Origin of the sequence: Corallococcus sp. AB049A, assembly GCF_003668885.1 — a bacterium.
Lineage (GTDB): Bacteria > Myxococcota > Myxococcia > Myxococcales > Myxococcaceae > Corallococcus > Corallococcus interemptor.
In genome coordinates, this window is record NZ_RAWL01000007.1 from 1 (window position 1) to 54333 (window position 54333).

General features: G+C 69.1%; 53 protein-coding genes. 30 read left to right on the forward strand and 23 right to left on the reverse strand.

Going from position 1 to position 54333, the window contains the following annotated elements:
- Together D7X55_RS01440 and D7X55_RS01445 are read right to left on the reverse strand one after the other, a co-directional pair.
- Positions 1-826, reverse strand: an 826-nt coding sequence (locus D7X55_RS01440) for an APC family permease (protein ID WP_121721992.1), incomplete at its 3' end; no start/stop codon positions are given.
- A gap of 106 nt (positions 827-932) precedes the next feature.
- The gene (locus D7X55_RS01445) at positions 933-1949 is read right to left on the reverse strand and encodes an MBL fold metallo-hydrolase (RefSeq protein ID WP_233609463.1); all 1017 of its coding nucleotides are present in this window, start codon (positions 1947-1949) and stop codon (positions 933-935) included.
- A gap of 88 nt (positions 1950-2037) precedes the next feature.
- Here D7X55_RS01445 and D7X55_RS01450 point away from each other — a divergent pair, with 88 nt between their 5' ends.
- Both D7X55_RS01450 and D7X55_RS43205 read left to right on the forward strand, forming a co-directional pair.
- Entirely contained in the window at positions 2038-2961 is a 924-nt protein-coding gene (locus tag D7X55_RS01450; RefSeq protein ID WP_121721994.1) for a LysR family transcriptional regulator, read from the forward strand.
- A gap of 31 nt (positions 2962-2992) precedes the next feature.
- The gene (locus D7X55_RS43205; protein WP_233609465.1) at positions 2993-3229 is read left to right on the forward strand and encodes a SelT/SelW/SelH family protein; all 237 of its coding nucleotides are present in this window, start codon (positions 2993-2995) and stop codon (positions 3227-3229) included.
- A gap of 4 nt (positions 3230-3233) precedes the next feature.
- On the opposite strand, the gene D7X55_RS01455 is transcribed toward D7X55_RS43205, so the two are convergent.
- Entirely contained in the window at positions 3234-3941 is a 708-nt protein-coding gene (locus D7X55_RS01455) for a glutathione S-transferase family protein (protein WP_120546446.1), read from the reverse strand.
- A gap of 130 nt (positions 3942-4071) precedes the next feature.
- Here D7X55_RS01455 and D7X55_RS01460 point away from each other — a divergent pair, with 130 nt between their 5' ends.
- Positions 4072-4959, forward strand: a complete 888-nt coding sequence (locus D7X55_RS01460; RefSeq protein WP_121722014.1) for a LysR family transcriptional regulator — start codon at positions 4072-4074, stop codon at positions 4957-4959.
- On the opposite strand, the gene D7X55_RS01465 is transcribed toward D7X55_RS01460, so the two are convergent.
- Positions 4922-6049 carry a HAMP domain-containing sensor histidine kinase gene (locus tag D7X55_RS01465; RefSeq protein ID WP_121722013.1) on the reverse strand — a complete coding sequence of 376 codons (1128 nt, stop codon included), beginning with the start codon at positions 6047-6049 and terminating at the stop codon, positions 4922-4924. The genes D7X55_RS01460 and D7X55_RS01465 overlap by 38 nt on opposite strands.
- A 26-nt stretch (positions 6050-6075) precedes the next feature.
- Between D7X55_RS01465 and D7X55_RS01470 the strand changes: the two genes are divergently transcribed.
- The 3 genes from D7X55_RS01470 (at position 6076) to D7X55_RS01480 (ending at position 8124) form a co-directional block, all read left to right on the forward strand.
- Positions 6076-6240: a hypothetical protein gene (locus D7X55_RS01470; RefSeq protein ID WP_233609466.1), complete on the forward strand. Its 165-nt coding sequence runs from the start codon at positions 6076-6078 to the stop codon at positions 6238-6240.
- A gap of 41 nt (positions 6241-6281) precedes the next feature.
- The gene (locus D7X55_RS01475; protein WP_121721995.1) at positions 6282-6827 is read left to right on the forward strand and encodes an ester cyclase; all 546 of its coding nucleotides are present in this window, start codon (positions 6282-6284) and stop codon (positions 6825-6827) included.
- Positions 6828-6972: 145 nt separating this feature from the next.
- Positions 6973-8124, forward strand: a complete 1152-nt coding sequence (locus D7X55_RS01480) for a serine/threonine-protein kinase (RefSeq protein ID WP_120546444.1) — start codon at positions 6973-6975, stop codon at positions 8122-8124.
- Positions 8125-8128: 4 nt separating this feature from the next.
- On the opposite strand, the gene D7X55_RS01485 is transcribed toward D7X55_RS01480, so the two are convergent.
- Positions 8129-8488, reverse strand: coding sequence for a helix-turn-helix transcriptional regulator (locus D7X55_RS01485; RefSeq protein WP_120546443.1), 360 nt, complete (start codon positions 8486-8488; stop codon positions 8129-8131).
- A 111-nt stretch (positions 8489-8599) separates the two neighbouring features.
- Between D7X55_RS01485 and D7X55_RS01490 the strand changes: the two genes are divergently transcribed.
- Both D7X55_RS01490 and D7X55_RS01495 read left to right on the forward strand, forming a co-directional pair.
- Positions 8600-10381 carry a serine/threonine-protein kinase gene (locus D7X55_RS01490; RefSeq protein WP_306437696.1) on the forward strand — a complete coding sequence of 594 codons (1782 nt, stop codon included), beginning with the start codon at positions 8600-8602 and terminating at the stop codon, positions 10379-10381.
- A 28-nt stretch (positions 10382-10409) separates the two neighbouring features.
- Positions 10410-11324 carry a DUF2381 family protein gene (locus tag D7X55_RS01495; RefSeq protein ID WP_233609467.1) on the forward strand — a complete coding sequence of 305 codons (915 nt, stop codon included), beginning with the start codon at positions 10410-10412 and terminating at the stop codon, positions 11322-11324.
- 16 nt (positions 11325-11340) lie between these two features.
- Here D7X55_RS01495 and D7X55_RS01500 read toward each other — a convergent pair whose 3' ends face one another.
- The 5 genes from D7X55_RS01500 to D7X55_RS01520 all read right to left on the reverse strand — a co-directional run bounded on the left by D7X55_RS01500 (position 11341) and on the right by D7X55_RS01520 (position 16575).
- Positions 11341-12738 (reverse strand): HAMP domain-containing sensor histidine kinase, encoded by a 1398-nt coding sequence (locus tag D7X55_RS01500; RefSeq protein WP_121721996.1) that lies wholly within the window; start codon positions 12736-12738, stop codon positions 11341-11343.
- Positions 12735-13421 (reverse strand): response regulator transcription factor, encoded by a 687-nt coding sequence (locus D7X55_RS01505; protein ID WP_120546478.1) that lies wholly within the window; start codon positions 13419-13421, stop codon positions 12735-12737. The genes D7X55_RS01500 and D7X55_RS01505 overlap by 4 nt, the downstream gene beginning before the upstream one ends.
- 27 nt (positions 13422-13448) lie before the next feature.
- Positions 13449-15053, reverse strand: a complete 1605-nt coding sequence (locus D7X55_RS01510; RefSeq protein ID WP_121721997.1) for a phage tail protein — start codon at positions 15051-15053, stop codon at positions 13449-13451.
- A gap of 86 nt (positions 15054-15139) precedes the next feature.
- Positions 15140-15904: an SDR family NAD(P)-dependent oxidoreductase gene (locus D7X55_RS01515; protein ID WP_121721998.1), complete on the reverse strand. Its 765-nt coding sequence runs from the start codon at positions 15902-15904 to the stop codon at positions 15140-15142.
- Entirely contained in the window at positions 15904-16575 is a 672-nt protein-coding gene (locus tag D7X55_RS01520; RefSeq protein WP_120546439.1) for an SDR family oxidoreductase, read from the reverse strand. The genes D7X55_RS01515 and D7X55_RS01520 overlap by 1 nt, the downstream gene beginning before the upstream one ends.
- A gap of 175 nt (positions 16576-16750) precedes the next feature.
- Between D7X55_RS01520 and D7X55_RS01525 the strand changes: the two genes are divergently transcribed.
- The 5 genes from D7X55_RS01525 (at position 16751) to D7X55_RS01545 (ending at position 25823) form a co-directional block, all read left to right on the forward strand.
- Positions 16751-20275, forward strand: coding sequence for a hypothetical protein (locus D7X55_RS01525; RefSeq protein WP_121721999.1), 3525 nt, complete (start codon positions 16751-16753; stop codon positions 20273-20275).
- Between the two features lie 142 nt (positions 20276-20417).
- Positions 20418-22037: an alpha/beta-hydrolase family protein gene (locus D7X55_RS01530; RefSeq protein ID WP_233609469.1), complete on the forward strand. Its 1620-nt coding sequence runs from the start codon at positions 20418-20420 to the stop codon at positions 22035-22037.
- 258 nt (positions 22038-22295) lie between these two features.
- Positions 22296-24374, forward strand: a complete 2079-nt coding sequence (locus D7X55_RS01535; RefSeq protein WP_120546436.1) for a sodium-translocating pyrophosphatase — start codon at positions 22296-22298, stop codon at positions 24372-24374.
- Positions 24375-24542: 168 nt separating this feature from the next.
- The gene (locus D7X55_RS01540; protein WP_120546435.1) at positions 24543-24737 is read left to right on the forward strand and encodes a hypothetical protein; all 195 of its coding nucleotides are present in this window, start codon (positions 24543-24545) and stop codon (positions 24735-24737) included.
- A 69-nt stretch (positions 24738-24806) separates the two neighbouring features.
- Complete coding sequence (locus D7X55_RS01545) at positions 24807-25823, forward strand: hypothetical protein (RefSeq protein WP_120546434.1); 1017 nt, start codon at positions 24807-24809, stop codon at positions 25821-25823.
- 2 nt (positions 25824-25825) lie between these two features.
- On the opposite strand, the gene D7X55_RS01550 is transcribed toward D7X55_RS01545, so the two are convergent.
- Positions 25826-27358 carry a M28 family metallopeptidase gene (locus D7X55_RS01550; protein WP_121722001.1) on the reverse strand — a complete coding sequence of 511 codons (1533 nt, stop codon included), beginning with the start codon at positions 27356-27358 and terminating at the stop codon, positions 25826-25828.
- A 46-nt stretch (positions 27359-27404) separates the two neighbouring features.
- Positions 27405-28409: an alcohol dehydrogenase gene (locus D7X55_RS01555; RefSeq protein ID WP_233609470.1), complete on the reverse strand. Its 1005-nt coding sequence runs from the start codon at positions 28407-28409 to the stop codon at positions 27405-27407.
- A 151-nt stretch (positions 28410-28560) separates the two neighbouring features.
- Between D7X55_RS01555 and D7X55_RS01560 the strand changes: the two genes are divergently transcribed.
- On the forward strand, positions 28561-29442 hold the full coding sequence (locus D7X55_RS01560; protein ID WP_121722003.1) for an NAD(P)-dependent oxidoreductase: 882 nt from the start codon (positions 28561-28563) through the stop codon (positions 29440-29442).
- Position 29443: 1 nt separating this feature from the next.
- Here the strand turns inward: D7X55_RS01560 and D7X55_RS01565 are convergent, their stop codons facing one another.
- Positions 29444-30184 (reverse strand): fatty acid desaturase, encoded by a 741-nt coding sequence (locus D7X55_RS01565; RefSeq protein ID WP_199746827.1) that lies wholly within the window; start codon positions 30182-30184, stop codon positions 29444-29446.
- A 139-nt stretch (positions 30185-30323) separates the two neighbouring features.
- Between D7X55_RS01565 and D7X55_RS01570 the strand changes: the two genes are divergently transcribed.
- Positions 30324-30737 carry a hypothetical protein gene (locus tag D7X55_RS01570; RefSeq protein WP_199746828.1) on the forward strand — a complete coding sequence of 138 codons (414 nt, stop codon included), beginning with the start codon at positions 30324-30326 and terminating at the stop codon, positions 30735-30737.
- 6 nt (positions 30738-30743) lie between these two features.
- Here the strand turns inward: D7X55_RS01570 and D7X55_RS01575 are convergent, their stop codons facing one another.
- From D7X55_RS01575 to D7X55_RS01585, 3 genes are all read right to left on the reverse strand, one after another.
- A complete protein-coding gene (locus D7X55_RS01575; RefSeq protein WP_120546429.1) occupies positions 30744-31613 on the reverse strand; it encodes a flagellar motor protein MotB in 870 nt (289 codons plus the stop codon).
- A 110-nt stretch (positions 31614-31723) separates the two neighbouring features.
- Positions 31724-32905 (reverse strand): right-handed parallel beta-helix repeat-containing protein, encoded by a 1182-nt coding sequence (locus tag D7X55_RS01580; protein ID WP_120546428.1) that lies wholly within the window; start codon positions 32903-32905, stop codon positions 31724-31726.
- Positions 32906-33050: 145 nt separating this feature from the next.
- A complete protein-coding gene (locus D7X55_RS01585) occupies positions 33051-34094 on the reverse strand; it encodes an NAD(P)-dependent alcohol dehydrogenase (protein ID WP_121722005.1) in 1044 nt (347 codons plus the stop codon).
- A 147-nt stretch (positions 34095-34241) separates the two neighbouring features.
- Here D7X55_RS01585 and D7X55_RS01590 point away from each other — a divergent pair, with 147 nt between their 5' ends.
- Entirely contained in the window at positions 34242-35147 is a 906-nt protein-coding gene (locus D7X55_RS01590) for a LysR family transcriptional regulator (protein ID WP_121722006.1), read from the forward strand.
- Between the two features lie 115 nt (positions 35148-35262).
- Here D7X55_RS01590 and D7X55_RS01595 read toward each other — a convergent pair whose 3' ends face one another.
- The 3 genes from D7X55_RS01595 to D7X55_RS01605 are packed head-to-tail and all read right to left on the reverse strand — an operon-like array spanning position 35263 to position 36912.
- Entirely contained in the window at positions 35263-35946 is a 684-nt protein-coding gene (locus D7X55_RS01595) for a tyrosine-protein phosphatase (RefSeq protein ID WP_121722007.1), read from the reverse strand.
- Between the two features lies 1 nt (position 35947).
- Entirely contained in the window at positions 35948-36568 is a 621-nt protein-coding gene (locus D7X55_RS01600) for a DUF1877 family protein (protein ID WP_120546424.1), read from the reverse strand.
- Between the two features lie 32 nt (positions 36569-36600).
- Positions 36601-36912: a hypothetical protein gene (locus D7X55_RS01605; protein ID WP_120546423.1), complete on the reverse strand. Its 312-nt coding sequence runs from the start codon at positions 36910-36912 to the stop codon at positions 36601-36603.
- On the opposite strand from D7X55_RS01605, the gene D7X55_RS01610 reads away from it, so the two are divergent.
- A complete protein-coding gene (locus D7X55_RS01610; protein ID WP_233609471.1) occupies positions 36911-37363 on the forward strand; it encodes an alpha/beta hydrolase fold domain-containing protein in 453 nt (150 codons plus the stop codon). The genes D7X55_RS01605 and D7X55_RS01610 overlap by 2 nt on opposite strands.
- Here D7X55_RS01610 and D7X55_RS01615 read toward each other — a convergent pair.
- Together D7X55_RS01615 and D7X55_RS01620 are read right to left on the reverse strand one after the other, a co-directional pair.
- Complete coding sequence (locus tag D7X55_RS01615; RefSeq protein ID WP_120546422.1) at positions 37357-37785, reverse strand: DUF4326 domain-containing protein; 429 nt, start codon at positions 37783-37785, stop codon at positions 37357-37359. The two genes, D7X55_RS01610 and D7X55_RS01615, sit on opposite strands and share 7 nt — an antisense overlap.
- A 71-nt stretch (positions 37786-37856) precedes the next feature.
- A complete protein-coding gene (locus D7X55_RS01620) occupies positions 37857-38246 on the reverse strand; it encodes a hypothetical protein (RefSeq protein WP_121722008.1) in 390 nt (129 codons plus the stop codon).
- A gap of 217 nt (positions 38247-38463) precedes the next feature.
- Here D7X55_RS01620 and D7X55_RS01625 point away from each other — a divergent pair, with 217 nt between their 5' ends.
- The 4 genes from D7X55_RS01625 to D7X55_RS01640 all read left to right on the forward strand — a co-directional run bounded on the left by D7X55_RS01625 (position 38464) and on the right by D7X55_RS01640 (position 42367).
- Positions 38464-39729 carry a CCA tRNA nucleotidyltransferase gene (locus D7X55_RS01625; RefSeq protein WP_121722009.1) on the forward strand — a complete coding sequence of 422 codons (1266 nt, stop codon included), beginning with the start codon at positions 38464-38466 and terminating at the stop codon, positions 39727-39729.
- A gap of 94 nt (positions 39730-39823) precedes the next feature.
- Positions 39824-40870, forward strand: a complete 1047-nt coding sequence (gene mnmA / locus D7X55_RS01630; protein ID WP_121722010.1) for a tRNA 2-thiouridine(34) synthase MnmA — start codon at positions 39824-39826, stop codon at positions 40868-40870.
- 163 nt (positions 40871-41033) lie between these two features.
- Positions 41034-41975, forward strand: coding sequence for an SPOR domain-containing protein (locus tag D7X55_RS01635; protein WP_121722011.1), 942 nt, complete (start codon positions 41034-41036; stop codon positions 41973-41975).
- 29 nt (positions 41976-42004) lie between these two features.
- The gene (locus D7X55_RS01640) at positions 42005-42367 is read left to right on the forward strand and encodes a cupin domain-containing protein (RefSeq protein ID WP_014397344.1); all 363 of its coding nucleotides are present in this window, start codon (positions 42005-42007) and stop codon (positions 42365-42367) included.
- Between the two features lie 64 nt (positions 42368-42431).
- On the opposite strand, the gene D7X55_RS01645 is transcribed toward D7X55_RS01640, so the two are convergent.
- Complete coding sequence (locus tag D7X55_RS01645) at positions 42432-43031, reverse strand: hypothetical protein (RefSeq protein ID WP_121722016.1); 600 nt, start codon at positions 43029-43031, stop codon at positions 42432-42434.
- 92 nt (positions 43032-43123) lie between these two features.
- Here D7X55_RS01645 and D7X55_RS01650 point away from each other — a divergent pair, with 92 nt between their 5' ends.
- From D7X55_RS01650 to D7X55_RS01690, 9 genes are all read left to right on the forward strand, one after another.
- Positions 43124-43306, forward strand: coding sequence for a ribbon-helix-helix domain-containing protein (locus tag D7X55_RS01650; RefSeq protein ID WP_014397342.1), 183 nt, complete (start codon positions 43124-43126; stop codon positions 43304-43306).
- A gap of 24 nt (positions 43307-43330) precedes the next feature.
- Positions 43331-44290 (forward strand): UDP-glucuronic acid decarboxylase family protein, encoded by a 960-nt coding sequence (locus tag D7X55_RS01655; protein WP_120546417.1) that lies wholly within the window; start codon positions 43331-43333, stop codon positions 44288-44290.
- A gap of 74 nt (positions 44291-44364) precedes the next feature.
- Entirely contained in the window at positions 44365-45309 is a 945-nt protein-coding gene (locus tag D7X55_RS01660; RefSeq protein WP_120546416.1) for an NAD-dependent epimerase/dehydratase family protein, read from the forward strand.
- Between the two features lie 162 nt (positions 45310-45471).
- A complete protein-coding gene (lepA, locus tag D7X55_RS01665; protein ID WP_120546415.1) occupies positions 45472-47283 on the forward strand; it encodes a translation elongation factor 4 in 1812 nt (603 codons plus the stop codon).
- A gap of 4 nt (positions 47284-47287) precedes the next feature.
- Complete coding sequence (lepB, locus tag D7X55_RS01670) at positions 47288-48535, forward strand: signal peptidase I (protein ID WP_167510817.1); 1248 nt, start codon at positions 47288-47290, stop codon at positions 48533-48535.
- Positions 48536-48615: 80 nt separating this feature from the next.
- Positions 48616-49509 carry an aspartate carbamoyltransferase catalytic subunit gene (locus D7X55_RS01675; protein ID WP_014397337.1) on the forward strand — a complete coding sequence of 298 codons (894 nt, stop codon included), beginning with the start codon at positions 48616-48618 and terminating at the stop codon, positions 49507-49509.
- Entirely contained in the window at positions 49506-50807 is a 1302-nt protein-coding gene (locus tag D7X55_RS01680; protein ID WP_199746829.1) for a dihydroorotase, read from the forward strand. The genes D7X55_RS01675 and D7X55_RS01680 overlap by 4 nt, the downstream gene beginning before the upstream one ends.
- Positions 50807-51934: a glutamine-hydrolyzing carbamoyl-phosphate synthase small subunit gene (gene carA / locus D7X55_RS01685; protein ID WP_120546414.1), complete on the forward strand. Its 1128-nt coding sequence runs from the start codon at positions 50807-50809 to the stop codon at positions 51932-51934. Before D7X55_RS01680 ends, carA begins: the two co-directional genes overlap by 1 nt.
- A 20-nt stretch (positions 51935-51954) precedes the next feature.
- Positions 51955-52620 carry a hypothetical protein gene (locus D7X55_RS01690; RefSeq protein ID WP_120546413.1) on the forward strand — a complete coding sequence of 222 codons (666 nt, stop codon included), beginning with the start codon at positions 51955-51957 and terminating at the stop codon, positions 52618-52620.
- Positions 52621-52660: 40 nt separating this feature from the next.
- Here the strand turns inward: D7X55_RS01690 and pyk are convergent, their stop codons facing one another.
- Positions 52661-54061 (reverse strand): pyruvate kinase, encoded by a 1401-nt coding sequence (gene pyk / locus D7X55_RS01695; RefSeq protein WP_121722012.1) that lies wholly within the window; start codon positions 54059-54061, stop codon positions 52661-52663.
- Positions 54062-54333 lie beyond the last annotated feature (272 nt).

The window sequence follows — 54333 nt, forward strand, 5'->3', positions numbered from 1 at the left end:
GAGACGTGTATAAGAGACAGGTCATCAGCAGCCCACCCCAGCCCCCGAGGAACCGCGCGGCGGCGTTGGCGAGCGGCGTCTGCGCGTCCGCGACCCCGGGCAACGTGCCCAGCGCCACCCACTGAACCGCCGTGTAGATGAGCGTGACGACGCCAATCTGCACGATGAGCGCGAAGGGCACGTCGCGGCGTGGGTTCTTGAACTCACCCGCTGGCGCCGCCGTGTTCTCGAAGCCGGCATAGGCGAACAGCAGCAGGAGCACCGCGGCCCCCAGGTTGCCTCCCTCCCTGGGCGCCACGGACGTCGCCAGCGGCACGGACACGAAGAAGAGGCCCACGGCGATGAACACCAGCAAGGGCACCGTCTTGGTGACGGCGAGGAACACCGCCGTGCGAGCACCGCCCTTCACGCCCACGACGTTGATGGCGGTGAGCGCGAGCAGGGGCACGGCGATGGCCAGGCCCTGGCCCACGCCCGAGTTCGCCGCGGGCCACAGGAAGCCCAGCGCGCGGGAGAAGCCGACGGACAACGAGGCCACCGACGAGACGCGCGCCAGCCACGTCATCCAGCCGACCTGGAACCCCACGCGCTCTCCAAAGGCTTCACGCGTGTACAGATACGCGCTGCCGGGCTTGTCGAAGTAGCTGGCGGCTTCCGCGAAGCAGAGCACGAGCAGCAGCACCGCCAGCCCCGCGAGCACCACCGCGCCCGTGCTGGCCGAGCCCAGGTTCGCGGCGGCCGCCGCTGGCAGCAGGTAGACCCCGCTGCCAATGACGTCGTTGATGGAGAAGCCGACAATCTCCCAGCGCGATACAGCGCGCCGCATGCCCGGCTCAGGAGGAGGCGAAGGGGGTCCAGGGATCATGGGGAAGAGAACCCCACTGGAGCACAGATGCGGCGAATCCGCGAATTAGAGAGAAGCCGGGCTCCTTTCACTCCGTCCTGGCCTTCGCGCCCTCCCAGCGCTGGCCGGAGCTGTAGTTGAGCGGGATCCACCGGTAGCCCTTGCCCTCCGCGCTCAGCCGGCCCAGGCCGGGGAAGGGCATGTGCGCGAAGCCGATCAGATCGCCGCGCTTCGCCGCTTCCGTGAACGTACGCGCCCGCTGCGCCGCGGCCGCGCGCTCGTCGACGTCGTAGGCAACCGTCACCGAGGGCTCGCGCAGCTGCACCGAGCCGAAGTGCATCAGGTCGCCCCCCAGGACCAGCCGCTCGCCACGGCTCTCCACGACGTAGGCGCTGTGCCCCGGCGTGTGTCCCGGGGTCGGCATGGCCCGGATGCCCGGAACGAGGGTGTCCCCATCCCCGAACACCTTCAGCTTCCCGGCCTCCTGGTACGGCCCCACCATCGCCCGCGCCTCCTCGAAGTACTTCGGGTCCACCGAGCCCCTCGTCCGGTCATCGCGCCCCAGCCAGAAGCCCGCCTCTCGCGCGTGCACCCGGAGGATGGCGTTGGGGAAGGCCCGGCCCGTCCTGGCCATGAGCCCGCCCGAGTGGTCGGAATGGATGTGCGTCAGCAGCACCACGTCGATCTGCTCGGGGCGGTAGCCCGCCGCCTGGAGGTTCTGCTGGAGCTGGCCTCCCACGCCAGGGCCGAAGAAGCTCCCCACGCCTGTCTCCACGAGCACCAGCGCGGTGCCGGTGTTGATGAGGAAGGCATTGATGGACACCTCGACCGGATCCTCCAGGTGGTCGCGCGACAACAGCTCCTTCACCTGCCTTGGCGTCGTGTTGGTCGCCACCTCGCTCACGGTCTGGGGAACGGTGCCATCGGAGAGCGCGGTGACCTCGAAGTCACCGAGCAGCAGCCGATGGACTCCAGGGGCCTGGGGCCGGACCTGGGGCGCGGCGGCATGGACGGAGGTAGGAAGCAGTGGCGCACCCGTCAGCATCATCAGCGTGAGGGCGCGAGAGACAGAGAGGAAGGAACCGCGGGCAGTGGGCTTTGTCATGCGCAAGGAGATACGCCCCGCCTTCGCTGGGATAAACGGGAGCCGTTCACACACTCCGTTTCACCGCTGAAACAATCCGAGGTGGCAGATGGACACGTTCACGGCGATGGAGGCCTTCGTCCGTGTGGTGGAGACCGGCACCTTCACCAAGGCCGCCGACGCGCTGGCACGCCCGAAGGCGGCGGTGACGCGGCTGATCCAACAGCTGGAGGCGCATCTGCGCGTGAAGCTGCTGCACCGCACCACGCGCCGCGTGACAGTCACCCCGGAAGGAATGATCTACTACCAGCAGGCCCTCCGGTTGCTGGGCGAGGTGCGGGAGCTCGAAGCCACGTTGTCCCAGTCACGACGCGGTCCCCGGGGGCGCCTGCGGGTGGAGTCGAGCGGGACCATTTCGCGGCTGCTGCTCGTCCCCGCGCTGCCGTCGTTCTACGCGCGCTATCCCCAGATACACATCGAGCTGGGCGTGAGCGACCGCGTCGTGGACCTCCTCGCGGACAACGTCGACTGCGCCATTCGAGGAGGTCCGGTGAAGGACGACTCGCTGGTGGCAAGGCACCTGGGGGACCTCTGCTATTGGCTGTGCGCATCCCCTCGCTACCTGGAGCGCCACGGCGCGCCGCTCCACCCACGGGAGCTGGCGGGGCCGACGCACGCGGTGGTCAGCTACTTCTCGTCGCTGAGCGGCAAGGAGCTCCCCTTCGTCTTCATGCGCGAGGGCGAGCGGCTGGAGGTCCAGGGTCGAAGCCTGCTCACGCTCAACGAAACCAATGCGTACCTGGCCGCGGGACTCGCGGGCCTGGGCGTGATGTTCGCGCCGCGTTTCGTATTGGAGCCGCACGTTGCGTCCGGGGAGCTGGTGCGGGTGCTGGATGGCTGGCGGCCCGAACCCCGGCCCTTGTTCCTGGTCTACCCACCCACACGCCAGCTGGGCGCCGGGGCGCGGGTCTTCATCGACTGGTTGACGGAGCTGTTCGCAAGCCGGCCCAACTTGTGGCGCGATGACAGCTGAGATGGTGCTCTGTCCCATCAGGAGGAACACCATGGCCGACGCGAAGATCTCCATCACCTACTGTACCGCTTGAGGCTACCTGCCCAAGGCTGCCCGTGCGGCGGCCGTGCTGAAGGACGAGCTGGAAGTGGACGTGGAGCTGAAGAAGGGCGGGTCCGGCGTCTTTGAGGTGGCCGTGGACGGGCGGGTCGTCATCAAGAAGACCGGCCTGGCGTTCCCCAGCGAGCGGGAGGTGGTGGACGCGGTGTTCCGCGCCCTGAAGCCCTGACGGCTCACGCGGGCAGACGTTGCAGGGCCTCCGCGAGGCGGATGTGTCCCTGGAATGCGCCGCTGCCCCGAGGCGCTTCGCCCTTTTCAATCGCATGGGCGAAGCGCACTCCGGCGTCCGCCTCCAGCCGCTCGAAGAGGGCCTGGAGCTTCGGGTAGTCGCGGCGGTCCAGCACCTCGTGGTACCGCGTCCACCGGGCGATGCCGATGAAGTAGGCATCCGCCAGCGTGCGGTGGTCGCCCAGCAGCCACGGCGTGTCGCCCATCAGCACCTCCAGCTTCGCGTGCGCGGAGATGACCTTGCGCGCCCCCAGGCTTCGCAGCGCCTGCTTTTCGGACTCCTGCAGCTCGGCGTGCTCGAGCGCGTACCAGAGCGGAGAGAAGGCGCTGAAGAAGGTGGTGTTCAGGTACGCGAGCATCTGGTTCAGCCGGTCGAAGTCCTCCGTGCCCTGGGCGAACGACAGCCCGGTGCCCACGCCGCGCGCACCCAGATGGTTGAGGATGGCCATGCTCTCGCTGATGCGCGCGCCCGTCTCCGTCATCAAGGTGGGCGTCTCCGCGACCGGATTGATCCGGAGGTAGTCCGCGCTGGTGACATCCTCCGGCATGGCGATGCGGCACAGCTGGTAGGGCCGGCCCAGCCACTCCATCGCGACGATGGAGCCGAACGAGCAGCCAGAGGGGACACCGTAGAAGAGGGTAGGCAGTGCCATGGGGAATCTCCTGTCCGAAGCGGAAGGCGTCATGCCTTCGATGGAGACACCATGGCCGTGGCAGCGCGCGCCGTGTAGACAGCGGAATGCGAACGCAAGGTCCACACCCGTGGACGATGAGGCGCGGCCCTTGAATCTCAACGACCTCCATCTTTTCGTCCAGGCCGTGGAGAGCGGTGGCTTTGCCTCGGCGGCGCGACGGCTGGGCATTCCCAAATCCACGGTGAGCAAGCGCGTGGCCGAACTGGAGGACGCGCTGGGTGCCCGGCTGATCCAGCGGACGTCACGAAGCTTCGCGCTGACGGACGTGGGGCGGGACTTCCTCGACCATGCCCGCGCCGCCGTGATGGAGGCGGAGGCCGCTGAGAACGTGGTGCGCCGCCGGCAGGTGGAGCCGAGTGGCGTGGTGCGAATCACCACGTCGCTCCCCACGGCGCAGTTCCGGCTCGCGGAGCGTCTGCCATTGCTGGCGCTGGCGCATCCCAAGGTGCGCGTTGAGCTTCACGCGACGGACCGCTTCGTGGACCTGGTGCAGGAGGGATTCGACATCGCCGTGCGCAGCCACTTCTCACCCTTGCCCGCATCGGGCCTGGTGCAGCGCCGGCTCGCGGTGGAGTCCTTCGTGCTGGTGGCGTCGCCCGGCTACCTGTCCAGCCACGCCAGGATTCGCCGGCCCGAGGATTTGCACGAACACGACGGCCTCCTGATGAGCGCCACGGCTCCTCCGTGGAGGCTGCGCGGGCGGGCAGGGGAGACCGTCACCGTGATGCCGAAGGCACGCATGATCGCCGACGAGTCACGGGTGCTCCTGAAGGCGGCCATGGCCGGGCTGGGCGTCGTCTGTCTGCCGGAGTCGTTCACCCACGTGGACGTGGAGGCCGGGCGGCTGGTGCGGGTGCTTCCCGCCTGGACCGCGGGCACGGTGACGACGACGATCCTGACGCCCCACCGCAGGGGCCAGCTGCCCGCCGTGCGCGCCGTCATCGACTTCCTGATGGAGGGTGCCAGCGAAGCGTAACGCGGGTGCCTCGGGGTTCGAGGGCTTCAATGGACAGCGTCCATCCGAAACGCTGCGTCAGCCGTTCCACCAGCGACAGGCCGATGCCGTGGCTCTCGCTGCCGGGCTCGGCGCGGCCAAAGCCAACCCCTGTATCGGTCAGGGTCCACGCCCCGGGCTCGATGGCGATGACGATGCGGCCCTCGCCCGTGTAGGCGAGCGCGTTCTTGAGCAGATTGCCCATCATCACCCTGGCAACGGAGGCAGGGAGGGGCGCGTGGACTTCGCCCTCGGACTCGATGGTGAGCGCGATGGTGCCGCTCCGCCGGAGGTGCCCGTACAACGCGAGCAGTTCTCGCGAGACGCGGTTGAGTTCGCAGCTTTCTTCGGTTCGGCGCTCCCGGGCCAGCCAGAGGATGCCCTCCGTCAACAGGCCCATCTGGCTCACGGCCCGGCGCAGCCGCTCGAACGTCTCCGCGTCTCGCGGCGGATCGAGTTCCAAGATCTCCACCGCGCCCTGGGCAACGGCCAGCGGCGTGCGCAGCTCGTGACTGGCGTCCCGGTTGAATCGCCGCTCACGCTCCAGCTGTTCCTGGATGCGTGCGTCGCGTGCGAGCAGCGCGTCCAACAACGTACGGACCTCGGCCACTCCGCCGCCGTCCCCGGGCGGCGGTGTCCCTTCGGAACGGCTCCGCTCCACCATCCGCTCCAATGGCCGGCCCAGCCTGCGAGCCACGAGGCGGGCGAGGAGCGCGGCGGCCAGCAACGCCAGCAAGGCACTGGTGAGAAGCAGCCCGGCGGTCCGCTTCAGGTGGGCCGTCGTGCTCGTCAGGCGCGTCACGTCGAACGCGAAGTAACGGCGGCCTCCGTCCGTGCTGGGGCGCACCGCGACGTGGAAGTGTCCGTGGTCTCCGGCGGACACCTCATACTCTCTTGGATGCGCGTCCGGACGCAGGTGCTCCGCGAGCCACGGCGGCAATGCGGAGTGCCCGTCATACCGCGTGATTCCGGGGACGTGGCCTGGCTCGGGCCGGTCCGCCTCCGTGGCCACGATGCGGCTGAAGATGACGTCCTCCAGGTCGTAGCTGAAGAGCGTGAAGAACCCACCCATCAGCACCAGAGAGAACGCGGCGGACAGTGGAGGTTCACGCGGAGGATGGGGAGCGGATCCCCGCGTGGGTGCTGGAGCCGGAAGGGAAGGGGACGAATCCACCCGTGGCCCTCCTGCTGCACGGTCTCACCCGGAGCAAGGACGACTGGCTGTCGGATGACGAGGTCCGTCGCTGGTTGAGCGAGCCGTAGCAAGGCCCCCGAAAGCGTGTGGATTTGCCTGGCATGTCCTCGTGACGACCGAAGACAAGCGCAAGGCGTGGCAGAAGCTGGTCCTGGATCACTTTCGTGATGAGGTGCGGCAGAACTGGGACGACGTCCTGTCCACGTTCCCGCACCCGCACTACGAGCTGGTCCCCACCATGAAGGTGCATGACGGCGACCGCGCGGTGCGGGACTACTACCGGGAGACGCGTGTGGCGTTCCCGGATCAGCACCACGAGATCATCTCGTTCCGGCACAGCGATGATGCCGTCATCGTGGAGTTCTGGCTGATGGGCACCCACCTGGGGGCGCTGGGCTCCATTCCCGCCACGGGCAGCCGCTTCCGGGTGCGCATGAGCGCGTACTTCATCTTCGACGAAGCAGAGAAGCTGGTCTGCGAGCGCGTCTACTTCGACACGCTCAGCATGCTCAAGCAGCTCCTGGGCGGATTGGACATGGGCTCGCCCAGGAACTGGCTCCTCGCCGTCCGCTGCCTCAAGGGCCTTCTGGCCATGTCCGGCGGCACGCCCGCGCCCGAGCTCACCGAGACCCGGCCGCCCACCTTCATCGACTGAAGCGGAGCAGGGGCATGGGTTGGGGTTCACGGTGGCGTCGGCGCGCCTGTTGACCTTTAGGGTCGTGCGTCCTGGACTTTAAAGGTTGATGTGGCTCAGACTCCCCGCGCGGAGCAGCTGCCCTTCTTCCGCCTCCCGAGGAGCCATGCCCGACACGACGACCGATGACCTGGCGCGCACGGAAGCCTCCGCGCGCCGCAGGCTGCTTCCACCCACGCCCGCGCGGCCCGTGCACCTCTTCACCCTCGACGGCATCCGCTACGAGGCGGTCCGCGAGCTGGTGTTGATGCCGAACGGCGAGGTGCTGATGCTGGCCCGTCGCTTCACGGAGCTGGGCAACTCGCTGCCCGGGTTCTGCTTCGTGCGGCGGCTGGCGAACCCATCCACTTCCATGCAGCGCAGGCGCCTGGGGGAGGAGGTTCAGCTGGCCTTCCGCTTGCGCCACCCGGCCATCGCCACGGTCTTCCATCGCAAGGTGCACCAGGGCGCGCTGCACGTCGTCATGGAGGCCGTGGAGGGCCCCTCTCTGGATACGCTGGTGAGCGCGGGCGTGGCACGCGGACGCCCCGTCTCCGAGGCCTTCGCCCTCCATGTCGGCGCGGAGCTCGCGGAGGCGCTGCACCATGCGCACACGCTGACGGACGCGGACGGCCATCCGCTCGGCATCATCCACCGCGACGTCAATCCCCGGCACGTCTTCGTGGGGACCCAAGGCGAGGTGAAGCTGACGAACTTCGGCGCGGCGTACTCGCTGGTGGTAGGGCGTGAGGAATCGCCCGCGAACCTCGTGCGTGGAGACGTGGCCTATGCCTCGCCGGAATATCTGACCCGACAGCCCCTGACGCCGCGCTCGGATGTCTTCAGCCTGGGTGTGCTGCTGGTGGAGCTCTTCACCGGCAAGCACCTCTTCGACGTGGAGGATCTGCCACCCCCGCCCAGGCGGTTGGCCTCCCTTCAGGCGGAGAGCCTTCCCTCCCTGCCTTTGATGCAGATGCAGATCCTGCTGGCCCGCTTCAGCCCGGAGGATGTCGAGGAGGCCGTGGCCTCACTCTCCCCGGACGTGAAGGCGATGCTCCATGTCGCGCTGCGCGCCAACCCCGAGGAGCGGTTCGCCACGGCGGCGGACATGCGCGACGCCATGCGAGTCGCCCTGGCGAGACGGCACGCGGGCTACGGCCGTCAGGAAGCCGCGGCGGAGTGGGCGCAGGTGCTGTCGGAGGGCATCGGCCTTCTCGATGGGGTGGAGTTCGGCGACGAACTGGCCGCGGATGCGTGGGAGGGATTGAAGGGGAAGTGACGCTTCAGCGCGCCAGCGCCGAGGCGACGTGGAGCAGGGCGTCCAGCTTCTCCGCGTCCAGCTTGCGCGCCAGGTGGAGGAGGCGCCGCAGCTCCGGGGGGGCCTCCTCCTTGGGTGGCGACTTCGAACCCTTGCGCACGTCGCCTGTCGCGGTGAGGCCCATCAACTTCTCGGGAGAGACGCGCAGCTCCCGGCAGAGGCGGTAGAGGGTGGGCACGCTGGGCAGCATCTTCCCGCGTTCCAGGCGGTTGTAGACGGGGTGCACCAGTTCCACGCGCTCCGCGACTTCTGCCTGCGTCAGGCCCAGGTGCTGGCGGGCCGCGCGAGCTTCCGTGCCGATGGTGATGCCGAGTTCTTCGTTCATGGCGGGGCGCAGCGTAGCCGAGGACGCGCATGGGAATGCCCCTGGTAGGGTGCGCGCCCCGCAGGGAGGATGCCGCATGCGCGAGGCCGGGTTGCCCGAAGGAAGGACGCCATGATGAGGGGGCCGCCTCCGGCCGCGTTGTCTCCCGGGGCCCGGGTGCTGGGCTACACGGTGGAGCGCCAGCTGGGGCAGGGCGGTTTTGGCACGGTGTACCTCGCTCGCTGCGAGGGCCAACCCTTCGCGCTGAAGGTGCTGCACCTGCCGCGCGTGGGCGAGCGGGCGGAGCGCGAGGTCTCCATCCTCACCCGGCTGCGGCACCCCAACGTGGTGGGGATCCTGGGCCATGGCTACTGGCCGGTGGCCCGGCCGCAGTTCGCCGTCATCGCCATGGAGTATGTGGACGGGCGCCGGCTGGACGACTGGGCCGACGCGGAGAATCCCACGGCGCGGCAGGCAGCGCGCGTGTGGCTGGGCGTGGCTCGGGCGCTCGCCGCGGCCCATGCGGATGGGGTGGTGCACCGGGACGTGAAGGAGGGCAACGTCATGGTGCGCGCCTCGGATGGCGTGGCCAAGCTCGTGGACTTCGGTATTGGCGACTACGCGGGCGCGCGTGATTTGACGGCGGACATCCTCCCTCCGGGGACGCTGGACTACCGCTCCCCGGAGGCGTGGCGCTTCCTGCGAGGCCACCGCGAGGCACCGGACGCCCGCTACACGGCGGGCCCGGCGGACGACCTGTGGGCGTTGGGCCTCGTGGCCTACCGGCTGCTGACGGCGCGGTTCCCCTTTGATGGCGAGGACCCCGCCAGCTTGACGGAGGCGATCCTCACCCGCGCGCCCACGCCGCCAAACGAGGAGAACGCGCGCGTGCCCCGGGTGCTGAGCGACGTGTGCCTGCGGCTCCTTGAGAAGACGCCCGAGGCGCGAACGCCGAGCGCCAAGGCCCTCTGTGAGTCCCTGGAGGATGCGCTGCGCGGCGCTGACGCGGCGTGGGACGTGCCACTCTGCGATGCCTACGCCGAGGACTCCGCGACGACGGAAGGGGAGGACATCGACAGCTTCGAGCAGTGGATGAACGAGCCCCGGCACCGTCCGCGCCGGGGCAAACGGCTTTCCCCGAAGCAGGTGCCGCCTCCTGAAACGACCGTGTGTGTGGTGCCCGCAAAGAAGCGCGGGAGCTTGCGTGCCTGGACGACCATCGTCGTCGTGCTCGTCCTGGCGGGCGCGGCATGGGGCGTCGGGAGATCACGAATCTCGATGCCGGCCCCCGCCCGTCAGGAAGTAGCGACCCCTGGCAAGTCGCCTCAAGCTGACCGCGCCGCAGCCGCCGCTCTCCCTGCGGCGCTCCAGGAGGATTCCGTCACCGTGACGACGCAGCCGAAAGACACTCCGCCCATTCCGCTCCCCTCGAAGCCCGTGAAGAAGGGCATGCGCACCATGGCCCGTGCTGTCGGCGCGGCGGCGGTCTGCACTGCGCTCGGGTGCCCTGGTGCTCAGGTGCGCTCGCCTCCGCCGCCGGAGCCGTGTCCGGTGGGCGCGGTGAAGGCCATGGAGAAGTGGGGCATCAAGATTGGCGACAAGCACATGGCGGTCGTTGATTTCGATGAGAAGTACCTCACCGTCCAGGACGGTCCCGGTCAGGTGAGCCTGTTTGGCCAGTGGGGGGACATGCCATTCAGGACGGTGCTCTCAGGCCGCCTCATCGTGCGCGACCACGTTTATGGGCGACTGACGTGGGCAACGACCCCAAGGGGAGACAGCTTTCCTGTCTGCCTGGAGGTCTACGACACGACGGGTGATCGCGGCATGGTGCGAGAGGCCGGAAACGACTCGCCGTCCAGTGCCCGCATCTTCACGAGCGTGTACGTGAAGGCGGTGAGGGAGTTCCAGTAGCCAGGATGCCCCTGGGAGAGATCGCCGAGTGAATTCATCCTCCATCGTGGTGGTCCTGGGGCTGCTCCTCGCGAGCGGAGCCGCCACCGGGCAATCCGAACCCTCCGACTTCGGACCAGGAACGCGTCGGATCGAGCTGTTCTCCGACGAGCCTCAAGCCACGCCGGAGATCCTGATCAGCGCAGGTCTTTCCACGACGCTCCTCTTCGATGCCGACTTGAAGCGCGAAGCGGTCGAACTGGAGGGGCGGGACCGATTCCACCTGGTGGACCTGGGGCAGGCCACGCTGCGCCTGATGCCATCTTCTCGCGTCACCATCGCCGAGACGTTCCGGCTGGTCGTCCACTTCCGGGACGGAGCCGCGCCGGTCAGCGCGTCCTTTCGTCTGCGAGTCCATCCCGCGAAGGCCGAACCCCTCATCGAGATCTATCGCATCCGGCGGACCCTTGAGACCTACCAGCAAGAGGTGCGGGAGCGTCGGGAAGAACTCCTCCGCTGCAAGGTCGAGAACTCCCGGTTGGCCGCGGAGCGTGAAGCACCTGCTGGACTGGCAGGACTCCTCTCCGTCGGAGCCATGGATGAGCACGGCGTCCTTGGAAGAGACGCGACCAAGGACGACTACGTTGAGAGGGAGAAGTGGCTCCAGCGCTCCTTCGTCAGCCTCTACCGCTCCAAGGCATGGGTTGCCGTGGAGATTCACTTGACGGTGAATCCAGGTGGAGTGCCCTGGATCGCGAAAGGGGCGATGCTTCGAAGCAAGGGCGGAGCGGATTTGAAGGTGCTCCGCATCTGGCAGGTGCAACCGACTCCAGAGAAAGAAATCCGGCGCCTCGTGGTCGAAGCCGAGGCTCCGGCGGACTCCGTTCAGGGCCCCTTCTCACTCAAGCTCTGGGAGGAAGATGGGCCGCGGACCCTCACGCTGCGGAACATCACGTTCCCGTGAGGGCCCGGGCGCCCATTCAGCTCTCGGAAGATGCGCACGGGCCTTCGATGACGACCTTGAGGCCCCGGGGTTCGTTGCGGTGGAAGGTCAACGTCAGGCCCGTCTTCCGGCACAGCTCCCGGACGATGGCCACGCCCAGCCCGCTGCCGCGCGGATCTCGTTGACGGGCCTCGCCCGCGCGGAAGAGCCGCTCGCCCAGCCGCTCCAGGTCTTCCGGGGGCAGCCCCGGGCCGTCGTCCAGCACGGTGAGGCGGAAGCGCTCGGGCGACACGCGCTCCAGCAGCGCCACCACGTGGCCTCCTGGATCTCCATGCGTGATGGCGTTGTGCACCAGGTTGCCCACCGCCTGCTCCAGCATCGTCGCGTTGCAGCGCACCCAGACAGCGCCATCCGGGTGGCTTGCGTCCACGCTCAACTCCTTGCGTCGCGCCAGCAATCCCAGCCTCGCCACGACGCGCTCCACCACCATTCCCAGCTCGGCCCGGGGTTCACCGGCCAGCGGATCCACGCCCTCGCCCAGCTGACAGGCCAGGCGCAGGTTGTCCACCAGCGCCGTGAGATAGACGGTGTCCTCGATGCCGCGCACCAGCAGCCCGGACAGCTCGTCCCGGGACGCGGCCGTGGCCTGCTCCAGCGCGAGCTGCAGCGACGCGATGGGCGTCTTCAGGTCATGCGCCACGTCGGCCAGGAAGCGCTCCAGCGCATGCTTCCGCGCTTCGATGTGCCGGGCGTCCGACACCACGCGCGCATGCGTGCTGTCCAGCACCCGGGCCAGGTCACCCAGCTCATCCGGTGCCGCGTCTTCCGCGGGTGCGTACGCAGGGCCGCCCAGCCGTCCCGCGGTCTGGTGCAGCCGCCGCAGCCGGCGCAGGAGCGGCCCGATGACCACCGCAGTGGAGAGCGCGGCGGCCAGCGACGTGAAGGTGACGGCGGCCAGCAGCATCCACCGCAGCTCGTCCATGCGGTCGATGAGGGGCGGCCAGCGGAACTCCAAGAGACTGCACGGCCCCGCGTCCGCGACCCGCATCAGCAGGGCTCCGCCCCACGCGTGACCGTCGAAGCGCGGGAAGTAGAAGGTCAGCGGCTTGGGCTCACCGGCGAGCAGCCGCTCCACGAGCTTCGGATCCGGACCGCTGTTCTCCGTCGCGGTTCCGGAAGGAGCCAGCACCCGGGCCGCGTCGAACGCCACCACCTGCATCCCCTGGGGCGACGTATAGGTCCAACCCCCAACCGAGGCCCGGCACGCATCGGCCTGCGTTTCGAACATCGTGTCGGCCAGGAGCTGGACGGTGTGATGCGCGGACAGCTCCGCCGCCTTCCGGAAGGAGATGGATGCGGCGGCCAGGGTGGCCAGAATGCCCAGCACCACCGACGCGATGGCGGTGCGCCACGCCAGCCCGTGCCACACCTTCACGGCGCGCCCTCCGGATCGAACCGGTAGCCAATGCCCCAGACCGTGCGCAGGTGCGCTCCGGCCGGCCCCAGCTTCTTGCGGATGCGCGCCACGTGCGAGTCCACCGTCCGCGTGTCGCGCTCTTCATTGGTCGGCAGCGCCTGGTCGGCGATCTGCTCGCGGGTGACGGCGCGTCCGGGCCGCTCGACGAGGTAGAGCAGCACGTCCAGCTCATGCCGCGTGAAGGACACCGGCCCGGTGCCCTCGCGGCTGACGGTGTGCGCGTCCAGGTCGATGCTCACGTCCGCCCAGCGCAGCGTGCGCCGTGCATCCTCCTCCGGCAGGCGGAGCCTCGCGCGGATGCGCGCGACCAGCTCCTCCATCCAGAAGGGCTTGGCGAGGTAGTCCGCCGCGCCCAGTCCGAAGGAGCGCAGCCGCGCCTCCAATTCCTGTCGCGCGGTGAGGACCAGGATGGGGACGCGCAGCCGGTGTCGCCAGGCCTGGAGCAGCTCCAGGCCGTCCATCCCCGGCAGGTTCAGGTCCAGCACCACCAGGGCGGGCGGCTCGCGCTCCGCGGCCTCCAGCGCGAGCGGCCCGTCCGTGGCGAGCGTCACCTGGAAGCCCGCGAGCTTGAGCCCGCGGACGATTCCGGCGGCGATGGGAGGGTCGTCCTCCACGACGAGGATGGGACCATGCACGTCCATGGGGACGACCTCCGTCAAGCGCGTGGCTCAGGGCGCCGAAGCGTACTTGATGTAGTAGTTGACGTTGATGTTGATGGGGCGGGTCTCCTTGTCGCCCGAGGTGGCGTCGACGTCCTTCGACCCCTTGTTCCATTCACCCACCCTGAAGCCGCCCTTCACGGTGTCGGCGGTGTTGGAGTCGTCCTTGGGGAGGTTCTTGACCTCGATGGAGAAGGCGGAGGTGCGCGGCGCGCCGGTCGCGAACTCCTGCACCGAGCCGACCGCGTCCCCGAAGTTGCCGCCAGCGGCCTCCAGCGGGGGAAGCCGTTGCGCCGCGTCCGGATCCCTGCCCGCGCCGTGGTCGGTGCCACGCAGGAAGCGGCCGCGGTAGTCAGGAAGGTAGAAGACGTTGCCGCTGCCTCCGTTGGCGTAGCCGATCTGCGCGAAGAGCGGCGCGTAGGCGTCCGTTGTCGCCTGGCCGGCGCCGCCGCAGGGGGCCCAGTACTCCGAGGGGGGCCTCGCTTCCCCCGGGAAGCCCACCACGGCCCCGATGGGGAACCCGTCCGACGTGGCCGTGGACGAGGCGGGCCCGCCGCAGACGTACCAATCCACGTTGACGTTCCCGGGACGGGTCTCCAGGTTGCCGCCCTTGAGCTTCACGTTCGTGGTCTTGCTCGTGTACTTGCAGACGTGCTGTCCGCGGATGTTGGTCGCCTTCTTGGAGCCCGTGGGCAGATGGTGGAAGGTCAGGGAGATGGGGTTGCGGGGAGCACCCGTGGCCCAATCCTGGACGGAGCCCACCAGGTTGCCGACGGAGCCACATTCTCCGGAGGGCAGCGTCGGCTGGGGCGCCGTCCGGGTGGTGGCGTCCGGATCGTTGCCGGTGGATCCGCTCACGCCCCGCAGGAAGCGCCCCCGGAAGTCGGGGACGTAGAAGTACGGGTTGCCGTTGCCGCCAAAGCTCTTGCCCAGGACGGCGAAGAGCTCGGGCTGGCTCGCGGCGAGGTGGGAGTTGCCGTTGCACGACAGGAAGCGGGTGTCCGTCAGCACGCGCCCGGCGAACGGGAGGATGGCGCCCGTGGGAATGGCGGTGGGATTGTTGCGGCTGTCGGTGCTCGACGCCTTGATGATGAAGTGGACGTAGGCGTTGACCGGGCGCGACTCCTTGTCACCGCCGGTGACGAAGCCGCTCCAGGTGAGCGTGCCATCCTCCCAGTGCGCCAGCTTCTCGCTGAAGTCCTCATACGCCCTGTGGAGCCTGTGGGGCAGGTGATCCGCCTCACCCTGGAAGGACTGACCCACGAAGCTGGTGGCCCACGACTCCACCGAGCCCGGACGGTCTTCCACGTTGCCGCCCTTCTGGGCCGCCGTCCGGGTCTTCACATCCGGGTCGCGCACGGTGGCGCCAGCCGTGCCGCGCAGGAAGTACCCCTGGAAGTTGGGGAGGTTGAAGGACTGGCCGGGGTAGCCCCCATTGGCGGTCCCGATGGCCTTGAACAGCTCCGGCAACTCCGCGACGTCGTGCCCCGACCCGTCACAGAGCAGCCAGCCCTGCGGCGCCAGTTTCGAAGGGTCCCCGCCGTAGGCGAGCACGGCGCCCACGGGAATCGCATCCGCGGCAATGGTGGGCTTGTTCGGCTTCACATCCGTCATGACTGCCTCCCCCTCTTGCGGCGCCCCAAGCGCCTTGCAAGGTGAGAGGAGGATGCGGGGAAGCTGTGGAGGAAGTGTGGAGCGCGTCAGAACGACGGCAGGTCGGACGCCAGATGGGACGACAGCCCTCCGTCCATCACCAGGGCGCTGCCGTTGACGTAGCCGCCCGCGGGCCCGACGAGGAACGCCACCAGACCCGCCACCTCTTCTGGCGTTCCGAAGCGCTTCGCGGGGATCCGCTCCTGCAACCGCTGGCGTGACGTGGACGGCGCCTTCGCCAGCATCTCCGTGTCGATGTAGCCCGGACAGACCGCGTTGCAGGTGATGCCGTAGCCTCCCCACTCCGCGGCGATGGCCTTCGAGTAGCCCACGAGCGCGTGCTTGGTGGCCGCGTACGTGGACGACTGGGCGCCCCCGAAGAGCCCCATGATGGACGCGACGTTCACGATGCGCCCGTGGCCCTCCGCCTTCATCCGGGGCAGCGCCCACTGACACAGGTTGCGCACGCCCTCCACGTTCACGCCGAAGAGCAGGTCCCACTCGGCGACGCTCACCTCATCCGCGCGATGAAACGGCCCTCCCAGGCCCGCGTTGTTCACCAGCACCCGGGGCACGCCCGCCTTCGCTTCAACCCGGGCGAGCGCGGACTCCACGTCGTCCCGGCTCGCGACGTCGCAGGCCAGTGGCCACGCGCGGCCACCAGCCTCCACCAACTGCTTCTGGAGCTGCTCCAGCGCGGCGGCGTCTCGCGACAGCAGGACCACCTCGAACCCGGTTCGCGACAGCTCCGTGGCGATGGCCGCTCCAATCCCCCGGCTGGCTCCCGTGACGACGGCGACAGGCGCTTTCATCAGAGCACCCCCTGCGGCGGGACGAGGCGCAGTTCGTCGACGCGCACGTTCGGAGGCTTCATCGAAATCTCCCAGATGCACTGGGCCACGTCCTCCACGGCGAGCATGTCCGCGGGGCTGAACTCCGGCCGCGACTTCCAGAACGCGGTGTAGACCGCGCCGAGCGACAACAGCGTGGCGCGGATGCCAAAGGCCTTGCCCTCTTCGTTGAGGACGCCGGTCAGCCCCCGGACGCCATGCTTGGTCGCGGCGTAGGCGCCGTTCATGGGCAGCGTCAGGTGGTCGCTCACGGATCCGATGTGGATGATGCGGCCACCGCCCCGGAGCTTCATCCGCCGGAAGGCCTCGCGCGCGCACAGGAACGTGCCCGTGAGGTTCACGCCGAGCGTCCGGTTCCAGTCCTCCAGCGACGTCTCGTGCAGGGGCGTGAAGACGCCCACGCCCGCACAGTTGACCAGGAGCTCCACCGGGCCCGTCTCCGCCTCCGCCCGCTCGAACAGCGCCCCCACGGAGTCCTCGCGGGTGATGTCCACGTGCAGGCAGTCCGGCGTCTCCGTCCTCACGTCGCTCGCGGCGCACACCACGCGCAGGCCCTCCGCGCGCAGCTTGTGGACGACGGCGCGCCCGATGTCGCCGGTGCCTCCGACGACGATGACATTCCGAATGCTCAAGCCCCGTGCCTCTCCCCGGGCCGTCCCCAGAAAGCCCATGAACAGGCTAGTCCATGCAAAGCGCGCGAACGAGGGATACTCACAAGGACGCTGCGGGAAGCTTTGGGTGAGGTTATTGGCTATTTTCTCAGAGTGCGAGTCCCCGGATGTGCGGACTCGTCCAGAGAGGCCCGAGATGATCTTCTTCATCATCCAGCCGAACGTCCCGGTGAATGACGCGTCCATCACGACGCCAAACGCGGACCCCACGGTGCCGTGGAACCGGGTCGGTGTCAGGCTGGCGGCGTGGACCGAGGTGTACACGGACCTGCCGACATTCTTTGAAGCCATTGTCGTCGCGGCACTCGCCGACCCGGTCTGCCGAGGAATGCTCGCGACGATGGGAACCGAGTTCGCGATTGCTCCCCTGGACGGCACATTCCTGTCGGAGAAGTCGCGATTGAACCGGGTGACGGCGCTCTTCTACGGGGTGCTCCGCTACTGGTGCAGCCCGCAGATCGGCAATCCCCAGTCCCCCACGCCAGCGCCGTTGGAGAAGCCGCTCACGCACATCGCGCTCTGGCAGCCAATGCTGGAACCGAACGCGCCGCGGACCGGCATCACCGACCTCTACAAGTCCATGCGGGCTCTCCCGCTCGCAACGGCGACGCGCCGCGCCCAGCTCCGCATCTTCGACAACATCCTGGAGGCTGCCCGGGCGGTCGTTGGCGAGGTCACGACCTCGCCCATCCGGCGACTCGACAAGCTGTTCGCGTTGAAGCTGACGAACAGCCCTCGAATGCTGGCGCGGCAACGCCAGCTCATTGGCGCCTACGTCGGCCGGCAAAAGGACAACTTCGACAAAGCCATTGCTGAGAAGAAGACCCTCTTCACGATCAAGGTCTGTCAGTACATGGCCTATTATTTCGGGCCGGATCTCTGCAAGCAGCTCAACCGGCTCAAGGCCCGGGAGGTCCTGGGCGCGTTCATCGCGTTCGCCCTGGACGACTCGGACAAGGCGGTCCTGGCGCCACTCCCGGAAGCGGTGCGGGCCATCTGGCTGAGGCTCCCACCGGTGGCGCGCTGCTGCATGCTCATCAATGATCTTCGCAAGCTGTTCGAGGATCCCAAATCTCCCACGGATGTCCGTGCCTCGCTCGCGTTGCCCAGGAAGGAGCTTCTGGCGGACCCGCCTCCGCTGCTCTGGCCCAGGAGCTACCGGGTCATCCGCCCGGAAAGAAAGACGTTCGATGGCGTGGTCGCTCAAGGCGTGAATCCGCGATTCCTTGCCGCGTGGAATCCGGATGAATACGCGGAGTATGTCATGACGTACCGGATGAACCTCTGCCCCCTGTGGGGAGGCGCCTCCGGTCACGCGGTCAATGCCATCCACCACTGGCAGGAGGCATTGGGAGAGAAGGCGCCGAACGTCACGAGGTCCGTCATCGCCGCGAGCCTCTTCGTCCTCTGGCGGCTGTTCTACGACATCCGCATCAGCCCCACCCATACGCTGACGGAGACGTTCGAGGCGACGCTCGCCCCTCGGGACAATCAGGTAGTGGATTCATACGAGGCCAGCTCGGGCGAGGAAATCGAGGCGGCTCCCCGTCTGATGCTGCCACCCCCCAAGAAGTCCGAGGAGAGCAAGGAGTCCGACCCGGTGCCCCAGCCACGCAAGCCCGTCTTCGCGGTGCTGCCTCAGCAACTGGAGGACGCCTACGACGTGCTCGACCTGTGCCGGATCCGGGACGGAGCCCGCGCCGGTGCGGTCAACCCCATTGGCCTGGTGCGGATGCTGTCGCGGGCCTACTGGAACGGGCAGGGGTTCGCTGGCTACGACACGGTCCAGCAGGCGGTGAATCGGGAGCGAAAGACGCTCGCGGACCAGGGGTATTGGCTTCCGCGGTGGTCGCACGATGCGACGTCCAAGGTGGGCACGGGCGTGATGTCCTACGTGGAGTCCGAGGATCCGGACATGCAGCCCATCAAGCCCGAGGTGGCCAGGGAGGCGCTGCGCCTCCTGGGCGGCATCCTTCAGCGGCTGTGCACACCGGTTGAGCCTCTGCGCGGGTTCCGGGCTCCCTGGGCCCTGCATGCGAAGGTATTGGACGAAGTGAAGCTCCGGCAGCCCGCGCTGTTGGAGAGCCGGCGTGAGAAGGCCGAGACACTGCTTCGGCGCGGAATGAAGACCCTGGAGGTGCTCGCGGGGCTCGTGGGCGTGCCGGAGGAGCCCCTGAGCGCGGAGCTGCAGCTCCTGCTTCGGGTCGCGACGCAGTCCTTCCTCCTCTGCATCCAGTGGTTGGAGCCCACCTCGCCCGAAGGCCGGGCACCGACGGTGGGGGTCCTGCCGTCCGAGCTCGTGACGGTGCTCTGGTCCCGGCTGTCTCCGCTGCCCAGCCTGCTTCAGGAGGCGGCGAAGACCGCCGTGCCACGGACCTATCAGGAGACGCTGAGGATGGTCGCGGCGGAGCTCGAGCAATTGAAGGCGGAGCTGAGGCCCCTGTTGCCGTCGTCCGCCCGAGGCAACCTGCGGGAGGAGGGCGTGCGCAAGCGGCCCACCTCCCGCGAGGCGCCAGCGTTCTCTCCCGAAGTGAAGAAGGCCCAGGCGGCGGTGAATCAGCTGATCTCCCAGGTGAAGCCGCTGCTCCAGTCCCTGGTGAATGAGATGAGAAGCGGCCTGAGCCTCGCGAAGCAGGTTCCGCCGGAGTGTCGTGCCGCCGTGCGTGAGGCGCTGCGTCTGCTGGAGGAGGACGAGTTGCTGTTGAGCCTGTCCCTGACCCCGTACCGTGTGGACGGGACCCTGGCGCGGTTGTCGGATGACGCCATCGCGCTCAAGGTGCGGCAGCTGGTGCGGGACCTGCCCGGTTCACTGCGCTCACTGCAGAAGACGCTGCGAGCGGCGTTGAAGGGCCCGAAGCTCTCCCCCGTGAACCGCGGCTTCATCAACTCCCATGTGGACAGGATTGCGTTGCTGCTCCCCTCGGTGGAGCAATTGACGCTGTCCTCCCATGACGACCTTCCTCAGGAGCGCTGGGCGCCGAGCGACATCATCGCGGAGGTCCGCAAGTCCCGTCAGGCTCCGACCTCGAAGCCTCCTGTGTCCTCCGTGCCTTCGTTCAGCCGGTCCAACAAGGGGCCGTCCACGTCCACCGGGGACTCACACCGCTTCGTCCAGGGGCTGGACACCCACTGGTACACGGGGGACGAAATCCGGGTGTTACTCGGGTTGCACCTGCGCGACGTGCGCGACCGGGTCTACATCATGGAAGGCATTGACGCGCATCTGCACCAGGGCTTCACGCTGGAGGAAAACCTGCGACAGGTCCGCGCCGCCATTCGGGACACCGAGACCCAATGCGTCGTGGCGCCAGTTCATGTCGGAGGCAATCACTGGACGGCGCTCTCCCTCCACTTCGACCTCCAGGCGGCGAAGCCCTATCTTTCACCTGCGATTCATTACGTGGATCCGCAGGGGACGCGCGGACTGCCCGAGACCCTTCGCCTGTCCCTGCTCATCCTGTTCCCGGACGCCCGCGTCACGACGTCGACCCAGGCGTATCAACCGGCCAACGACGAACATAACTGTGGCCCGTGGACGGTGACCCTGCTGGCTCATCTGGCGCGGCACGGGGGCGTGCTGCCAGACAGGGGCGCCTTCAACATCCAGGAGGCTCGCACGGAGGATGGAAGGCGTCTCCAGCAGGCGCTAGACCGCCCCTGACGCCTGGCGTGTTCACCGGAGGCCCCAGGGCCTACCCTCGGAAGTGCGCATGGAGCACCTCCTCACCCACGCCGAGCAACCCGTCCAAGTACGCAGCGCCAGGCGTGCCAGCCGGACCTGGCCTCGCTGGCTCCGCTACTCATTGCCGGGGTCCTGGGTCGCGCTGCTCTTCGCATGTCTGGCTTTCACACCATCGCTGCTGCCGCGCAGCGGGCCGTTCCAGGGCTTCGTCAGCGGCCTCAGCGCGGCGATGGGCTATGGGCTGGGTTGCCTGGGCGCATGGCTCTGGCGGGAGTTCGCGGACCGCCCCGCGAGGACACCCCGAAAGCTCGCGTGGCAGGGCTTCTTCGCGACGGCCCTGGTGGCTTTGACGGGCGCGCTGCTGCTCGGCTGGCACTGGCAGCACCGTTTGCGGGAGCTCATGGGCATGCCGTCGCCGGGCCGCGCGGGCTATCTGCTCGCCCCCTTCGTCGCGGCGGCCTTCTTCTTCCTGCTCGTCGCCATGGGGCGCGGACTGCGCGCCGTGTTCCGCGCGCTGGCCACGCGACTCTCACGGCACATCGGTCCTCGCGCGGCCCGGGCAACGAGCGGCCTGGCCGTGGTGGTGATCACCGCGCTGGTGGCCAGCGGCGTGCTGTGGGACGGGCTCATCGCCACGGCGGACCGCACCCTGGCGGTGCAGGACCTGATGACCGACGAGGGCGTGGTCCAACCCCGGACGGCGCTGCGCTCCGGCGGCCCCGGCTCCTCCATCCCGTGGGAGTCCCTGGGGAGGGAAGGGCGCAACTTCATCGGACGCGGGCCCTCGGTCGACGACCTCTCCCGGTTCCATGGCACGGCGGTGAAGGAGCCGATCCGCGCGTACGCGGGCTACGCCTCCGCCCCGGACGCGGAGGCGCGCGCGGCGGTCGCGGTGGACGACCTGGAGCGGGCCGGCGGCTTCGACCGCGAGTACCTGCTCGTGGTGACGACGACGGGCAGCGGCTGGGTGGTGCCGGAGTCCGTGGACGCCTTCGAGTACCTGGCGCGCGGTGACTCGGCCATCGTCGCCATGCAGTACTCGCATCTGTGGTCGTGGCTCTCCGTCCTGGTGGATCAGGAGCGGGCCCGGGAGTCGGGCAGGGCGCTCTTCGACGAAGTGTATGAACGCTGGTCGCGGCGTCCTCCGGCGCGGCGCCCCAAGCTGCTGGTGTTTGGAGAGAGCCTGGGCTCCTACGGCGGAGAGACGGCGTTCAGCGGCGAGCGGGACCTGGCCAACCGCGCCGACGGGGTCCTCTTCGTCGGGCCGCCGAACTTCAACACCCTGTATCGCGCCTTCACCGACCACCGCGACGCGGGCAGCCCGGAGGTGGAGCCCGTCTACAGAAGCGGCCGCATCGTCCGCTTCAGCCGCCGGCCGGGGAGCGATATCCCGCCCGCGTCCGAGCCCTGGGGGGACTCGCGCGTGCTGTACCTGCTGCACCCCTCCGACCCCATCACCTGGTGGAGCCCCCGGCTCCTGGTGCACCGGCCGGACTGGCTGCGCGAGCCCCGGGGCGCGGACGTCCTGGGCCAGATGGTGTGGATCCCCTTCGTCACGTTCTGGCAGGTGACCGCGGACCTTCCCCTGGGGATGGAGGTCCCCGCCGGATACGGCCACGTCTACACCGGCGAGCACGTGGACGGCTGGGTCGCGCTCCTGCGGCCCGAAGGCTGGAGCGCGGACCAGACGGCCCGGCTGCGCCAGCTCCTCCTCGCGAGGGATGCTTCGAACCGTGGATAGCTGGTGGCGCAACGACCCTGCGGCGCCCCCTGTCTTCCGGTGATTCGTCAATGAATACGATTACTTAGGTTCACTCGACAGGGTCCCACCACCGCTCCTGGCGCCCGGGGGGCCCTCCCGCGTCATGGCCCCTCTGCTCCGAGGAGGCTCCCCGCTTGCCCTGAAATCACGTATAGGCCTCCGCACATTTTCGCGCGGCACGCGAGCGCCCCGCAGGGCGAGCGGTCAGTGACCCCCGGGACTGCTCTGGAGGAACGGATGGAGTTGTCGAGTCTCGAATCGGATTTCTGGGCAATCGCACCAGGCGTGATTGGCGCCGTGGGCCTGCTCTTCGCTGCGTTCTTCTACTTCCGCGTCAAGGGCCTGCCCGAAGGTGACGCGACGATGAACCGCATCGCGGGCTACATCCGCGAAGGCGCGATGGCGTTCCTCGTCCGCGAATACAAGGTGCTCGCGGTCTACTGCGTGGTCGTCGCCATCGTCATCGGCCTGGCGCTGGGCCCGGTCGCGAGCGCGAGCTTCGTGGCGGGCGCGTTCCTGTCGCTGCTCGCGGGCTACATCGGCATGAAGGCCGCCACGTTCGCGAACGTGCGCACCGCGCAGGCCGCGCGCACCGGCTCCAAGCCGAACGCGCTGCTGGTCGCGCTGGACGGTGGCGCCGTGATGGGTCTGGCCGTCGCCGGCCTGGGCCTCATCGGCATGGGCGTCCTCTACTACGCGTTCCGCGGGAGCGCGGAGCTGTCCCCCATCCTCCACTCGTTCGCCGTGGGCGCCAGCTCCATCGCGCTCTTCGCGCGCGTGGGCGGCGGCATCTACACCAAGGCCGCGGACGTGGGCTCCGACATCGCCGGCAAGGTCATCGAGAACATCCCCGAGGACGACCCGCGCAACCCCGGCGTCATCGCCGACAACGTGGGTGACAACGTGGGCGACGTGGCCGGCATGGGCGCGGACATCTACGAGTCCATGGTCGCCGCCATCGTCGCCGCCATGGCCATCGCGCTGACCGCCAACTCGACGCAGCTGTCCCGCCTGCTGGTGGACACGAACGCGACGGGCAACGCGAAGCTGGCCGGCGTCATCCTGCCGCTGGTGCTGTCCGCCATCGGCCTGGTGGTCAGCCTGGTGAGCATCTTCATCGCCCGCGCGCTCAAGCACATGAACCCCGCGCAGGTGCTGCGCAGCGCGCTCATCATGCCCCCCGTCATCCTGGTGGGCCTGTCCTTCGTGCTGATGAACGTGTTCGGCCTGTCCCAGAACATCACGTTGGCGCTGGCGGCGGGCGCGTTCGGCGGCGCCATCATCGGCCTCGTCACGGACTACTACACGTCGTCCACGCCGGTGCAGCGCATCGCGGAGTCCTCCATCACGGGCGCGGGCACCAACCTCATCCGCGGCCTCGCGGTCGGCATGGAGAGCGTGGGCATCTCCATGGCCACCATCGCGCTGGTGGCGTACATCGCGGACCGCGCGCTGGGCCTGTACGGCATCGCGCTGTCGGCGGTGGGCATGCTGGGCGGCACGGCCGTCGTCATGACGGTGGACGCGTACGGCCCCATCTCCGACAACGCGGGCGGCATCTCCGAGATGTCCGGCCTGGGCCCGGACGTGCGCGCCATCACCGACGAGCTGGACGCGGTGGGCAACACCACGGCCGCCATCGGCAAGGGCTTCGCCATCGGCTCCGCGACCCTCACGGTCATCGCGCTCTTCTCCGCGTTCAACCTGGAGGTCAACCACACCCGCGTGGCCAACGGCCTGGCGGAGATGAGCCTGGAGCTGACCAACCCGAACGTCATCGTGGGCCTGCTCTTGGGCTCCATCCTGCCGTTCCTCGTCGGCGCTTCCACGATGCTCGCGGTGGGCCGCGCGGCGGGCGCCATCGTCGAGGAGATTGGCCGTCAGTTCCGTGAGATTCCGGGCCTGATGGAGCTCAAGGCGGAGCCGGACCCCAAGAAGATCGTCGACATCGCCACCAAGAGCGCCCTGCGCGAGATGATCTTCCCGGGCATCATCGCCATCGTCGCGCCGCCGCTCGTGGGCTACCTGCTGGGCCCCGGCGCGCTGGCGGGCCTGCTGGCCGGTGCGCTCGTCGTCGGTGCCACCATGGCGCTCTACATGGCCAACGCGGGCGGCGCCTGGGACAACGCCAAGAAGTACATCGAGAAGGGCAAGCTGCCGGGCCACGCCAAGGGCTCGGCGGTCCACAAGGCCGCCGTCGTTGGCGACATGGTGGGCGACCCGTTCAAGGACACGTCCGGTCCCGGCGTGGCCATCCTCATCAAGGTCATGAGCGTCGTGTCGCTGCTCGTGGCCTCGCTCATCGCGCTGCGCTGAGCCGTTGTTCCTGGGGTGCGGCAGCCAGCTTGAAGGCGCCGCACCCTGGGGGCAGGAGGGCGGACACCCGGCCAGGCGACAGCGGCCGGGTCAGGGGCAGTGGGCGAGCGCGTGCTTACACTTTCTGGTGAGCCGCTCGCTCGTGTCCCTCTGAGGGTGAGGTGTCCCATGGTCCTGGAGCTCTCCCAGCAGCAGATCCATCTCCTCCAAGTGTCGCTGGCCGAAAGCATCGATGCGCTGCGTGACGAGGTGGTCCACACCGACACGCGCGACCTGCGCGAGCACCTGAAGGACACGCTCGAACGGCTGCAGGCCATCCAGCGTGAGGTGGAGGCGCAGGCTCGACCGGCCGCCCAGCCATGACGAAACCGCACGGAGGGTAGAGGAAATCGCGCTAAACCGCGATTTCCACTCTGTCTTCCGAGGTTTCGGATGAAGAAGTTCCTGCTGTCCGCCGCCGCGACGCTGGGCCTGACGCTCGCGTCCTCGCCGGCCCACGCCCAGTCCCCCGGCCCCTTCTCTCCCTTCGCGCCGTTCGAGCTGCGGGTGAACTTCCAGCCCGCGAACGCGCCGGTGCCCGCGGGCTTCGTCGCGGACTCCGGGCAGGTGTACGGCAACCGGGGCAATGGCTTCACCTACGGGTGGAACCAGGACAACACCGCCAACACAAGAGATCGCAACAACCCCAACACGCCGTCGCAGGCGTACGACACCCTCATCCGCACGCAGAACGGCGCGAACTACACCTGGGAGCTGGCCGTGCCCAACGGCTACTACGAGGTGCGGCTGGTGGCGGGGGACTCGGACTTCATCGACAGCGAGTACGCCTTCAGCGTCGAGTACTACGGCGACGTGCTGCGCGGGACGCCCACGGCGGATCAGCACTTCTTCGAAGCGGTGAAGCTGGTGGACGTGAGCGATGGCCGGCTCACGGTGCGCAGCAGCAGCCCGGCGGTGAACAACAAGCTCGCGTTCCTGGAGGTGAAGCGGAAGTTCGGCATCGACATCAACTTCCAGCCCGCGTCCAACCCGCCCCTGGAGAACTTCGGCTACCTGCCGGACAACGGGCTCGTCTACGGCGCGCGGCAGTTCGGCTTCACCTACGGCTGGAACGTGGACAACACGGCCAACATGGTGGACGCGGGCCATGACGTGGACATCGTCGCGCAGCGCCACGCGCGCATGCAGCAGGGCGGCGATCGCGTCTGGGAGATCGCCGTGCCCAACGGCGTCTACGAAGTGAGCATGCTGGCCGGAGAGCCCTTCAACTATGTGGGCGCCTACCGCATCCAGGCGGAGGACACGGTGGTGCTCAGCGGCATGCCCACGGGCTACGGCTTCACCACCGGCATCGCGCGCGTCGCGGTGTCGGACGGGCGCCTCACGGTGAAGAGCGCGCCGGGTGCGGGGAACAACCGCATCAACGCCGTCTACATCCGGCAGCAGTAGCGTCAGCGCGGGGCGGGAGTGGTGGGCTTGCCCTCCAGGGGATGGCCCCGGGTGCCGGCGGCCCACTCCTCCCAGACGTTGAAGGACTTCATCTGCGAGCCCAGGTCGGTGTCGCGGATGAGCGCCTCCACCTCCGCGCGGCTCTGGCGGGGCAGCTTCTGCTCCATGGTGGCGAAGCCCCACGCGAGCGCACCCACCACGGCCGCGTTGGCGCGCAGGGTGCGCGCGTCGCACTGTTCGAACTCGTCCGAGCGCGCGTGGTAGTTGGGCCCGTACGTGGCCGGCTCCTGGTTGGCGATGAGGTTGGCCACGCCGTGCATCATGAAGTCGAAGTTGTCGGTGCCCACCACCGGCACGTCCACCTGGGTGAAGGGCCCCAGGCCCGCCACGGGCTTGAGCGCGGCGTCCACCAGCGGCACCAGGGCGGGCCGGCCGTTCGTGTAGAAGCCGGTGATGCGCCCGCAGCCGATGTCCACCGACAGCGCCATCGTGTGCTGGTTCAACTCCGCCGCGTGCGAGCGCGTGTAGCCCGCGGAGCCGTACATGCCCTGCTCCTCGCCGTTCCACAGCGCGAAGCGCAGGGTGCGCGCGGGCTTCAGGCCCAGGCGCTGCATCTGCCGCGCGAGGTCCAGGAGCATCGCGACGTTGGCGCCGTTGTCGAGCGCGCCGCCGCCCAGGTCCCAGCTGTCCAGGTGCGCGCCCAGCACGACGACCTCGTCCGGGTGCGTGGTGCCGCGCAGCTCCCCGATGACGTTGCGCGACTCGTAGGGGCCGCCTGTCTTCAGGTCCAACGCCGCGGTGAGGCTCAGGGCCTTGCCCGCGCGCAGCAGCCGCAGCGCGCGCTTCGCGCCGTCGCGCTCCATCACCATCATGGGGCGGGTGTTCCGGGGGCCCACGGAGACGCTGTGCCGGTACAGCTGGTTGCCCGGACGGCTGCCCATGTAGACGACGCCGGCCACGCCCGCGGCGAACGCGCGGGACTCGATGGCGGTGGCCTCGTCGTACTCGCGAAAGAGGCCGTCCACGTCCTTGAGTTCGTCCGTCTCCACCAGCAGGAACGCGCCCTTCGCCTTCGCGCCCAACCGCTGGAGATCCGCCCCGGTGCCGCGGCCCGCGTCCACCAGCGGCGCGGTGAGGCCGGCCTTGGGCGTGGCGGTGGAGAAGGGCATCGCGGCCACGCGCGGGGCGAAGCGCACGCCCGGGCCCTGCACGGAGGCCGTAGCGCCGCGCTCCAGCCACAGCGCCGGCATGGGGAAGGCCTCCGTGCGCGCCGGCACTCCGGCGGCGCGGAAGCGCGCCAGCGCCCACTCCACGGAGCGGCTGTTGGCCTCGGAGCCCGTGGCCCTGCCGCCCACCTCGTCCACCAGGGAGCGCAGGTCGTCGAGCATGGGCGTTCCGCCCAGCAGGCTCCCCACGAGCAGCGCGGCGTCGCGCTCACGCGCGGAAGGCGGGGCCTCCTGGGCACTGGAGGGCGCCGGGAGGGCCAGGGCGAGGGACAGCGCCGCGAGGCGGACGAGCGGACGGGCAGGGGACATGCCGCAAGCATTCCCACCCCGGCCCATCCCCGGCAAGCACGAGCCTTCAGCGCATCTTGAGCACCACGCGGAAGCGGGCCTTGTTGCTCATCATCCGGTCGAAGGCCTCCGCCGCACGGTCCAGGGGGAACACTTCGTTGCGCGAGCGCACCCCGGCCAGCGCGCTGAACTCCATGGTCTCCTGCGAGTCCTGGGGCACGCCGCTGGGCCAGCCCTGGATGCGCGTGCGCTTGCTGATCATGGACAGGCTGCTGACAGGGATGGGCTCCGAGCCCGCGCCCAACAGCAGCAGGGTGCCGTTGCGGCCCAGGCCTCCCAACAGCTCGCCCGCGAGGCTGCTGCTCGACGCGGTCATCATGATGACGCGCGCGCCGCCCAGCTTCTGGAGGGCCTCCGCGGGCTTCTCCTTCTCCGTGTCGATGTATTCGTGCGCGCCCAGCTCCAGCGCCAGGGCCTTCTTGTCCGCCCCGCGCGAGATGGCCACGGTGCGGTAGCCGAACTTGCTGGCGTACTGGATGGCCAGGTGGCCCAGCCCGCCAATGCCTTGCACCGCCACCAGGTCCCCCGGCCGCGCGCCCATGTTGCGCAGGGAGTTGTAGGTGGTGACGCCCGCGCAGAGCAGGGGCGCGGCGTCCTCGGAGGACATGCCCTCCGGGATGCGGGCCAGCGCCTCCTGGGGCGCGACCATGTACTCCGCGTAGCCGCCGTCGTAGCTGATGCCGCAGACCTGCTGCTTCTCGCAGGTGACGAAGTCCCCGCTGCGGCACGCGACACACTGGCCGCAGTGGCCCCCGTGCCAGCCCACGCCGACGTGCTGTCCTTCCTTCCAGGCCGTCACGCCGGAGCCCACGCGGTCGATGCGGCCCACCACCTCGTGGCCCGGCACGCGCGGGTACTGGATGGGCATCCAGCCTTCCTTGGTGATGGCGTCGCTGTGGCAGACGCCGCACGCCTCCACCGCGATGCGCACCTGCCCGGGTCCAGGCTCGGGGACCTCGCGCTCCACGGTCTCGAGCGGGCCGCCTGCCTTCTTCACCTGCACGGATTTCATCGTCCTGGCCATGGCGGAGGGATGGGGATGACGCGGTGCGGGCGCACCTGGAGTGAGGAAGAACGCCAGGCCGGTGGGCAAGCGGCCGGGTTGACGCCGGAGGCCTCGCGCTCCGAGGCTGGTGCATCTCTCGCATCACAGGAGTGTGCAGATGACTTCCAGCCGTCCGGCGAAGCTCGCGGTGATTGGCAGTGGTCTCATGGGCAGCGCGCTGGCCCGGGCGTTCGCCGCGGCGGGGCACGACGTCGCGGTCTGGAACCGGACGCCGGCCAAGGCCCGGGCCGTGGGCGGTGGCACCGTCGCCTTCGAGAGCCTGGTGGAGGCCGTCGCCGGGCGGGCGCTCGTGGTCGTCTCGCTGTCCAACTACGCCGCATGGTCGGAGCTGGTCGGCTCACCGGCCATCGCGTCGGCGCTGGCTGGAACGACGGTCGTCCAGCTCACCAGCGGCTCACCGGCGGATGCGCGCGGCGGGCTGGAGTGGGCGAGGGCCCACGGCGTGGACTACCTGGACGCGGCGATCCTCGCCTTTCCCGCGTTCGTGGCCACCGACTACGCGACGGTCTACTACGCCGGGTCGCGCGCCGTGTTCGACCGGCACCAGGAAACCCTCCAGGCCATCGCGAAGACCTCCGTCTACGTCGACGAGAAGATCGGCTCCGCCGCGACGCTCGACTGCGCCATCCTGGAGGCCTTCTACGGCGGCTCGCTGGCGGTCCTCCACGCCGCGGCGATGTGCCAGGCCGAGGGGTTGGACCCCAAGGCCTTCTTCGCCCAGAAGAACTCCTTCCTGGGGTTGATCTCCGTCACCGCCGACGCCGCGCAGGGCATGATCGAGAACAACGACTTCACCGGCCAGCAGTGCAGCCTCAACACCCACGTCGCCGCCCTCGAGCACATCGTCCGGCTGAGCACCGACGCCCGCATCAGCGCGCGCTTCCCCCGGGAGCTGCTGGAGAACTACCGGCGAGCGCTCGGCGCTGGGCTGGGTGAGCAGGAACTGCCCGCCGTGTTCCGCACCCTGAAGCAGGAGTGATTCAGAAGGTCTGGCGCTTCTCCAGTTCGGGAAGCGCCTGGTCCAGGCGCTTCGCCAGCTCCGGCAGCTTGATGGTGGGCACCGCCGGGAAGAGGTGGTGCTCCAGGTGATAGAACATGCTGAACGTGAGCAGGTTCTTCCAGCCGGTGCGCTGGGTCCGCGCGAGCGCCGGGGCATCCTGCGTGTCGTGATGCACGGTCCACACGGCGAAGAAGGCCATCAGGCACTCGCCCAGGGCCATCACCATGACGTGGTAGATGAGGAAGTGAAGCCGCAGGTGGAAGACCCCGGCGACGAAGACCGCGATGGAGGCCAGCTCGAACAGGACGTTCCAGCGGTACTTCCTGTCGCCATGCTGGAGCGTCACCTTGTGGATCAGGAACATGTGCACGGGGCCGTACAGGATGGCCCCGTACCAGGACATGCCCGCTGACTTCCCCTCGTAGTCACCCTCCGCCAGGGTGAACCGGTGATGTCTCAGGTGGTTGAACTTCACCGCGTGGAGCGAGACCACCATCAGCACGCTGTTCAGATACAGCGTGAGCCAGGTCAGGAACCGGTTCGTGCCCAGCGCGCGGTGGAAGCCGTTGTGGACCTGCCTCAGGCCCGTGAGGAAGAAGAAGGCCGAGAAGGGCAGGGCGAGGGCGTAGTGCTCGAAGTACGCCAGCAGCATCGAGAACAAGAACCAGGGAATGGTCAGGTTGTTCTCGATGAGGAGCTCCCTCGTCGAGAGCGTCCTCAAGTCCTTCCACTTCACACCGCGGAGGCGTTCCGGCTGGACCATGCAGTGAAGGATGCCCGAAGAGGGGTGAAACAGCGATGTCGCGCTAACACCCGGGCCTGGCTTTGCTATGCCGCCCCGGCGAATGGACACCGGGAGCGTGGAGAAGAGCTGGAACTGCCTCTGCAAGGGGACGGCCGGCACCGCGACCGCGCAGCTCGAGGAGATTGGCGTGGACCTCAACGCCCTGAAGACGGACGGGTGGCCCTGCGTCCAGGGGGACTTCGACAAGGACGGCCAGCCGGACTACGCCTTCCCGGGCAAGGGCTACTCGTGCAACGGCTCCGTGCCGGTGCGGGTGCTCTTCACGAAGGACGGGAAGGTGCGGGAGGTGAGCGCCCTCCCGCGTCAGGTGAGCTGCCTGCAGCTCTACGGCATCCGCTCCAAGCCGGGCCCCTACGGCGTGCCCAGGACGGCGCGCCAGGGGCTGGTCGACTGGGGCGAGGGCAACGCCACCTGGGTCTACCTCTTCAACGGAAAGAAGTGGCGGGCCTCCAGCCACTTCTCCGAGTAGGCACTCCTACTTGCCCGTCTTCTTCCCGACGGCGGGCTTCACGGCGGCCGGCTTCGCGGGAGCCCCCTTCACGGGCGTCGCCTTCGCGGGCGCCGCCTTCGCGATGGCGGGGTTGCGCTTCGCCGCCAGCTCCGGAATCAGCAGCAGCTCGATGCGGCGGTTGCGCGCGCGGCCCTGCGGTGAGGCATTGGCCGCCAGGGGCCGCGTGTCGCCGTAGCCGGCCGCGAGCATGCGCTTCGCGGGCACGCCGCCCTTCTCCTGGAGGAAGCGCACCACGTTGACGGCGCGCGCGACGGACAGCTCCCAGTTGGTGGGGAAGGTGGCCTGGAGCTTCTGCGTGGGCGGCGAGTCGTCCGTGTGGCCCGACACCTGGATGAGCTTGTCATCCACCTTGGACAGCACGCCGCCCAGCCGGGTGAGGACCTCCTGGCCGCGCGAGCTGATGCTGGCGTCGCCCGAATCGAAGAGGACCTTGTCCACCAGGTCCACCTGGAGGCGGCCGCCGTCCTGCGACAGGCGGATGGCGCCCTCGGCGATCTCCTTCTTCAGCTTGTCCTGAAGGTCCTCGTAGGTGGCCTTGAGCCGCGCCAGCTCCGCCTCCTGCTCCTGCACTGTCTGGCTGAGCTGTTCCTTCTCCGTGTTGAGCTGCTCCTTCTCCGTGGACAGCTTCGCGTGCTCCGCCTCCAGCGCGGCCAGCTTCGCCTCCAGCTGTTGCTTCGCGGCCTCCGCCTCACTGGCCTTCGCCGTGGCCGAGGCCGCCTCCGCGTCCGCGCGCGTCGTGCTGCGATGCGACAGGTAGAGCACCAGCCCCGCGAGCGCCGCCACCAATCCTGTCACCAGCCAGGGGACCCAGGCCCTTCCACGTTCCGTCTCCATGTCGCGACCTCCAGGGTGCAATGGATGGAGGGCACGCTAGTGAAGGGCCCCGGGTGCGCTTCAAGGCGACCCGGGTGCGTGAAGGTGTCTGGAGGTGCATTCTTCCAGCGTCAGTACATGGAACAGACGATGCCGACGCAGTCGGCCACGCCGTTGTCCCGCGCCACGTTCCCGCCGCCGTTGATGGCGGTGGGCGCGTAGATGCCGATGCCCGCGTTGCCCAGGGCGACGTTGTTGATCAGCGTGGGCGTGCTGGGCGGCAGGACGCGCAGGCCGTCGTTGCCGCTGCGCAGGAACTGGTTGCCCCGGACGATGCCCGTGAGCGGAGTGGGGACGGCCGCGGGAAGGTCGGCCAGGCTCAGGCCCTCCGCGTTGTCATGGAAGGTATTGCCGTCGATGTAGACCGTCTCGGCCTGCACCTCGAGCCCCTCGCCATTGCTGACGGCCAGGGTGTCCACCATCTCCAGCCGGGTCGTCTGCCAGATGGGCCAGGCGGTGGGCGCGAACGAGGCGTTGTTCGCGAGGAGTGAGTTCTCGAACCGCATGTTGTTGCAGGTGTAGGGACCGCCGAAGTCGAACTGCATCCTGCCCACGGCATCGTTCCACGCGAGCGTGCTCCCCCGGACACGGAAGGCCCCCCCGAAGCAATGGATGACGACTCCATTGGACGTGAAGGTGGAGTCGAGCACGTCGATGTTGTGGAAGTCCGCGATCATCGCGGTCGCGTTGTGGGTGAAGACGGAGGAGCGCACGTCGAAGTTGCCATCGGACGCATCGAACGCGCTGCTCAACCCCTGGCCGTTCCCGCTCAGACGTGAGTTCGTGATGAGGAAGTTCCCATACGAGGCCTGGTCGTAGACGCCGATGTTGTTGTCGAGGAGCGCGAGCTCATGCAGCCGCACGTACAACGTGCCCGCATTGAACGTGGTGGTGATGCCGCTGCCGAATCCACGGATGGTGCCATTGCGCACCATCCGGCCCCTCGCGATCACGACGCCCTGCGACTCGTCGTTCGCCGGGCCAGTGCGGCGGATGGTGTAGCCGCCCAGGTCCAGGACGATGTCCGCGCCGTCGAGCTGGAGCGCGAAGGGCGCCGAGCTGGGGCAGTTGAGGTCATGCGTCAGACGCGTGTGGGTGGTGAGGGTGTCACCGCAATGGACGGTGGCTCCGGCGGTGAACGTGACTTCGCCCTCCGCATCGGAAGGGACCGTGCCACGGGCCTGGACGTCCTGCGCTCCCGTGAGCAAGGTGCTGACGGCCAGGGCCAGGGTGAATCCACGCATCTGCTTCATGTTGCCTCCTCGGGCCGGAGACGTCCGGCCACCGGCGCCAGAGGTAGGCACGGGGCTCCAGACCGCTTCCCGTCCAGCGGTGTCAGCGCGCGGCCCGGAGTGCGACAGCGTGGCGGCGCCCAAGGGTGGGTAGGAGCCCCGGCGGTTACTTCAGCGTCGACGTGTCGATGACGAACCGGTACCGGACGTCGGAGGCCAGCACGCGCTCGTAGGCGTCGTTGATCTTGCTCGCGGGGATGACCTCGATGTCCGCGCCGATGTGGTGCCTGGCGCAGAAGTCGAGCATCTCCTGCGTCTGCGGGATGCCGCCGATGAGCGAGCCGGTGAACGTGCGGCGGGGCATGAAGAGCGAGAACACGTTGAGGGACAGCGGCTCCGGAGGCGCGCCCACGTTGACCAGCGCGCCGTCCAGGGCGAGCAGGGACAGGTAGGCGTCCACGTCGATCTTCGCGCTCACCGTGTTCACGATGAGGTCGAACGTGCCCGCGAGCTTCTTGAACGTCTCCGGGTCCTTCGTGGCGTAGTAGTGGTGCGCGCCCAGGCGCAGGCCCTCCTCCTTCTTGCTCAGCGACTGGGACAGGACGGTGACCTCCGCGCCCATCGCGCGAGCGAACTTCACGCCCATGTGCCCCAGGCCGCCCAGGCCCACGATGGCCACCTTCTTGCCGGGGCCCGCGCCCCAGCGGCGCAGCGGCGAGTACGTGGTGATGCCCGCGCACAAGAGCGGCGCGGCGGCGTCCAGCGGGATGCCTTCCGGAATCTTGAGGACGAAGTCCTCGGTCACGACGATGTGCGTGGAGTAGCCGCCCTGGGTGACCTGCCCGTCCCGGCCGGTGGCGCCGTAGGTGCCGACCATGCCCTTGAGGCAGTGCTGCTCCTCGCCCTTGCGGCAGGACGAGCAGTCGCCGCAGGAGTCCACCATGCAGCCCACGCCGACGCGGTCTCCGACGGCGTGCTTCTTCACCTGGGAACCGACGCCGGTGACGATGCCGGCGATCTCATGGCCGGGGACCAGGGGGTAGGCCTGCTCGCCCCACTCGCCGCGGACGGTGTGGATGTCGGAGTGGCAGATGCCGCAGAACTTGATCTCGATGAGGACGTCGCGAGGACCCAGTTCCCGGCGCTGGAGGGTCAGGGGACCGAGCGGGGACTTCGCGGAGGTGGCGGCGTAGGCGTTGGCGTTGGGCATGTGTCTTCTCTCTCCAGGAGTCTTGGGGGCCGGTGGGCCCCGTTCACGGACTGAGAGATACGCGCCAGGGCCCGGGAGGACTACGCGGAGAACGCCAACAGCCTTTTAACGGGGGCTTAACAGTGGTTTCGGGTACGGTCCTCGCGCATGACTACGGCGCCTTTCACGCAGCTGCAGGTCTTCCTCGCCGTGGCCCGGCTGCGCAGCTTCAGCGGCGCCGCGCGTGAGCTGGGCGTCTCCACGGCGGCGGTGAGCCAGGCCGTGCGGCAGCTGGAGGAGCAGCTGCGCGTGGTGCTGCTCACCCGCACCACCCGCAGCGTGGCCCTGACGGACGTAGGCCGCCGGCTCGTGGAGGGAGCAGGCCCGGCGGTCGGCCAGACGCTGGCCACGCTCCGCGAGGTGGCGGCCCAACCGGGTGAGGCCGTGGGCCGGATCCGCCTGACGGTGCTGACGGCGGCGGTGCCCTACGTCATCACGCCCGTGGTGCCGGCCTTCCGCGCGCGCCATCCGCGCGTGGAGGTGGAGGTCGTCATCGAGGATCGCTTCGTGGACATCGTCGAGGAGGGCTACGACGCGGGCGTTCGCCTGAGCGAGTCCATCCAGCGCGACATGGTGCAGGTGCGCCTCACGGACGCGTTCCGCTTCGTGGTGGTGGGGTCGCCCGGCTACCTCAAGCGCCACGGCACGCCCCAGCGTCCCGAGGACCTGCTGAAGCACGAGTGCATCACGTTCCGCTCGCAGACGACCGGGACGCTGTATCCGTGGGAGCTGGAGCGCGGACGCAAGAACTGGCGCGTGCCGGTGCGCGGGGGCGTCGTCAGCAATGACATCCATCTGCCCTCGGCCCTGGCGGAGCAGGGCGTGGGCCTGGCGTATGCCTTCGAGCCGGCGGTGGCGGAGCCGCTGCGCACCGGGAAGCTCGTGCGGGTGCTGGAGGCCTACGCGCCGACGGTCCCGGGGTTCTTCCTCTACTATCCCAGCCGCGCGCAGCGTTCCGCGCCACTGCGGCTCTTCGTCGAAGCGGCCCGGGAGCTGGCGCTGAAGTCCTTGTGAAGAGGTGCTCGGGGCGGCTGTCCAGGCCCTCCTGCTTGCCCAGTCTGCGCTTCTGCATCGTGTTCTCTCCTGTCGCTCTCTTGCGGGGAGAGATGTTGAACGCAGCTTCGTGGGGTCAAGCCCGCGAAGGCCGCAGGGCGTCCGCCAGCGCTTCGAGCGCACGCTCCTGCTGGGAGGACAGCCGCACCCCTGGCCGCGCCTGCCGCACCCGCGCGAGCGCCGTCTTCGCGTCCGGCGCGTCGCCCCGGGCCACGAGGAGCGCGGCGGCGATCATCCCCGTGCGCCCATGTCCCTGCGCGCAGTGGACGTACAGCGGGCCGGGGAGGGTGGCCAGTTCACGGAGGACCGGAGCCACGTGCTCCACGGGCAACGTCGACGCGTCCAGGATGGGCAGGGACACGTACCGGCAGGCGCCACGGATGGCTTCCGGCTCGATGAACTCGGAGGTCAGGTCGAGCACGGCGGTGACGCCTTCGGGCAGCTCACCCGGGAGCAGCCGGCGCCCCACCAGGACTCCGGGCACCACTTCGTCAAAGACACGCTCCCGTGAGCCGCGCCGCGCCAGATGCCACGTCCCCCACGTGAGCAGCAGGTAGGGCAGGAGCGCGAGCACCGCCCACGGACGCATTCGTCCGTCGGGTTGCTTGCCAAAGGCCCGTGCGCCCGCTCCGGCATACGCGAGCGCCAGGAGGGCGAAGCTCAGCGCGGGCCACAGCAGCAGCCAGCCAACGCCTTGGATCCGCTGTGCGAGGAAGGCGAGGAGCGCCGCCGCGGTGGTGAAGACGAACGTGTATTTCATTTCAGTCCACGCGGACCAGGACGCCGTCCCCGTGCTCCGCGGCCGTGACGTGGAAGGCGCGGAAGAGGACGAAGTGCTCGCGGAGCCACTGCCAGGCTTCTTCGATGCCGTCCTCGCGCGGGCACTTGTAGACGCCTGCCTCGCGCAGGTTCGCGAAGGTGAAGTGCTCGCGAAGGGCGTCGAACCGCACGGCCTCCAGCATCCGGGCGATCCGCTCCACCGTCTCCGGCCGCGTATAGCGCAGGGGCACGCCCTGTCCCGCCACCACATGCGGAGCGATCTCCGCCTCACCGCGAATCGCGATGCCAGCCAGGGAGTCGTCCTCCTCTCCCGGTTCATTCCTGCGACGGTCGGACAGGACGAAGTGCAGGTGGTCCCATCGCCGGCCGAGATCCACCTGTTGTGTCGCCAGATCGGGGCGGGCGCGCAGCAGCTCCTTCACGGCCTCCAGGAGCTGAAGCTCATCGGTCTCCGGGGCACCCGGGGACAGACTTTCCTCACGTGGCTCGCGGAGCAGCCGGGGGACGGACGACAGCCATCCGCCCACGCCAATGTTCCGCCGCGCCAGTTCCAGCAGGGAGGAGCCGCCGGGAAGGGCCTGGTAGGTCGCATCAAGTCCCATGGGCCCGTCCTAGCAGCTCCGCTGCCATCCGTTCATCCAGCCCGCGCGGTCACCGGTTCCGCAGCCGTGGCCCTCCGCGTGTTGGCTTCAATGGCGACCTGGCACAACGCCACCTGCGCCTGGAGCTGAAGGGAGAAGGCCCGGGCCCGGCCGAACATGACGCCGCTCAGCGCCACCACCAGCCCACCCACCAGGACGAAGGCGCCCTGGGCGTTCATGGCGCTCGCCCCAATCGCGCCCCCGATGAAGCCGATGACACCCCACGCGAAGATGATGCCCGAGGCCCGGTTGTACAGCGCCTGCGTGTGCTTCGTGATGATGCTGGGATCGTACTGAACCGCCATGTCGTGCTACCTGCGGCGCATCGGACAAGCCCACCGTGGCCTGCACTTCCTCACGCGCAGTGGGATGCAGTGGTTCTGGGACAACTACGCGCCGGACTCCACCCTCCGCACGGAGGCCACGGTCAGCCCCCTGCGCGCGACCGACGCACAGCTGCAAGGCCTGCCGCCCGCGTTGATCCTCAACGGCGAATGCGACGTGCTCCGCGACGAGGGCCAGGCCTACGCGCGCAGACTGGTGGACGCGGGCGTCCCGGCGCTGGCCGTCCAGTACGCGGGGATGATCCATGACTTCGTGATGCTGGATCCGCTGGCGGACTCACTCGCCGCGCGCAATGCCATCACCCAGGCCTGCCTGACGCTGTCGGAGGCGCTGGGCACGCGGCGGCAGGCGGAAGCCGCGCTCACGTCCCAGCCCGCGCAGGTCCGCGAGCGGGAGAGCGCGCGTCACTGACCCGCGCCCGCATCCAGCCACGCGGCCAGCACGTCCGCGTGGCACGGGCCCGGCTTGCACCAGCAGCCCAGCCGCTTGCCTTTCAACGTGCGCACGTCCCGCAGGAAGTCCGCGTCATGCCGCGTGCGCAATTCCAGATACCAGCGGAAGGATTCAAAGGCATCCGGGCCGGGCGCCATGCGCCGCTGGGCCTCGTCGCGGATGCTCGCGGCTTCGTCCCCGGGCAGCCTGGCCAGCCACGGTTCGAAGTACGTGCGAATCATTGCCTTCCAGGTCTTCACGCCCCCGGGCTTGAACGGGTTGCCGAAGCGGCCCGGCACGGGGTTGAGCGGCCCTGGCTTCGCCCAGGCTCGAAAGGCGCGGCCCACGTACACCTCACAGGCGTCGTGGACGTGCACCGCGGTGGTTCGGGGTTCGGACATGGCGGGTGCATCGTTAACAGCTGCACCCGCCAGACGCCGTGAGGGATGCCCGGCCCGTCAGCAGGCAGGGGTCACCAGGGATCGATGCCCTGCTTCTCGTGCGGGGTCGGCGTGTACGTGGACTTGAACCCGGAGGCCGCGGCGTTGAGCCCCGAGCCCAGCGCCTCCACCGCGCCCTGCTTGAACTGGCCCTTGCTGATGCTCACGAAGGCGTCGCGGCCGAAGTTCAGCGCCTCGCGCTGGTGCGCGTTGACCTCGCTGCGCGCGCCCGTCTCCACCTTCTTGACGTTGTCGATGACGCTGTTCCTGGACCGGTCCGAGATGCCGATGTTGCCCCTGTCGAGGATCTGGTTCACGCCGCTGACCGCGTGGCTGTAGTCGCTCGTCTTGCCCTGCGTCGTCTTGTCGATGTCGAGGCGGGCGGGGTTCTTGAAAGTGTGGTTGCTGGTGACCTTGAACATGGGTGTCCTCGTGGGGGCGGCGGCCCGTGGGCCTCGCCCGCGGCAGGTGCTGCGTTGAAATGATTGTCGGGGCGTGTGCGCAGGAGTTTCCTGAGGACTTTCATTGGCCCACGTATACGTCATTTGTCGTATGCCGGCCTTCGCGGGGGCCGCCGCAGTGGCAAGGCCTGACGGAAGCCGCTACGAACGCGGCCGCTTCCTCCCACCCCCCGCGGACATGATCGCCAACCTCCACGACGCCGACATTCCGAAGCCCGTGCTCGAAGTCATCACCCGCCTGCGCGAGCTGGGCCACCCCACGTACCTGGTGGGCGGCTGCGTGCGGGACATGGTCCGCAAGGTCCACCCGAAGGACTTCGACGTGGCCACCAGCGCGCTGCCGGAAGAGGTGCAGCGCGCCTTCCGCAAGGTCATCCCCACCGGCATCCAGCACGGCACCGTCACCGTCGTCACCGGCGGCAACCACGTGGAGGTGACGACGTTCCGTTCGGAAGGGGACTATCTGGACGGACGGCGCCCCAGCTCCGTGTCCTTCGAGCGCGACATCGTGAAGGACCTGTCGCGGCGCGACTTCACCATCAACGCCATGGCGTACAACCCGCTCGACCGCGAGCTGGTGGATCCCTTCGGCGGGCAGGTGGACCTGGCCGCGAAGCTGATCCGCTGCGTGGGCTCCGCGCTGGAGCGCTTCTCCGAGGACGGCCTGCGCCCCCTGCGCGCCGTGCGCTTCGCCGCCGTGCTGGGCTTCACCCTGGACCCGGAGACGCGCGACGCCATCCCCGCGACCCTGGCCGTGTTCCGCAAGGTCGCGCTGGAGCGCGTGCGCGAGGAGCTGCTCAAGCTGCTCCTGTCCCCGCGCGCGGAGACGGGGCTGCACCTGCTGGCGGACACGGGGCTGATGGAGTGCTTCCTTCCGGAGGTGGCCCATGCGGACGCGGAGAGCGTCCGGCTCGCCCGCGCCGCCGTGCAGGCCGCGCCGCTGGACGCGGACCTGCGGGTGGCCACGCTGCTGGCGGACATCGACACCGCGACGCAGGCGAAGGAGCTGTGCCTGCGCCTGAAGTTCCCCAACAAGTCCGCCGACCTCATCGGGCTGCTCGTCGAGCACGCGAAGCTGGAGACGCGCGTGGACGACGCGGACCCGGCGCTGCGCCGGCTGCTCGCCCGCATTGGGCTGGTGAACCTGCCCGCGCTGCTCGCCGTGGCGAAGGCCCGCGTCCAGGCCCGGGCCCCGGAGCGGCTGCCCGCGGTGGAGGCGCTGGCCTCACGGCTGGAGGCGCTGGCCGCGGCGAAGCCCCCGCTGTCCGCCAAGGAGCTGGCGCTCAGCGGGGGCGACATCATGAAGACGCTGGGCATCGGCCCCTCGCCGAAGGTGGGCGAGGCGACCCGGTACCTTGTCGAATCCGTGCTCGACGACCCGTCGCTGAACACCGCGGACGCGCTCCGCGCCCTGCTCACGGCCTGGGCGGCGCGCGGTTCATGACACGGGGGCCTCCTCCCGGCCGGAGGGCAGGGGAGGGGGCCTGGAGCGCCTCCGGCCGTGCGTCGCGGCCTGGGGGCGTGTAGGAAGGAGCCCCATGCGAGTCGTCGTTGCGATGAGTGGCGGAGTGGATTCCTCGGCCGCCGCCGCCCTGCTCAAGGAGCAGGGCCACGAGGTCATCGGCATCACCCTGCGCGTCTGGTCCTACGAGGGCGCCGCGAAGTGCGGCAGCTGCTGCAGTCCGGACGACATCGACGACGCCCGCGCGGTGGCCCAGACGCTGGGCATCCCGTTCTACGTGGCCAACGCCGAGGAGATCTTCCAGGACCGGGTCGTCAACCCGTTCGTCCAGTCGTACCTGGGCGGCAAGACGCCCATCCCCTGCGTCAGCTGCAACCGCGACGTGAAGTTCAACTTCCTCCTCAAGCGCGCGCGCGCCCTGGGCGCCCGGCTGGCCACGGGCCACTACGCCCAGGTGGAGGAGGTGGACGGCCGCTTCCACCTGCGCCGCGCCGTGGACGCCGCCAAGGACCAGAGCTACTTCCTCTTCACCCTGGGCCAGGAGGAGCTGAAGGACGTCCTCTTCCCGGTGGGCCACCTCACCAAGGCGGAGGTGCGCGCCGTCGCCGAGCGCCACCAGCTGCCCACCACCCACAAGCCGGAGAGCATGGAGATCTGCTTCGTGCCCGACGGCGACTACGCCGGGTTCGTGGAGAAGGTCGCCGGCCCGCAGCCGTCCGGCGAGGTCGTGGATCCCGACGGCAACGTGCTGGGCACGCACAACGGCATCCACCGCTTCACCGTGGGTCAGCGCAAGGGACTCAACCTGGGTGGCGGCGAGGTGCGCTACGTGCAGCGCCTGGAGCCGGAGACGAACCGCGTCGTCGTGGGGCCCGCGGAGGGCACCGGCCGCGCGCAGTTCGGCCTGCTCCAGCCGCACTGGGTGGACGGGCCGCCTCCGCCGGAGCAGTCCGTGGAGGTCCGCATCCGGCACCGCCACGCGGGCGCCCCGGGGCGGATCCACATCTCGCAGCACGGGCTGGTGTCCGTGAAGCTCGACGCGCCCGCGCGCGCCGTCACGCCGGGGCAGGCCGCGGTCGTCTACGACAGGGACCGCGTGCTCGGCGGCGGGTGGATCGTCTGAGCCGACCTGTCGCGTCCCGCGCCGGACTTCCGGCCTCGGACGCGATGGATCTCCAGGGGCTCCGCGAATTTGACCCGCCTGGGGGTGGGGCGTAGCTTGCGCGCACGCTGTCGCTACAGGCCGTTACACGGCCGTGAGCGCGCCACTTGAGGTCTGCCCCGCCATGCGTGACGCCCACCGGATGAAGGAGAAGTTCGACGTCTCGCTGGATAACCGGCAGATCGTCAGCCTGTTGATCGCCGGCATCGTCGTGATGGGCGCCGTGTTCGTGCTGGGCGTGGTGGTGGGCAAGAAGCTCGCGGGCGACGCGCAGACGGCCGCCGCGCCGGACCTGCTCTCCGCGCTGGACGCCAACGCGCAGGTCCTCAACGACGCGCGCCAGGAGCCGCCGCTCACCTTCCCGGACGAGCTGACCCGCAAGACGGGCTCGGAGCCCCTGCCGCCGCTGCCCAAGGTCGCCGCGAAGCCGGAGGCCCCCAAGGCCGCCGCCGCCGCGAAGCCCGAGGTGAAGCCGGAGACGAAGCCCGCGGAGGCCCCCAAGGTCGCCGCGAAGCCCGCCGCCCTGGCCCCCACGCCGGACCCCGACACGGGCGAGCTGCCCGCGATGGACTCCGCGGAGGAGGACGCCATCGCGAACGGCAAGCCGCTGTCGAAGCCCGAAGCGAAGCCGGAGCCGAAGCCCGCGGAGCCCGCCAAGGTCGCCGCCGCGAAGCCGGAGCCCAAGGTGGTGGAGCCGGTGAAGGGAAAGGTGGAGGAGACGCCCGTCGCCACCCGGACCGCCGTGCGTGACGGAGGCATGAAGGAGGCCATCGCCCGGGCGCAGGCGCTGCCCGCGGAGCCGCCGCGTCCGTCGGAGGCCGTGAAGGGTGGGGCGTTCACGCTCCAGCTCTCCGCCTTCCAGAGCCGCCAGGACGCCGACCGGTTCGCCGCGCGGTTGCGAGACCGGGGCTATGCCCCGTATATCCTGGCGGCGGAGGTGCCCGGAAAGGGCACCTGGTACCGCGTCCGGATGGGCAGCTTCGCCAGCAAGGAAGCCGCGGGCCGGTACCTGACGGACTTCAAGCGCGAGACCCAGCTCGACGCGTACGTGGCCGGCACGAACTAGCGCTGCTGGGCAAGGAAGAGACGAAGCAAATGACGACGACGAAGCGGGTGGAGAAGCCCTGGGGTCACGAGCTCATCTGGGCCCACACGGAGCGCTACGTGGGCAAGCTCCTGCACGTGAAGGCCGGCCACAAGCTGAGCCTCCAGTTCCACAACGTCAAGGACGAGACCATCCACGTCCAGAGCGGCAAGCTCCTCTTCGTCGTCGACGAGGGCCAGGGCCTCATCGAGAAGGAGATGAACCCCGGTGAGAGCTACCACATCAAGCCGCTGACCAAGCACCGCATGGTCGCCATCACCGACTGCGACATCCTCGAGGTCAGCACCCCCGAGCTGAATGACGTGGTCCGCCTGGAGGACTCCTACGGGCGCACGGGCACCAGCGCTCCGTAGTCGCTAGAAGCCGTACCCGCCCGCCGGCGCGCCCTCGAAGGTGCGCCGGCCCGCGCTCCCGGCATCACTCCCTGGACTTCGCCCCGGGCGCCGGGTTGCGGGTCCACTGGTCCACGGTGCCGTCACCGTCCAGGTCCTCGCCAATGCGGTCCACCTGGCCGTTCTCCCAGTACTCCCAGTAGTCCACGCGGCCGTCGTGGTTCGCGTCACGCTCCTTCCGCACGAGCGTGTCGTTCTCGTAGAAGAGCCACGAGTCCGCCTTCCCATCGCCGTCCAGGTCGCGCTCGCCCTTGGTGCGCTTGCCCTCGGCGTAGTGGTACGTGGCGTCCACCTTGCCGTCGTAGTCCAGGTCCATGACTTCGCGGACCTTCGCGCCCTGCGGATCCAGGTACTGGGTGACGTCCACACGGCCGTCCCAGTTCAGGTCCAGCTCCTTGCGCACCAGCACGTCCTTGAGCCGGTACTCCCAGACGTCCGTCTGGCCGTCGCCGTTGGCGTCCAGCTCCGTGACGGTCTCCCCGGGGTCCTGCTTCCCCCGGACGGCTTCCGCCTCGGGGCGCTTGCGCACCGTGTCAGAGCCCTCCGAGGCCTTCTGGCTCGCGCAGCCCGTGAGCGCGCCTGCCACCAGGAAGCCCAGGAAAATCAAGCGGTTGCTAGAAGCCAAGGTGCCTCCCAAGCAGGTGGGGCGCCATGTTCGCGCCGCTTCCACTCCGTGCTTCGCAGGCCACGTCATTCCATATATTTTCACGTATCGCCATGGCCCGAAAGAAAGTCAGCACCACCATCTACATCACTCCGGAGCAGAACGAACTGCTCAAGGCGCTGAACCAGAAGACGAAGGTGCCCGTGGCCGAATACATCCGGCAGGGCATCGACCTGGTGCTGGAGAAGTACAAGGCGCAGCTGCCGGGCCAGGCAACCTTCGACGAACTCTCCTGACGAACGAGGCGTGACGTGACGAGCATGCGTGGCAAGCGGGCGGTGGTGTTGGGTGGGGCCGGATTCGTGGGCTCGCACCTGTGTGAGCGGCTGCTGGATGACGGCGCGGAGTCCGTCCTCGCGGTGGACAACCTCATCACCGGAAACGAAGCGAACGTGCGCACGCTCAAGCCGCGCGCGGGCTTCCAGTTCGTGAAGCAGGACATCACGGAGGGGCTGGAGGTGGACGGGCCGGTGGACTTCGTCCTCAACCTCGCCTCGCCGGCGTCGCCCATCGACTACGCGAACCTCCCCATCGAGACGCTGCGCGTGGGCTCCATTGGCACGGAGAACGCGCTGAAGCTGGCGGAGAAGAAGAAGGCCGTGTTCCTCATGGCCTCCACGTCGGAAGTGTACGGCGACCCGCTGGTGCACCCCCAGAAGGAGGATTACTGGGGCAACGTGAATCCCATCGGGCCCCGCTCGGTGTACGACGAGGCCAAGCGCTACTCGGAGGCCATCAGCGCCGCCTACGAGCGCAGCCGCGGCGTGAACGTCCGCATCGTGCGCATCTTCAACACCTACGGCCCGCGCATGCGCCTCAACGACGGCCGCGTGGTGCCCGCCTTCGTGGGCCAGGCGCTCAAGGGCGAGGACTTCAGCGTCTTTGGCGACGGCAGCCAGACGCGCTCCTTCTGCTACGTGAAGGACCTGGTGGACGGCCTGGTGCGGCTCATCCTCTCGGACGTCCGGGGCCCGGTGAACATCGGCAACCCGCGCGAGATGACCATCAAGCAGTTCGCGGAGGCCGTGCGTGAGGCGGCCGGCGGAGGTAGGCAGATCGTCTACCACCCGCTGCCCAAGGATGATCCGAAGCAGCGTCAGCCGGACATCACCCGCGCGCGCACGCTGCTGGGCTGGGAGCCCAAGGTGAAGCTGGAGGATGGTCTGCGGGACACCATCGCCTACTTCCGAGAGGTTGCCGGTCGCCCCTCTGGAGCTTAGGTTGGCCGCGCGCGAGTGAACGCGAGGTAGACGATGGTCCGGCCCCCCTGGCGGCCGGACCTGGGGAGAACGGCGTGAAAGTCCTGGTGACGGGCGGCGCGGGCTTCATCGGCTCGCACGTGTGCGACGAGTTCCTGCGCAATGGCCATGAGGTCATCGCGCTGGACAACCTGCTGAGCGGCAAGAAGGAGAACCTGGATCCGCGCGTGCGGCTGGTCGTGCTCGACATCCGGAGCCCGGAAGCCGCGGAGCTCATCCGCACGGAGAAGCCGCAGGTGCTCTGCCACCTGGCCGCCCAGATGGACGTGCGCAAGAGCGTGGAGGACCCCAGCTTCGACGCGGACGTGAACGTCCGCGGCATGCTCAACCTGCTGGAGGCCTCGCGCCAGTCGGGCGTGAAGAAGGTCATCTTCAGCTCCACCGGCGGCGCCATCTACGGCGAGCAGGACTACTTCCCCGCCCGCGAGGACCACCCGACGCGGCCGGTGTCGCCGTACGGCGTCTCCAAGGCGGCGGGCGAGCTGTACCTGGGCTACTACCGGGCGCAGTACGGCCTGCCGTACGTCGCCCTGCGGTACGCCAACGTGTACGGCCCCCGTCAGAACCCGCACGGCGAAGCGGGCGTGGTGGCCGTGTTCAGCAAGCGCGTCGTCGCGGGGCAGGGCTGCACCATCTTCGGCGAGGGCAAGCAGACGCGTGACTTCGTCTTCGGTCCGGACGTGGCCCGCGCCAACTACCTGGCCGCCCAGAGCGACTACGTGGGCGCCGCCAACATCGGCACCGGCGTGGAGACGGACATCAACCGGCTCTACGAGCTCATCGCGGAGGCCGGCGGCAGCTCGCTGAAGGCCGAGCACGCGCCGGGCAAGCCGGGCGAGCAGCTGCGCTCCTGCATCGACGCGTCCCACGCGAAGAAGGTGCTGGGCTGGGAGCCGTCCGTGCAGCTGGCGGAGGGCCTCAAGCGCACGCTGCACTTCTTCCGTGAGCAGGCCGCGGGCCCCATGCGCGCCCGGGGCTAGCAGGTTTCTCAACGCCGCTGGAGTCCCCCTGGGCGGCAAGCCGGGGGGATTTCGGGGCGTCAGGTGGGTGGAGTGCCCGGCGGGCAGGTGTGCGCCGGTCGTGGATTTTCGGGCGGTTCGGTGTTACCTACGCCCGCTTCGCGACCGACGAGCGCCCTGAACATGCCGGCTGAAAACGCGCACATCCGCAACTTCTGCATCATCGCCCACATCGACCATGGAAAGTCGACGCTGGCCGACCGCCTCCTGGAGAAGACAGGCACGCTGACCAAGCGTGAGGCGCAGGCCCAGTTCCTCGACAACATGGACATCGAGCGAGAGCGGGGCATCACCATCAAGGCCCAGTCCGTGCGGATGACGTACACCGCGAAGGACGGCCAGAACTACGTCCTCAACCTCATCGACACGCCGGGACACGTGGACTTCGCCTACGAGGTGAGCCGCAGCCTCGCCGCGTGCGAGGGCGCGCTGCTCGTCGTGGACGCGACGCAGGGCGTGGAGGCGCAGACGCTCGCCAACGTCTACATGGCGTTGGACCACAACCTGGAAATCATCCCGGTCATCAACAAGATCGACCTGCCCAGCGCGGACGTGGACCGCACGCGCGGGGAGATTGAAGACGTCATCGGCATCGATGCGTCCGTCGCGGTGCCGGCCTCCGCCAAGGAGGGCCTGGGCATCCACGACATCCTGGAGTCGGTGGTCCAGCGCGTGCCGCCGCCGCAGGGTTCGCCCTCCGCGCCGCTCAAGGCGCTCATCTTCGACTCCTGGTACGACAACTACCGGGGCGTGGTGACGCTGGTGCGCGTGCTGGAAGGCACGCTGAAGCTGAAGCAGAAGATCAAGATGTTCAGCAACAACAAGGTCTTCGAGGTGCAGGAGCTGGGCGTGTTCAGCCCGTTCTCGCGCCCGGTGCAGCAGCTGATGGCGGGCGAGGTGGGCGTGCTCGTCGCCAACGTGAAGGAGCTGCAGGACGCGAAGGTCGGCGACACCGTGACGGAGGAGGCGCGCCCCACGGAGACGGCCTTCCCGGGCTTCAAGGAAGTCAAGCCGATGGTGTTCTCCGGCATCTTCCCGGTGGACTCCGCGGACTACGAGAACCTGCGCGACGCGCTGGCGAAGCTGACGCTCAACGACTCCGCCTTCACCTACGAGCCCGAGTCGTCCACGGCGCTGGGGTTCGGCTTCCGCTGCGGCTACCTGGGCCTGCTCCACATGGAGATCGTCCAGGAGCGCCTGGAGCGCGAGTACAACCTCAACCTGATCACGACGGCGCCGTCGGTGGTCTACCGCATCACCACCAGCAAGGGTGAGACGCTGCTGGTGGACAACCCGGCGAAGCTGCCGCCCACGCAGAACATCGAGAAGTTCGAGGAGCCCATCCTCACCTGCCACATCCACGTGCCCAACGAGCACCTGGGCGCCATCCTGAAGCTGTGCCAGGACCGGCGTGGCGTGCAGAAGGACATGAAGTACCTGGGCTCCAGCGGCACCCGCGTGCAGGTGACCTACGAGATGCCCATGGCGGAAGTCGTCTTCGACTTCTTCGACCGGCTGAAGAGCGTGTCGCGCGGCTACGCGAGCCTCGACTACGAGCTGTCGTCGTACCAGGAGGCGGACCTGGCGAAGCTGGACATCCTGATCAACGGCGAGCCGGTGGACGCGCTCAGCGTCATCGTGCACCGCGAGCGCGCGTACCTGCGCGGCCGCGAGGTCTGCGAGAAGCTCAAGGAAGTGATTCCGAAGCAGATGTACGAGGTGGCCATCCAGGCAGCCATCGGCGCGAAGATCATCTCCCGCGAGACGATCTCCGCCATGCGCAAGAACGTCCTTGCCAAGTGCTACGGCGGCGACATCAGCCGCAAGCGCAAGCTCCTGGAGAAGCAGAAGGAGGGCAAGAAGCGCATGAAGCAGGTGGGCACGGTGGAGATTCCGCAGGAAGCCTTCCTCGCGGTCCTCAAGACGGAGCAGTAGCCCCATGAGCACGGCCAGTCCTTCCATGAAGCTGGGAGCGGCCATGGCCGCGCGCCGCACCCCGGAGCAGCTCAAGGCCCGCCGTCAGCTGATGTGGCGCGAGCTGCTCACCAGCCTCTGGGCCCCGCTGGTGGGCGTGGGCCTGGCGTTCATCCCGTACGTCACGCTGATTGAAATGGCGCCCGGCACCGCGTCCTGGGCCCAGCCCCTGATGAAGGGCTTCGGCCTGCTCATGGTGCTGGCCTTCTTCGGGCTCCTGGTGTGGCGCAACGCGTCCCGGAAGGAGTCGCTGCTCCGGACGCTGCGCCACGAGGCGCGCGAGCTCATCGCCGAGGACGAGCGCATCCTCGCGCGCGTGGGCACCAAGGTGTCCCCGGCCGCGGCGGATCGCATCACCGAGCAGGCGCTGCGCGTGGAGTCCGCGTCGGTGGCGGGCAACGCGGAGGCGCTGCGCACGGAGACGCAGGCGCTGGAGAAGCTCACCCAGGAGCAGCTGGGGGCGTACCGCAAGCAGTCCGTGTGGGACTTCCTGGGCGGCTTCGGCAAGGCGTTGCTCATCGCCCTGGTCATCCGCACGGTGCTGGTGGAGCCGTACCGGATTCCCTCCGGCTCCATGCTGCCCACGCTGCAGATTGGGGATCAGGTCTTCGTGAACAAGTTCATCTACGGGGTGCGCGTCCCGTTCATGAACGTGGTGCCGTTCCGCATCGTGCGGGCGCCGCAGCGCGGGGACGTCATCGTCTTCAACAACCCCGTGGACGAGTCCAAGGACTTCATCAAGCGCGTCATCGGCATCCCCGGCGACACGGTGGAGATCGTCGACGGGGTGGTGCGGATCAACGGCGAGGCCCAGCCCCGCACGCTGGTGTCACCGGACTACGTGGTGCACAACCAGGACGACACGACGGGCCGCTGGTTCGACCAGGAAGAAGTGCTCTACCGCGAGGACCTGGGCGGCGTGGTGCACTCGTCGCTCCAGCACCCCATGCGCATGCCGGGCCGCGAGCACGAGGGGCCCTACACGGTCCCCGCCGACAGCGTCTTCGTGATGGGCGACAACCGGGACAACAGCGCGGACAGCCGCTACAACCTGGGCGGCCCGGCCGGCGCCGAGGTCGCCTACGTGCCGTACGGTCACATCAAGGGCAAGGCCATGGTCGTCTGGCTGTCGCTCGGCTGGGGGGGCCTGTTGGGCAACCTGTTCGGCGGCACGGGCCTGCGGGTGGACCGCTTCTTCGAACCGGTGCGCTGAAGAACGAACGCCAGGCAGGGGACCACCACGCGCCGTGCTTGACGCAACGTGCGGCGCGCGGTACGCGGCGGCCCCGGCCCATGAGACATCTTCTCGGAATCGCAGGCTGGCGGCGGGATGAGCTGGAAGCGCTGCTCGACCGTGCCCAGGCACACCTGCCCGGCGGACCGGATGCCTCGCACGTGTTGCGCGGCCGCGTCGTGGCGAACCTCTTCTTCGAGGACTCCACCCGGACGCGCTCCTCCTTCGAGGTGGCCGCGCGGAAGCTGGGCGCGGACGTCCTCAACTGGAGCTACGCGGGCTCCTCCGTGTCCAAGGGCGAGACACTCCTGGACACCGCGCGCAACATCGAGGCCATGGGGCCGGCGGTCATCGTCATCCGCCACCGCTCCTCCGGCGCGCCCGGGCTCGTCGCCCGGCACGTGAAGTGCGCGGTGGTCAACGCGGGCGACGGCGCGCATGAGCACCCGTCCCAGGCCCTGCTGGACGCCTTCACCCTGCGCCAGCGCTGGGGCCGCCTGGACGGGCGCACGGTGCTGATCGTGGGCGACGTGCTGCACAGCCGCGTGGCGCGCTCCAACCTCCTGTGCCTGAAGGCCCTGGGGGCGCGTGTCGTGCTCTGCGGACCGCCCACCCTCCTGCCGCCAGGGCTGGAGGAGATGGGCGGAGAGGTGACGCATCAGCTGGATGCCGTGCTGCCCCAGGCGGACGCGGTGATGTGCCTGAGACTGCAGACGGAGCGCATGTCGGAAGCCTTCCTGCCGTCCCAGCGGGAGTACTCGCGGCTGTTCGGTATCACGCCCGCCCGCGCGGAGCGGATGAAGCCGGACGCCCTCGTGCTGCACCCGGGCCCCATCAACCGAGGCGTGGAGTTGTCGCCGGTGGTGGCGGACGGGCCTCGCAGCGTCATCCTGGAACAGGTGGCCAACGGCGTCGCGGTGCGCCGGGCCATCCTGGAGGCGTGCGCATCATGACCCCAGTGCTCTTCCAGCGGGCGCGCGTCATCGACCCGCGCAATGGCGTGGACGGCGTTCGCGACGTGCTCGTGACGGACGGCCGGGTGGCCCAGGTGTCGGAGGCCCCGCTGCCCGCGCCCAGGGACGCGCGGGTGGTGGACGCCAGGGACAAGTGGCTGGTGCCGGGCTTCATCGACCTGCACGTGCACCTGCGCGAGCCGGGAGAAGAGGGCAAGGAGACGGTCCTCACCGGCTGCCGCGCGGCGGTGGCGGGCGGCTTCACGGGCGTCGTGGCCATGCCCAACACCAAGGTGGTGAACGACAGCGCGCTCGTCACGGAGCTGGTGCTGTCGCGCGCCCGGGACGCGGCCCTGTGCCACGTGTACCCGGCCGGTGCCATCACCAAGGGGCTCAAGGGCGAGGAGCTGTCGGAAGCAGGCGAGCTGATTGGCGCTGGCTGCGTGGCCCTCACCGACGATGGCCGCCCGGTGATGAACGCGGGGCTGATGCGCCGGGTGCTCCAGTACGCCACCCAGTTCGACGTGCCGGTGATGGTCCACGAGGAGGACCTCACGCTGTCCGCCGGCGGCGCCATGCACGAAGGCGCCACGTCCACGCGGCTGGGCCTGCGCGGGATTCCGTCCTCCGCGGAGGTCGCCATGGTGGCGCGCGACCTGGTGCTCCTGGAGGAGACGAAGGGGCGCCTGCACGTCGCGCACGTGTCGTGCGAGGGCAGCGTGCGCCTCATCCGCGAGGCCAAGAAGCGCGGCCTGCGGGTCACCTGCGAGGTGGCGCCGCACCACTTCACCCTGGATGACCGGGCGGTGGGGGACTACGACACCCACGCGAAGATGGCGCCGCCGCTGCGCAGCGACGTGGACGTGAAGGCGCTGCGCGAGGCGCTGGTGGATGGCACGGTGGACGCCATCGCCACGGACCACGCGCCGCACGGCGTGTCCGACAAGCTGGTGGAGTTCGAGAAGGGCATCAACGGCATCGTCGGGCTGGAGACGGCCCTGGGGCTCACGCTGGCGCTGGTGCACGAGGGCGTGCTCACCCCGCGCCGGGCGGTGGAGCTCCTGTCGGACGGGCCGGCGAGGGTATTCGGCCTGCCAGGCGGTCACCTGGCGCCTGGTGCCCCGGCGGACATCACGCTGGTGTCACCTTCGGAGGAGTGGACGGTGGATGCCCACCGGTTCTATTCCCGCAGTCGCAACACGCCCTTCCATGGGCGCACGCTGAAGGGCCGCGTGACGCAGACGTGGGTGGGCGGCCGGTGTGTGTTCGAGGACGGTCAGCTCAAGGAGTCGCGGTGATGACGAAGCGGGCGGTGCTCGCACTGGCGGATGGCACCACGTTCGAGGGACGCGCCTTTGGCGCTTCCGGCGAGACGGTGGGTGAGGTGGTCTTCAACACGTCCATGTACGGCTACCAGGAGATCCTCACGGACCCCTCGTACGTGGGCCAGATCGTCACGATGGCGTACCCGGAGATGGGGAACATCGGGGCGAACGCGGCGGACGAGGAGGCAGGGCTGCCGCACGCGGTGGGCATGGTGGTGCGCTCGCTGACGAAGACGCCCTCCAACTGGCGCTCGCAGGAGACGCTGGACGCGTACCTCGCGCGCCACGGCCGCGTGGGCATCGAAGGCGTGGACACCCGCCGGCTGGTGCGCCACCTGCGCACGCACGGCGCCCAGACGGGCATCATCTCCACGGAGAACGTGTCCCCTGGCGCCCTGTCCGAGCGCGCTCGCGCCGCCGCGGGCATGGAGGGCATGGACCTGGCCACGGGCGTGTCCTGCAAGGAGCCCTACGTCTTCACCACGCCGTCCCCGGACGTGTTCCTGGCCCCCGGTGACAAGCGGCCGGAGCCGGAGCTCAAGTACGACGTCATCGCGTACGACTACGGCCTCAAGCGCTCCATGCTCCAGTACCTGGTGGACGTGGGCTGCCGCGTCACGGTGGTGCCGTCCCACTTCACGGCGGAGCAGGTGCTGGCGAAGAAGCCGCACGGCGTCTTCCTGGCCAATGGCCCCGGCGACCCGGCCGCGGTGAAGGGCGCGGACCGCACGGTGGCGGCGCTCCTGGGCAAGGTGCCGGTGTTCGGCATCTGCCTGGGGCACCAGATCATGGCGCTGGCCCTGGGCGGCCGGACGTACAAGATGAAGTTCGGTCACCGCGGCGGCAACCAGCCCGTGAAGGACCTCACCACGGGCAAGGTGGAGATCACCGCGCAGAACCACGGCTTCGCGGTGGACGACGCCAGCCTCAAGGGCAAGGCCGTCGTCACGCACATCAACCTCAACGACGGCACGGTGGAGGGCCTGGCCGTACCGGACGCGCGGGCCTTCAGCGTGCAGTACCACCCCGAGGCTTCGCCCGGCCCTCACGACGCGCGCTACCTGTTCAGCCGCTTCGCGACGCTGATGGCGGGTTCGTAGGAAGAAAGTTCGCAACGGCCATGGACACCGCGCTGACCCCGTTGTCGTACCAGCCGTACCTGGACCAGCTCATCGCCTTCGGCAGCCAGGAGGCCCGCAAGCCGGACCTCCTGGAGGCCAAGGCGGAGTACTTCCGCCTCACCGGCGAAGTCTTCGAGGACGACAAGCTCTTCGAGCTGCGGATGGCGTCGTTCCTGGACTACTACCTCTACGACCGCGTCTCGCCGCTCACCGGCAAGACGCCGGCCGCGGAGCTGTACGAAGAGCGCCAGCAGTCCGCGCCGCCGGAAGAGGCCAACGCCTTCCGCAGCTTCACGGAGACGGTCCACGGCCTCTTCGAGGTGCGCAAGCTGGGCAAGGGCATGGTGCGCCTGCGCGAGCTCTTCTCCGGCAAGGACTTCGACGTGACGGAGCGCCGCCACATCGCGGGCCTGGAGACGGGGGACGTGCTGGAGGCGCGCCTGGTGCCCTTCGGCGGCCACCTGCTGTTCTCCTCCGCCTTCTGCTACCACCCGGCCATGGCGCTCAAGGCCATCAAGGCCGAGGTGAAGCGCCGCAAGAAGAAGGAGCCGGAGCGCCCCGCCAAGGACCTGGTGTGGGAGTGCGCCCGCCGGGCCCTCAACGTGGAGCGCTACCGCCAGCTGTCCGTGGAGAAGCTCTACGACTTCGAGCAGAAGGTCCTCTAGCCGAAGACCTCCTGCTTCACGCGTCCACCGCGCGCGGCCTTCAGACGCGGTGGATGCTCATCAGGTTGGTGTTTCCCGGCACGTTGAGCGGCACGCCGGCCACCAGGATGAAGGGCTCCCCCGGTTCGCAGAGGCGCTGCTCGTTGCAGAGCCTGCGCACCTGCTTGAGCATGGCGTCCGTGGACGAGATGCGCTTCACCCGCTGCCCCGTCACGCCCCAATAAAGCCCCATGCGGTTCACCGTGTCCGCGTTGGGCGTCAGGCCGATGATGCGCGCGTCGGGGCGGAACTCGGAGATGAGCCGCGCGGTGTGGCCGCTCTCCGTGTACGCGACGATGGTCTTGATGTGGAGCTGCCGGGACGCGGCCACCGCCGCCGCGGCGACGCCGGTGCCCAGGTCCTTGGAGAGTTCGAAGGGGGGAGCGGCGAGGGTGACCAGCCCGGTGCGCTCCGTCTCCTCCACGATGCGCGCCATGGTGGCCACCGCCTCCACGGGGTAGCGGCCCGCGGCCGTCTCACCGGAGAGCATCACCGCGTCCGCGCCATCCAGGATGGCGTTGGCCACGTCCGACACCTCCGCGCGCGTGGGCCGGGCGTTGAGCACCATGCTCTCCAGCATCTCCGTCGCGACGATGACGATGCCGCCCATGCGGTTGACCTCCCGCACGATGCGCTTCTGGATGGCGGGGAGCTGCTCCAGCGGCATCTCCACGCCCAGATCCCCGCGGGCCACCATCACCCCGTCCGACTCCGCGGCGATGGCCGCCAGGTTCTCCACCGCCTGGGGCTTTTCAATCTTGGAGATGATGGGCGTCTTGAGCTTCGCCACCAGCGCGCGCGCCTGGCGCACGTCCTGCGCGGTGCGCACGAAGGACAGCGCCACGTAGTCCACGCCCACCTCCTGGCCGAAGGCCAGGTCCACCTTGTCCTTCTCCGTCAGCGTGGGCACCGACATGGCCGTGCCGGGCAGGTTGAGCCCCTTGTGGTCCTTGAGCAGCCCGCCCAATTCCACGCGGCACGTCACGTCCTGGCCGCTCACCTTCAGCACGCGCAGGCGCACCCGGCCGTCGTCCAGCAGCACCTCGTGGCCCTTCTGCACGTCGCGCGGCAGCGTGCGCACCGGGGTGGGGATGACGTTGCCCTTGCCCATCACCGCGCGCGTCGTCACGGTCACCGTGTCGCCCGTCTTCACCGCCAGCTGGCCGCCCTCGAAGCGCCCCAGGCGCACCTTGGGTCCCTGCACGTCCTGGAGGATGGCCACCGGCAGCCCCAGCTTCTTCGACACCGCGCGGATGCGCTGGAGGCGCTGCCGGTGCTCGTCGTGCGTGCCGTGGGAGAAGTTGAGCCGGGCCACGTTCATGCCCGCCTTCACCAGCCCCTCGATGACTTCTTTTGAGTCCGAAGCCGGACCCAGCGTGCAGATGATCTTCGCCTTGCGCATAGAGGCCGCCCATCCTAGCCCCACGGGGTGGGCGGCTTGACAGCCTTGCGCCCGAAGGACTAACTCTTCGCCTCACGCGGCAGGCGGAAAGTTACCGCGAGCCAGCGCACGCCATTCGTGGCTCTCAGCTGTCTGAGACGAAGAAAGCCCGGCTACCCTGGGAGGGGGGGCCGGGCTTTCGTCGTTCCTGGGCTGCGCTTCCGGCGGCTAGAGGTCGATCTCCTGGCCCTTGCCGATGGGCTCCATGAGCGCCGGCGTGGAGTGGTCCATGC

Coding starts and splice junctions, on each gene's coding strand:
- D7X55_RS01445 (WP_233609463.1), bottom strand. CDS start 1,949: ATGACAAAGCCCACTGCCCGCGGTTCCTTCCTCTCTGTCTCTCGCGCC.
- D7X55_RS01450 (WP_121721994.1), top strand. CDS start 2,038: ATGGACACGTTCACGGCGATGGAGGCCTTCGTCCGTGTGGTGGAGACC.
- D7X55_RS01455 (WP_120546446.1), bottom strand. CDS start 3,941: ATGGCACTGCCTACCCTCTTCTACGGTGTCCCCTCTGGCTGCTCGTTC.
- D7X55_RS01465 (WP_121722013.1), bottom strand. CDS start 6,049: ATGGGTGGGTTCTTCACGCTCTTCAGCTACGACCTGGAGGACGTCATC.
- D7X55_RS01480 (WP_120546444.1), top strand. CDS start 6,973: ATGCCCGACACGACGACCGATGACCTGGCGCGCACGGAAGCCTCCGCG.
- D7X55_RS01485 (WP_120546443.1), bottom strand. CDS start 8,488: ATGAACGAAGAACTCGGCATCACCATCGGCACGGAAGCTCGCGCGGCC.
- D7X55_RS01490 (WP_306437696.1), top strand. CDS start 8,600: ATGATGAGGGGGCCGCCTCCGGCCGCGTTGTCTCCCGGGGCCCGGGTG.
- D7X55_RS01505 (WP_120546478.1), bottom strand. CDS start 13,421: ATGGACGTGCATGGTCCCATCCTCGTCGTGGAGGACGACCCTCCCATC.
- D7X55_RS01510 (WP_121721997.1), bottom strand. CDS start 15,053: ATGACGGATGTGAAGCCGAACAAGCCCACCATTGCCGCGGATGCGATT.
- D7X55_RS01515 (WP_121721998.1), bottom strand. CDS start 15,904: ATGAAAGCGCCTGTCGCCGTCGTCACGGGAGCCAGCCGGGGGATTGGA.
- D7X55_RS01525 (WP_121721999.1), top strand. CDS start 16,751: ATGATCTTCTTCATCATCCAGCCGAACGTCCCGGTGAATGACGCGTCC.
- D7X55_RS01535 (WP_120546436.1), top strand. CDS start 22,296: ATGGAGTTGTCGAGTCTCGAATCGGATTTCTGGGCAATCGCACCAGGC.
- D7X55_RS01540 (WP_120546435.1), top strand. CDS start 24,543: ATGGTCCTGGAGCTCTCCCAGCAGCAGATCCATCTCCTCCAAGTGTCG.
- D7X55_RS01545 (WP_120546434.1), top strand. CDS start 24,807: ATGAAGAAGTTCCTGCTGTCCGCCGCCGCGACGCTGGGCCTGACGCTC.
- D7X55_RS01550 (WP_121722001.1), bottom strand. CDS start 27,358: ATGTCCCCTGCCCGTCCGCTCGTCCGCCTCGCGGCGCTGTCCCTCGCC.
- D7X55_RS01555 (WP_233609470.1), bottom strand. CDS start 28,409: ATGAAATCCGTGCAGGTGAAGAAGGCAGGCGGCCCGCTCGAGACCGTG.
- D7X55_RS01560 (WP_121722003.1), top strand. CDS start 28,561: ATGACTTCCAGCCGTCCGGCGAAGCTCGCGGTGATTGGCAGTGGTCTC.
- D7X55_RS01575 (WP_120546429.1), bottom strand. CDS start 31,613: ATGGAGACGGAACGTGGAAGGGCCTGGGTCCCCTGGCTGGTGACAGGA.
- D7X55_RS01580 (WP_120546428.1), bottom strand. CDS start 32,905: ATGAAGCAGATGCGTGGATTCACCCTGGCCCTGGCCGTCAGCACCTTG.
- D7X55_RS01585 (WP_121722005.1), bottom strand. CDS start 34,094: ATGCCCAACGCCAACGCCTACGCCGCCACCTCCGCGAAGTCCCCGCTC.
- D7X55_RS01590 (WP_121722006.1), top strand. CDS start 34,242: ATGACTACGGCGCCTTTCACGCAGCTGCAGGTCTTCCTCGCCGTGGCC.
- D7X55_RS01595 (WP_121722007.1), bottom strand. CDS start 35,946: ATGAAATACACGTTCGTCTTCACCACCGCGGCGGCGCTCCTCGCCTTC.
- D7X55_RS01600 (WP_120546424.1), bottom strand. CDS start 36,568: ATGGGACTTGATGCGACCTACCAGGCCCTTCCCGGCGGCTCCTCCCTG.
- D7X55_RS01610 (WP_233609471.1), top strand. CDS start 36,911: ATGTCGTGCTACCTGCGGCGCATCGGACAAGCCCACCGTGGCCTGCAC.
- D7X55_RS01605 (WP_120546423.1), bottom strand. CDS start 36,912: ATGGCGGTTCAGTACGATCCCAGCATCATCACGAAGCACACGCAGGCG.
- D7X55_RS01615 (WP_120546422.1), bottom strand. CDS start 37,785: ATGTCCGAACCCCGAACCACCGCGGTGCACGTCCACGACGCCTGTGAG.
- D7X55_RS01620 (WP_121722008.1), bottom strand. CDS start 38,246: ATGTTCAAGGTCACCAGCAACCACACTTTCAAGAACCCCGCCCGCCTC.
- D7X55_RS01625 (WP_121722009.1), top strand. CDS start 38,464: ATGATCGCCAACCTCCACGACGCCGACATTCCGAAGCCCGTGCTCGAA.
- mnmA (WP_121722010.1), top strand. CDS start 39,824: ATGCGAGTCGTCGTTGCGATGAGTGGCGGAGTGGATTCCTCGGCCGCC.
- D7X55_RS01635 (WP_121722011.1), top strand. CDS start 41,034: ATGCGTGACGCCCACCGGATGAAGGAGAAGTTCGACGTCTCGCTGGAT.
- D7X55_RS01640 (WP_014397344.1), top strand. CDS start 42,005: ATGACGACGACGAAGCGGGTGGAGAAGCCCTGGGGTCACGAGCTCATC.
- D7X55_RS01650 (WP_014397342.1), top strand. CDS start 43,124: ATGGCCCGAAAGAAAGTCAGCACCACCATCTACATCACTCCGGAGCAG.
- D7X55_RS01655 (WP_120546417.1), top strand. CDS start 43,331: ATGCGTGGCAAGCGGGCGGTGGTGTTGGGTGGGGCCGGATTCGTGGGC.
- lepA (WP_120546415.1), top strand. CDS start 45,472: ATGCCGGCTGAAAACGCGCACATCCGCAACTTCTGCATCATCGCCCAC.
- lepB (WP_167510817.1), top strand. CDS start 47,288: ATGAGCACGGCCAGTCCTTCCATGAAGCTGGGAGCGGCCATGGCCGCG.
- D7X55_RS01675 (WP_014397337.1), top strand. CDS start 48,616: ATGAGACATCTTCTCGGAATCGCAGGCTGGCGGCGGGATGAGCTGGAA.
- D7X55_RS01680 (WP_199746829.1), top strand. CDS start 49,506: ATGACCCCAGTGCTCTTCCAGCGGGCGCGCGTCATCGACCCGCGCAAT.
- carA (WP_120546414.1), top strand. CDS start 50,807: ATGACGAAGCGGGCGGTGCTCGCACTGGCGGATGGCACCACGTTCGAG.
- D7X55_RS01690 (WP_120546413.1), top strand. CDS start 51,955: ATGGACACCGCGCTGACCCCGTTGTCGTACCAGCCGTACCTGGACCAG.
- pyk (WP_121722012.1), bottom strand. CDS start 54,061: ATGCGCAAGGCGAAGATCATCTGCACGCTGGGTCCGGCTTCGGACTCA.